This window comes from Neisseria macacae ATCC 33926 (assembly GCF_022749495.1).
Taxonomy (GTDB): Bacteria; Pseudomonadota; Gammaproteobacteria; order Burkholderiales; family Neisseriaceae; genus Neisseria; species Neisseria macacae.
Map to the genome: position 1 here is coordinate 976,459 of NZ_CP094241.1, position 57,671 is coordinate 1,034,129.

At 50.8% G+C, this 57,671-nt stretch carries 51 protein-coding genes, 2 tRNA genes and 3 pseudogenes (2 of these 56 only partly in view); 38 read left to right on the plus strand and 18 right to left on the minus strand.

Annotated elements, in window-relative coordinates; translation table 11 throughout:
• The 5 genes from argS to tgt all read right to left on the minus strand — a co-directional run.
• Positions 1–218, minus strand: the 5' end (the start) of a protein-coding gene (argS, locus tag MON40_RS04695; RefSeq protein ID WP_003779214.1) for an arginine--tRNA ligase. It extends 1,501 nt beyond the left edge of the window; only the first 218 of its 1,719 coding nucleotides appear in the window; the start codon lies at positions 216–218; its stop codon lies off the left edge, out of view.
• A gap of 165 nt (positions 219–383) precedes the next feature.
• Positions 384–914: a cold-shock protein gene (locus tag MON40_RS04700; protein ID WP_003779218.1), complete on the minus strand. Its 531-nt coding sequence runs from the start codon at positions 912–914 to the stop codon at positions 384–386.
• Between the two features lie 205 nt (positions 915–1,119).
• A complete protein-coding gene (locus tag MON40_RS04705; protein WP_003757777.1) occupies positions 1,120–1,857 on the minus strand; it encodes a toxin-antitoxin system YwqK family antitoxin in 738 nt (245 codons plus the stop codon).
• A 450-nt stretch (positions 1,858–2,307) separates the two neighbouring features.
• Positions 2,308–3,207: a 50S ribosomal protein L3 N(5)-glutamine methyltransferase gene (gene prmB, locus MON40_RS04715; protein ID WP_003779221.1), complete on the minus strand. Its 900-nt coding sequence runs from the start codon at positions 3,205–3,207 to the stop codon at positions 2,308–2,310.
• 115 nt (positions 3,208–3,322) lie between these two features.
• Positions 3,323–4,438 carry a tRNA guanosine(34) transglycosylase Tgt gene (gene tgt, locus MON40_RS04720; RefSeq protein ID WP_003779222.1) on the minus strand — a complete coding sequence of 372 codons (1,116 nt, stop codon included), beginning with the start codon at positions 4,436–4,438 and terminating at the stop codon, positions 3,323–3,325.
• Between the two features lie 255 nt (positions 4,439–4,693).
• Between tgt and MON40_RS04725 the strand changes: the two genes are divergently transcribed.
• The 11 genes and pseudogenes from MON40_RS04725 to MON40_RS04775 all read left to right on the plus strand — a co-directional run bounded on the left by MON40_RS04725 (position 4,694) and on the right by MON40_RS04775 (position 13,110).
• Positions 4,694–4,770 (plus strand) — tRNA-Val (locus MON40_RS04725).
• Positions 4,771–4,824: 54 nt separating this feature from the next.
• Positions 4,825–6,738 carry a threonine--tRNA ligase gene (gene thrS / locus MON40_RS04730; RefSeq protein ID WP_003779225.1) on the plus strand — a complete coding sequence of 638 codons (1,914 nt, stop codon included), beginning with the start codon at positions 4,825–4,827 and terminating at the stop codon, positions 6,736–6,738.
• Between the two features lie 17 nt (positions 6,739–6,755).
• The gene (infC, locus tag MON40_RS04735; protein ID WP_094112936.1) at positions 6,756–7,277 is read left to right on the plus strand and encodes a translation initiation factor IF-3; all 522 of its coding nucleotides are present in this window, start codon (positions 6,756–6,758) and stop codon (positions 7,275–7,277) included.
• Between the two features lie 146 nt (positions 7,278–7,423).
• Positions 7,424–7,621 (plus strand): 50S ribosomal protein L35, encoded by a 198-nt coding sequence (gene rpmI / locus MON40_RS04740; protein ID WP_002232040.1) that lies wholly within the window; start codon positions 7,424–7,426, stop codon positions 7,619–7,621.
• Positions 7,622–7,633: 12 nt separating this feature from the next.
• Complete coding sequence (rplT, locus tag MON40_RS04745) at positions 7,634–7,993, plus strand: 50S ribosomal protein L20 (RefSeq protein WP_002214103.1); 360 nt, start codon at positions 7,634–7,636, stop codon at positions 7,991–7,993.
• 246 nt (positions 7,994–8,239) lie between these two features.
• Positions 8,240–9,229, plus strand: a pseudogene (gene pheS / locus MON40_RS04750) (phenylalanine--tRNA ligase subunit alpha); the annotation flags it as partial.
• Between the two features lie 66 nt (positions 9,230–9,295).
• Positions 9,296–9,451 (plus strand): annotated as a pseudogene (locus tag MON40_RS04755) (hypothetical protein); the annotation flags it as partial.
• Positions 9,452–9,632: 181 nt separating this feature from the next.
• Entirely contained in the window at positions 9,633–9,938 is a 306-nt protein-coding gene (locus MON40_RS04760; RefSeq protein WP_003779235.1) for a hypothetical protein, read from the plus strand.
• Between the two features lie 134 nt (positions 9,939–10,072).
• The gene (gene pheT, locus MON40_RS04765) at positions 10,073–12,436 is read left to right on the plus strand and encodes a phenylalanine--tRNA ligase subunit beta (protein ID WP_003779236.1); all 2,364 of its coding nucleotides are present in this window, start codon (positions 10,073–10,075) and stop codon (positions 12,434–12,436) included.
• A gap of 73 nt (positions 12,437–12,509) precedes the next feature.
• A complete protein-coding gene (locus MON40_RS04770) occupies positions 12,510–12,812 on the plus strand; it encodes an integration host factor subunit alpha (RefSeq protein WP_003675494.1) in 303 nt (100 codons plus the stop codon).
• Complete coding sequence (locus MON40_RS04775) at positions 12,796–13,110, plus strand: hypothetical protein (protein ID WP_003757803.1); 315 nt, start codon at positions 12,796–12,798, stop codon at positions 13,108–13,110. Before MON40_RS04770 ends, MON40_RS04775 begins: the two co-directional genes overlap by 17 nt.
• Before the next feature lie 384 nt (positions 13,111–13,494).
• Here the strand turns inward: MON40_RS04775 and MON40_RS04780 are convergent, their stop codons facing one another.
• Together MON40_RS04780 and MON40_RS04785 are read right to left on the minus strand one after the other, a co-directional pair.
• On the minus strand, positions 13,495–14,502 hold the full coding sequence (locus tag MON40_RS04780) for an IS5 family transposase (protein WP_242926001.1): 1,008 nt from the start codon (positions 14,500–14,502) through the stop codon (positions 13,495–13,497).
• Positions 14,503–15,651: 1,149 nt separating this feature from the next.
• Positions 15,652–17,088: an NAD-dependent succinate-semialdehyde dehydrogenase gene (locus MON40_RS04785; protein ID WP_039863136.1), complete on the minus strand. Its 1,437-nt coding sequence runs from the start codon at positions 17,086–17,088 to the stop codon at positions 15,652–15,654.
• Between the two features lie 503 nt (positions 17,089–17,591).
• On the opposite strand from MON40_RS04785, the gene MON40_RS04790 reads away from it, so the two are divergent.
• The 8 genes from MON40_RS04790 to MON40_RS04825 all read left to right on the plus strand — a co-directional run bounded on the left by MON40_RS04790 (position 17,592) and on the right by MON40_RS04825 (position 30,388).
• Complete coding sequence (locus MON40_RS04790; protein WP_003779245.1) at positions 17,592–20,759, plus strand: TonB-dependent receptor domain-containing protein; 3,168 nt, start codon at positions 17,592–17,594, stop codon at positions 20,757–20,759.
• A 511-nt stretch (positions 20,760–21,270) separates the two neighbouring features.
• On the plus strand, positions 21,271–22,164 hold the full coding sequence (locus MON40_RS04795; RefSeq protein ID WP_003779246.1) for a Slam-dependent surface lipoprotein: 894 nt from the start codon (positions 21,271–21,273) through the stop codon (positions 22,162–22,164).
• 123 nt (positions 22,165–22,287) lie between these two features.
• Entirely contained in the window at positions 22,288–23,175 is an 888-nt protein-coding gene (locus tag MON40_RS04800) for a Slam-dependent surface lipoprotein (protein ID WP_003779247.1), read from the plus strand.
• 85 nt (positions 23,176–23,260) lie between these two features.
• Positions 23,261–24,727 carry a surface lipoprotein assembly modifier gene (locus tag MON40_RS04805; RefSeq protein WP_003779248.1) on the plus strand — a complete coding sequence of 489 codons (1,467 nt, stop codon included), beginning with the start codon at positions 23,261–23,263 and terminating at the stop codon, positions 24,725–24,727.
• Between the two features lie 225 nt (positions 24,728–24,952).
• The gene (gene dnaG / locus MON40_RS04810; RefSeq protein ID WP_003779249.1) at positions 24,953–26,725 is read left to right on the plus strand and encodes a DNA primase; all 1,773 of its coding nucleotides are present in this window, start codon (positions 24,953–24,955) and stop codon (positions 26,723–26,725) included.
• A 223-nt stretch (positions 26,726–26,948) separates the two neighbouring features.
• Complete coding sequence (rpoD, locus tag MON40_RS04815; protein ID WP_003757828.1) at positions 26,949–28,898, plus strand: RNA polymerase sigma factor RpoD; 1,950 nt, start codon at positions 26,949–26,951, stop codon at positions 28,896–28,898.
• 339 nt (positions 28,899–29,237) lie between these two features.
• Positions 29,238–29,588 (plus strand): helix-turn-helix domain-containing protein, encoded by a 351-nt coding sequence (locus MON40_RS04820; protein ID WP_003756443.1) that lies wholly within the window; start codon positions 29,238–29,240, stop codon positions 29,586–29,588.
• Positions 29,492–30,388, plus strand: a complete 897-nt coding sequence (locus tag MON40_RS04825; protein WP_242926011.1) for an IS3 family transposase — start codon at positions 29,492–29,494, stop codon at positions 30,386–30,388. Before MON40_RS04820 ends, MON40_RS04825 begins: the two co-directional genes overlap by 97 nt.
• Before the next feature lie 301 nt (positions 30,389–30,689).
• Here MON40_RS04825 and truB read toward each other — a convergent pair whose 3' ends face one another.
• Positions 30,690–31,604 (minus strand): tRNA pseudouridine(55) synthase TruB, encoded by a 915-nt coding sequence (truB, locus tag MON40_RS04830; protein WP_039863139.1) that lies wholly within the window; start codon positions 31,602–31,604, stop codon positions 30,690–30,692.
• Between the two features lie 109 nt (positions 31,605–31,713).
• Positions 31,714–32,085, minus strand: coding sequence for a 30S ribosome-binding factor RbfA (rbfA, locus tag MON40_RS04835; protein WP_003685554.1), 372 nt, complete (start codon positions 32,083–32,085; stop codon positions 31,714–31,716).
• 118 nt (positions 32,086–32,203) lie between these two features.
• On the opposite strand from rbfA, the gene MON40_RS04840 reads away from it, so the two are divergent.
• From MON40_RS04840 to MON40_RS04855, 4 genes are all read left to right on the plus strand, one after another.
• Entirely contained in the window at positions 32,204–33,256 is a 1,053-nt protein-coding gene (locus MON40_RS04840) for a Gfo/Idh/MocA family oxidoreductase (RefSeq protein WP_003779260.1), read from the plus strand.
• Positions 33,257–33,406: 150 nt separating this feature from the next.
• Positions 33,407–34,033 carry a uracil phosphoribosyltransferase gene (upp, locus tag MON40_RS04845; protein WP_003744890.1) on the plus strand — a complete coding sequence of 209 codons (627 nt, stop codon included), beginning with the start codon at positions 33,407–33,409 and terminating at the stop codon, positions 34,031–34,033.
• Positions 34,034–34,286: 253 nt separating this feature from the next.
• On the plus strand, positions 34,287–34,604 hold the full coding sequence (locus MON40_RS04850) for a DUF2322 family protein (protein WP_039863141.1): 318 nt from the start codon (positions 34,287–34,289) through the stop codon (positions 34,602–34,604).
• Positions 34,605–34,742: 138 nt separating this feature from the next.
• Positions 34,743–35,549: a DUF4198 domain-containing protein gene (locus MON40_RS04855; protein WP_003779271.1), complete on the plus strand. Its 807-nt coding sequence runs from the start codon at positions 34,743–34,745 to the stop codon at positions 35,547–35,549.
• A 108-nt stretch (positions 35,550–35,657) separates the two neighbouring features.
• Here the strand turns inward: MON40_RS04855 and MON40_RS04860 are convergent, their stop codons facing one another.
• The gene (locus MON40_RS04860) at positions 35,658–36,218 is read right to left on the minus strand and encodes a pseudouridine synthase (RefSeq protein WP_039863161.1); all 561 of its coding nucleotides are present in this window, start codon (positions 36,216–36,218) and stop codon (positions 35,658–35,660) included.
• Positions 36,219–36,383: 165 nt separating this feature from the next.
• Between MON40_RS04860 and MON40_RS04865 the strand changes: the two genes are divergently transcribed.
• Positions 36,384–36,476, plus strand: a tRNA-Ser gene (locus tag MON40_RS04865).
• Positions 36,477–36,708: 232 nt separating this feature from the next.
• Here MON40_RS04865 and MON40_RS04870 read toward each other — a convergent pair.
• Positions 36,709–37,167: a c-type cytochrome gene (locus MON40_RS04870; RefSeq protein ID WP_039863144.1), complete on the minus strand. Its 459-nt coding sequence runs from the start codon at positions 37,165–37,167 to the stop codon at positions 36,709–36,711.
• Between the two features lie 126 nt (positions 37,168–37,293).
• On the opposite strand from MON40_RS04870, the gene MON40_RS04875 reads away from it, so the two are divergent.
• From MON40_RS04875 to MON40_RS04910, 8 genes and pseudogenes are all read left to right on the plus strand, one after another.
• Positions 37,294–38,121, plus strand: coding sequence for an SDR family oxidoreductase (locus MON40_RS04875; protein WP_009312070.1), 828 nt, complete (start codon positions 37,294–37,296; stop codon positions 38,119–38,121).
• A gap of 133 nt (positions 38,122–38,254) precedes the next feature.
• A complete protein-coding gene (locus tag MON40_RS04880; protein WP_003744587.1) occupies positions 38,255–38,731 on the plus strand; it encodes a Fur family transcriptional regulator in 477 nt (158 codons plus the stop codon).
• Positions 38,719–39,648, plus strand: coding sequence for a CobW family GTP-binding protein (locus MON40_RS04885; RefSeq protein ID WP_003779276.1), 930 nt, complete (start codon positions 38,719–38,721; stop codon positions 39,646–39,648). The genes MON40_RS04880 and MON40_RS04885 overlap by 13 nt, the downstream gene beginning before the upstream one ends.
• 152 nt (positions 39,649–39,800) lie before the next feature.
• On the plus strand, positions 39,801–39,995 hold the full coding sequence (locus MON40_RS04890; protein WP_003757858.1) for a phospholipase D-like domain-containing protein: 195 nt from the start codon (positions 39,801–39,803) through the stop codon (positions 39,993–39,995).
• A pseudogene (locus tag MON40_RS04895) lies at positions 39,965–40,141 on the plus strand (deaminase domain-containing protein); the annotation flags it as partial. The gene MON40_RS04890 and the pseudogene MON40_RS04895, both read left to right, overlap by 31 nt.
• Positions 40,142–40,145: 4 nt before the next feature.
• Positions 40,146–40,529, plus strand: a complete 384-nt coding sequence (locus tag MON40_RS04900) for a hypothetical protein (RefSeq protein ID WP_002219725.1) — start codon at positions 40,146–40,148, stop codon at positions 40,527–40,529.
• A gap of 146 nt (positions 40,530–40,675) precedes the next feature.
• Positions 40,676–41,326 (plus strand): phospholipase D-like domain-containing protein, encoded by a 651-nt coding sequence (locus MON40_RS04905; RefSeq protein WP_003779279.1) that lies wholly within the window; start codon positions 40,676–40,678, stop codon positions 41,324–41,326.
• 91 nt (positions 41,327–41,417) lie between these two features.
• Positions 41,418–42,470 carry an ABC transporter permease subunit gene (locus tag MON40_RS04910; RefSeq protein ID WP_003779280.1) on the plus strand — a complete coding sequence of 351 codons (1,053 nt, stop codon included), beginning with the start codon at positions 41,418–41,420 and terminating at the stop codon, positions 42,468–42,470.
• 48 nt (positions 42,471–42,518) lie between these two features.
• Here the strand turns inward: MON40_RS04910 and MON40_RS04915 are convergent, their stop codons facing one another.
• Together MON40_RS04915 and MON40_RS04920 are read right to left on the minus strand one after the other, a co-directional pair.
• Complete coding sequence (locus MON40_RS04915) at positions 42,519–42,965, minus strand: hypothetical protein (RefSeq protein WP_003779281.1); 447 nt, start codon at positions 42,963–42,965, stop codon at positions 42,519–42,521.
• Positions 42,965–43,435: a hypothetical protein gene (locus tag MON40_RS04920; protein WP_003779282.1), complete on the minus strand. Its 471-nt coding sequence runs from the start codon at positions 43,433–43,435 to the stop codon at positions 42,965–42,967. The genes MON40_RS04915 and MON40_RS04920 overlap by 1 nt, the downstream gene beginning before the upstream one ends.
• Positions 43,436–43,570: 135 nt before the next feature.
• On the opposite strand from MON40_RS04920, the gene MON40_RS04925 reads away from it, so the two are divergent.
• From MON40_RS04925 to trxA, 5 genes are all read left to right on the plus strand, one after another.
• Complete coding sequence (locus MON40_RS04925; protein WP_003779284.1) at positions 43,571–43,951, plus strand: helix-turn-helix domain-containing protein; 381 nt, start codon at positions 43,571–43,573, stop codon at positions 43,949–43,951.
• A gap of 64 nt (positions 43,952–44,015) precedes the next feature.
• Positions 44,016–45,032: an ABC transporter permease gene (locus tag MON40_RS04930; RefSeq protein ID WP_003779285.1), complete on the plus strand. Its 1,017-nt coding sequence runs from the start codon at positions 44,016–44,018 to the stop codon at positions 45,030–45,032.
• Positions 45,033–45,185: 153 nt separating this feature from the next.
• Entirely contained in the window at positions 45,186–46,727 is a 1,542-nt protein-coding gene (locus tag MON40_RS04935) for a fatty acid--CoA ligase (protein ID WP_003779288.1), read from the plus strand.
• 192 nt (positions 46,728–46,919) lie between these two features.
• Positions 46,920–48,488, plus strand: a complete 1,569-nt coding sequence (locus tag MON40_RS04940; RefSeq protein ID WP_003779292.1) for an ABC transporter ATP-binding protein — start codon at positions 46,920–46,922, stop codon at positions 48,486–48,488.
• A gap of 150 nt (positions 48,489–48,638) precedes the next feature.
• Complete coding sequence (gene trxA / locus MON40_RS04945) at positions 48,639–48,971, plus strand: thioredoxin TrxA (protein WP_003757873.1); 333 nt, start codon at positions 48,639–48,641, stop codon at positions 48,969–48,971.
• A gap of 230 nt (positions 48,972–49,201) precedes the next feature.
• Here trxA and MON40_RS04950 read toward each other — a convergent pair whose 3' ends face one another.
• From MON40_RS04950 to MON40_RS04970, 5 genes are all read right to left on the minus strand, one after another.
• Positions 49,202–50,461, minus strand: coding sequence for an RsmB/NOP family class I SAM-dependent RNA methyltransferase (locus MON40_RS04950; protein ID WP_003779296.1), 1,260 nt, complete (start codon positions 50,459–50,461; stop codon positions 49,202–49,204).
• 70 nt (positions 50,462–50,531) lie between these two features.
• Positions 50,532–51,383 carry a DUF1853 family protein gene (locus MON40_RS04955; RefSeq protein WP_003779298.1) on the minus strand — a complete coding sequence of 284 codons (852 nt, stop codon included), beginning with the start codon at positions 51,381–51,383 and terminating at the stop codon, positions 50,532–50,534.
• A gap of 436 nt (positions 51,384–51,819) precedes the next feature.
• Positions 51,820–52,200 carry a putative zinc-binding protein gene (locus MON40_RS04960; RefSeq protein ID WP_003757884.1) on the minus strand — a complete coding sequence of 127 codons (381 nt, stop codon included), beginning with the start codon at positions 52,198–52,200 and terminating at the stop codon, positions 51,820–51,822.
• A gap of 209 nt (positions 52,201–52,409) precedes the next feature.
• Complete coding sequence (locus tag MON40_RS04965; RefSeq protein ID WP_174263548.1) at positions 52,410–55,736, minus strand: DUF2339 domain-containing protein; 3,327 nt, start codon at positions 55,734–55,736, stop codon at positions 52,410–52,412.
• A 50-nt stretch (positions 55,737–55,786) separates the two neighbouring features.
• Positions 55,787–55,996, minus strand: coding sequence for a hypothetical protein (locus MON40_RS04970; protein WP_242926012.1), 210 nt, complete (start codon positions 55,994–55,996; stop codon positions 55,787–55,789).
• Positions 55,997–56,417: 421 nt separating this feature from the next.
• Here MON40_RS04970 and MON40_RS04975 point away from each other — a divergent pair, with 421 nt between their 5' ends.
• Positions 56,418–57,671 carry the 5' portion of an efflux transporter outer membrane subunit gene (locus MON40_RS04975; RefSeq protein ID WP_003779302.1) on the plus strand. 201 nt of this gene lie beyond the right edge of the window, so the window shows 1,254 of its 1,455 coding nt (coding positions 1–1,254); the start codon lies at positions 56,418–56,420; its stop codon lies beyond the right edge, outside the window.

Sequence of the window (57,671 nt, forward strand, 5' to 3'; positions counted from 1 at the left end):
CTTTCAATCACGGCGTTGCCCGCCAATGCTTCGGCCACCTTTTGCGCCAATTCGCGCGGATTTTGTTTGGCTTTTTTCGCCGCACCCATCACGCCGTTGATTTGGAAATCGCCGTGTTCGGCGTTTTTGGTCAGCTGCAAGACAACAGGGCTGTCGGCGATGCCTGCGGCGGCAAAGGCAGCAGCGGCTTCGCGTTCGACGGTTTGATGTAGGTTCATGAAGTTCGGTCTCTCGGTTAAATTCAAATCAGGCGGTATTTTAAAAGAATTTGGGGTGTTGAAACAGGGCTAAGGTGAAAGGTCGTCTGAAAACCTTGGATTTGGGTTTTCAGACGACCTTTTGCATGAAGTTGGTTCTGCTCGGTTTTGATTGTTACGCAGCCATTATTTTTCTTCTTTGGAGGAGCTGTTGCGGGCGGCTTTGCCGTTGTCGGGTTTTGTTTGTTTTTGAGTTTTGCGGTTGTTTACCGCATCCAACCATTCTTCGCGTTCGGCTTTTATTTTGGCTGCAACTTCTTCCACCATCGTCTTCGGCGGCGCGGCTGCTGCCGCTTGCGCCTGTTGCTGGTATTTCTGCCAGTAATCCCAGCCAAACCATCCGCCGGCGGCAAGCAGGGCGATGATGGGGATAATCAGCAAGAGCTTGGAAAAGGTTTTTTTATACGGCTCAGGTTCGGTGTCGAAAAAGTCGAATTCATCGACACAGTCAAGGGAGAAGCAGATATTTTCGGCTTCGTCGCGTCCGCGTCTGCCTTTGACGATGTCGAATGAGACGCGTTGGCCTTCGGCAGGCGGACGTGTCAGTGTGGTAAAGGCGGAAAGCGGGGCGAATACTTCTGTACCCATGCTTTCTTCGCGGATGGCTCCAAATTGGCGGTTGTCATTCCAGCGTGTAATCGTACCGTAATAGCGCATAGTTTTATGTAATTTGAATAGTTGTTGTTTGGGTTGTATTTTAAACGAAATCTGTAAAGGAACAAGGGGAGCGGTTGATATTTAAATGTAAATTCTATGACATTAGGGACGGCAGGTTTCAGATGACCTCTGTCAGGCCGGCATGATTTGGTAGGGGTAGTGATGTTTTAAACAAAAAAAGGAAACATATCGTTTCCCTTTTCTGTTATTCAATAACGTAACCTTCTTTGTCCCAATTTGTCTTTTTCACTATTTGGTCGTTGGCGTAAACTGTTTCGGACTTTTTGGCTCCGTCGTCATACCATTCCAGAACAACGCCGTTGCGTTTGCCGTTGGTAATGGTAATTTCAGAAAGGGCGCGGCCGTTTTCGTCCCAACTCATGATTTCGGTCGGTTTGTCGTTGACCATGGTCATTTCGGTTTTCGGGCTGCCGTTGGGATACCATTGCTTCCAGTAGCCGTTTGCCTTGTCGTGTTTGAACTGGATTTCGCTTTCTTTCGTGCCGTTGCGGTAATAGCGTGAGCCGACGCCTTCGCTCAAGCCGTTCAGATAGGGCATGACTGCCGATTTTTTACCGTTGGGGTACCAGTTGGTCCATTCGCCGTTCGGCTTGCCGTTGCGGTAGCTGCCGATCATTTTCTTTTGCCCGTTGAAATGCCAGAGTGTCAAAGTACCGTTGTTGAGGACGGGAACGAAGGTTTTGATCTGCGCCGCCGGTATTTCATACGGGTCGGAATATTTTTTCATGGACGGATAGTAAAAGTCCTGCACTTGCGCTACGCCGGATTCGACGGTGTATTGGCGGACGTAAGCTACCGATGACATTGTCGCGGTAATTTTGCCGTTTTGATTGAAATAAACGGAGTGGGTTTGTGCCGAAGCTTGAAGTGACGCGCCAAGCAGGATGCAGGCGGTCAGGCTGTTTGTCCAAAAGTGGTTCATTGTCTGATTGTTCCGATGTGGCGGAGATGTAAATAATAGGTATTTAGTTGAGTTGTCAAGTCGATAATATTTGAATAAAGCATATTCCGGCTGTTATTCGTCATTATAATCCATCAGGTCATGCGGGTTAAATATAATATTTTTATGAATGCTTGTTGAAATACAGACAATAAATATAAGAAATGGTTCCGATTGGAATATTGATTTTGTGTGTAGGGAGGTCGTCTGAAAACAGATTAAACGGATATGTTCAACGTTAATAATATAGTGGATTAACTTTAAACCAGGACGGCGTTGCCTTGCCGTACTATCTGTACTGTCCGCGGCTTCGTCGCCTTGTCCTGATTTAAATTTAATCCACTATAATGGTTTGGGGCGAGCGCAATCATGAAAATACGGCCGAAAACCTATATGCAGAAGATTTTCGACCGTATCAAAATCAGCAAGGGATTATTCCAATCCCAGCAATTGTTCGCGGGTCAGCAAGAATACGAATCCGTCGCCGCCGCTGGTTTCCAGCCAAGTGAACGGCAATTCGGGATAGGCGGCTTCCAATACGTCGCGGTTGTGTCCGATTTCGACCAGCAGTACGCCTTTGGGATTGAGGTATTTGGCTGCGTGCAGCAGGATTTGGCGGGTGGCGTCCAAACCGTCCTCGCCGCTGCCCAGGGCGAGTTCGGGTTCGTGCAGGTATTCGTCGGGCAACATGTCGACCGATTCGGCATCGACATAAGGCGGGTTGGAAACAATCAGGTCGTATGTGTCTTCCAATCCTTCGAACAAATCGGTGTGAATCAGGTTGATGCGCTCTTCCAATCCATAATCTTCGATGTTGATGGCGGCTACTTCCAGTGCATCCAAGCTCAAATCGACGGCGTCAATTTCAGCGGCGGGGTAGTGGTGTGCCATTTGAATGGCGAGGCAGCCGCTGCCGGTACACAAGTCCAATGCGCGGTGAACCAATTCGGGGTGTTCTATCCATGGGGTGAGGTTGTCGCCGAGCAGCTCGTAAATAAACGAGCGCGGTACGATGACGCGTTCGTCAACATAAAAATCGAAATCGCCTTGCCATGCCTGATGGGTGAGGTAGGCTGCGGGGATGTGTTCGACTGCACGACGTTCCAGTACTGCCAACACTTCTTCTTTCTCGCTTTGCAGCAGCTTGGCATCGAGGTAGGGCTCCAGCGTGTCCAGCGGTAGGTTGAGGGTGTGTAGGATCAGGTAGGCGGCTTCATCGTGCGCGTTGTCCGAGCCGTGCCCGAAAAACAAACCGGCATCGTTGAAACGGCTGACGGCGAAACGCAGGATATCGCGGACGGTGGTCAATTCTTGGGCTGCTTGGGTAAACATATCGCACTCTCAAATAATGTAAATTAATGTTTGCATTATAACAGCAAGGTCGTCTGAAAACGGTGTTTGCTTGAATATAACGTTTTCAGACGACCTCGATAAGCATGGTTCAATCTCAATCTATCCCGCGGGCGCGGTTTTCATGGAATTGAGCCTGCCAATCGGCAAATTTTCCTTGCTCGATGGCTTCGCGCATTTCTGCCATGATGACTTGGTAGAAATGCAGGTTGTGGATGGTGTTGAGTTGCGCGCCCAAGATTTCGCCGGCGCGGTGCAGGTGGTGCAGGTAGGCGCGGCTGAAGTTTTGGCAGGCGTAGCAGGTGCAGCTTTCGTCTATCGGGCGCTTGTCTAGCTTGTGTTTGGCGTTTTTGATTTTCAAATCGCCGAAACGGGTGAACAGCCAGCCGTTGCGGGCGTTGCGGGTGGGCATGACGCAGTCGAACATGTCCACGCCGTGCGCCACGCCGTACACCAAGTCTTCCGGTGTGCCGACGCCCATCAGGTAATGCGGTTTGTGTTCGGGCAGCATCGGTCCGACGGCGCGCAGCATGCGGTACATTTCGGGTTTGGGTTCGCCGACGGACAGGCCGCCGATGGCAAGGCCGGGGAAGTCGAATTGTTCCAAGCCGTGCAGCGATTCTTCGCGCAAATCTTCATACATCGCGCCTTGCACGATGCCGAATAGGGCATTTGGGTTCTTCAAATCTTCAAAGGCTTTTTTGCTGCGTTCAGCCCAGCGTAGGCTCATTTGCAGGGATTTTTGCGCTTGTTCGTGCGTCGCTTCGCCCGGTGTGCATTCGTCCAACTGCATCACGATGTCAGAGTTGAGTACGGTCTGGATTTTCATGGAGATTTCGGGCGAGAGGAAGAGTCTGTCTCCGTTAATCGGGCTTTGGAAGGTGCAACCTTCTTCGGTAAGTTTGCGCATATCGGAGAGCGAGAAAACCTGAAAACCGCCCGAGTCGGTCAAGATGGGTTTGTTCCAGCCGATAAATTCGTGCAGACCGCCGAATTGTTCGATGACTTCTAAACCGGGGCGCAGCCATAAATGGTAAGTGTTGCCCAAAATAATTTGTGCCTTGATATCGTGCAGGTTTTGCGGATTCATCGCCTTAACCGAGCCGTAAGTGCCGACCGGCATAAATACGGGCGTTTCGATTTTGCCGTGGTTCAGTTCCAGCGTGCCGCGTCGGGCATGACCGTCTTTTTTATGTAAGGTAAATTTGAGCATAGGTTGTATCTATAAATGTAGAAAACGGCGTGTGAAGCCGCCGTGCAGTCAAACGATTGAGGTAAAACGCGATTATAAAGGATTTTCATCGCAATAGCGGTGTTTGAATATTTCAGACGACCTTATTCGTATCGAGATGTTCACTGTTGAAAATGTTTCAAAAAAATCACAATGTTCCGATAATGTCGTCTGAAACCTCGTTTTCATGCTTGCCATTGCGTCAAAATATCGTCTATAATCCGAACCCTGTTAAACAGGCACGTAGCTCAGTTGGTTAGAGCACCACCTTGACATGGTGGGGGTCGTTGGTTCGAATCCAATCGTGCCTACCAAATTTCCCAAACGGCATTTATGCCGTTATTTTTTAATGTTTTGGAGCTTTTTTGATGTTGAACATTACCTTGCCGGACGGCTCAGTCCGCCAGTACGAATCGCCCGTTACCGTGGCACAGATTGCCGCGTCTATCGGAGCAGGTTTGGCGAAGGCGACGGTGGCGGGTAAGGTAAACGGCAAATTGGTCGATGCGTGCGATCCGATTACCGAAGATTCAACCGTCCAAATCATTACCCCGAAAGACCAAGAAGGCGTTGAAATCATCCGCCACTCTTGCGCCCACCTTGTCGGTCATGCAGTCAAACAGCTCTATCCTAATGCAAAAATGGTTATCGGCCCCGTCATTGAAGAGGGCTTTTATTACGATATCGCAACGGAAAAACCGTTTACGCCTGAAGATGTCGCTGCCATCGAAGCGCGCATGAAAGAATTGATTGCACAAGATTATGATGTAATCAAAATCATGACTCCGCGTGCTGAAACCATCAAAATTTTCCAAGATCGCGGCGAAGAATATAAACTGCGCCTGATTGAAGATATGCCCGAAGTTGAAGCAATGGGTATGTATCATCATCAGGAATATGTCGATATGTGCCGCGGTCCGCACGTTCCGAACACCCGCTTCCTGAAGAACTTCAAGCTGACCAAGCTGGCAGGCGCATATTGGCGCGGCGACAGCAATAATGAAATGCTGCAACGTATTTATGGCACTGCTTGGGCGACGAAAGACGAATTAAAAGACTATATCCAACGCATTGAAGAAGCAGAAAAACGTGACCACCGCAAATTGGGCAAGCAACTGGATTTGTTCCACTTGCAGGACGAAGCGCCGGGTATGGTGTTTTGGCATCCCAAAGGTTGGGCTTTGTGGCAGACTATCGAGCAGCATATGCGTAAAGAGCTGAATGCCGCTGGTTACAAGGAAGTTAAAACCCCCCAAATCATGGATAAAACCTTTTGGGAAAAATCCGGTCACTGGGATAACTACAAAGACAATATGTTCGTAACCAGTTCGGAAAAGCGCGAATACGCGGTTAAACCGATGAACTGTCCGGGACATGTTCAGATTTTCAATAACGGTCTGCGCTCGTACCGCGATTTGCCAATGCGTTTAGCAGAATTTGGTTCTTGCCATCGCAACGAGCCGAGCGGTGCATTACATGGACTGATGCGTGTCCGCGGTTTTGTACAAGACGATGCGCATATTTTCTGTACCGAAGATCAAATCGTCAGCGAAGCGCGGGCATTCAATGAATTGCTGGTTCGTATTTACAAGCAATTCGGTTTCCATGATGTGTCCGTCAAACTTTCACTGCGTCCTGAGAAGCGCGCCGGTTCAGACGACGTGTGGGATAAGGCAGAACAAGGTCTGCGCGAAGCATTGACTGCTTGCGGCGTGGAATGGGATGAGTTGCCGGGTGAAGGCGCGTTCTACGGACCTAAAATCGAATATCACGTCAAAGACGCATTGGGACGTTCTTGGCAGTGTGGTACGCTGCAACTGGACTTTGTATTGCCGGAACGTTTGGATGCAGAATATGTAACCGAAAACAATGACCGCGCCCGTCCGGTAATGTTGCACCGCGCCATTTTGGGTTCTTTGGAACGATTTATCGGTATTTTGATTGAAAACCATGCAGGTTCTTTCCCGCTATGGTTGGCGCCGGTTCAAATGGTGATTATGAATATCACCGAAAATCAAGCGGATTACTGCCGTGAAGTGGCTGCCAAATTGCAGGCTGCAGGCTTTCGTGTGGAGCTGGATTTGCGTAACGAAAAAATCGGTTACAAAATTCGGGATAACAGCCAATACCGCTTCCCTTATCAAATCGTTGTCGGTGATAAAGAGAAGCAAGAAAACAAAGTGGCCGTGCGCCGCAAAGCAGAAGACTTGGGTTCTTTGGATTTGGATGATTTCATTGCACAACTGCAGCAAGAAATCTCAGACGCCCTCGTCAACCATTAATTTTTATAGGAGTATTCATCATCGCTCAAGAACGCGAAGCACGAATCAATGGCGAAATTACCGCCAAAGAAGTGCGTTTAATCAGTGAGTCAGGCGAACAGCTTGGTGTTGTGTCGGTTCGTGAAGCTTTGGCTATGGCCGAAGAGCAGGATGTGGATTTGGTAGAGATTTCCCCTACTGCCAAACCACCCGTATGCAAACTGATGGATTACGGTAAATATAAATACCAACAAGCCAAGAAACGCGACGAAGCCAAGAAAAACCAGAAGCAGGTACAAATTAAGGAAATCAAATTCCGTCCGGGTACCGATGAAGGCGATTATCAAATTAAAATGCGCAACATCAACCGCTTCTTGGCTGACGGCGATAAAGTCAAAGTAACGCTTCGTTTCCGTGGTCGTGAAATGGCTCACCAGCAACTCGGTGCGCAACTTTTAGAGCGCGTAAAAGAGGATTTGGCGGAAGTGGCCCAAATCGAATCCTTCCCTAAAATGGAAGGCCGTCAAATGGTGATGATGATTGCACCGAGGAAAAAATAAAGTTATAATTTTCAGCTTACTCTGATTGCCGCTTCGGAGTAAGCTTTTGATTGGCGGCAAAAACCGTGGCATTTTGGGTTCAAGTGTTTGAAGCCAATGTTTTAAAACCCCCTGATGCCTTATCTAATAACGAATGGAGTTTTCCCATGCCTAAAATGAAAACCAAGTCTAGCGCGAAAAAACGCTTCAAAGTACTGGGTAACGGCGGTGTAAAACGCGCTCATGCGTTCAAACGCCACATCTTGACTAAAAAGACCACTAAAAACAAACGCCAACTTCGCGGTACCTCTATGGTAAACGATCGCGATTTGGCTTCTGTTGCTAAAATGTTACCCTACGCTTAAGGAGTTTAGAATATGCCACGCGTAAAACGCGGTGTAACCGCTCGTGCCCGTCACCAAAAAATCTTCGCGTTAGCCAAAGGCTACCGCGGTCGTCGTAAAAACGTATACCGCGTTGCCAAGCAAGCGGTAATGAAAGCCGGTCAATACGCATACCGTGACCGTCGTCAACGCAAACGCCAATTCCGTCAATTGTGGATTGTTCGTATCAATGCAGGTGCCCGTGAAAATGGTCTGTCTTACAGCAAATTCATGAACGGTCTGAAACGCGCCTCTATCGAAATCGACCGCAAAGTATTGGCTGATTTGGCTGTATTTGATAAAGCCGCTTTTGCACAATTGGTTGAGAAAGCTAAAGCTGCTTTGGCTGCTTAATCCAAAAAATTTAAAAAGGAAGCTACGGCTTCCTTTTTTCTTTGTTTGAATAAAGTCTATGTGATTGATTTTCTTTCTTTAAAGTCTATTTTTTTGAATTGATTTGCGCTAAAATACGCCGATTCTATCAAACGGATTGGCCGTAAACGATAAAAGGTCGTCTGAAAAGTTTGGCAATACCAAACCATACAGGCGACCTCATTGTTTCAGACGACCCATCATCAACCGACAGACGATAAAACCACTATGGAAAATGTAAACCGTATCGTTGCAGAAGGTATTGCCGCAGTAGAAGCTGCGCAAGACTTCAACGCTCTAGAACAAATCAAAGCCCGTTATCTTGGTAAAACCGGCGGATTGACCGGACTTCTGAAAACCTTAGGTCAAATGTCGCCTGAAGAGCGCAAAACCATAGGTGCGCATATCAATGAGTGCAAAAACCAGTTTCAGACGGCCTTTAACAATAAACGCGATGCCCTCAACGAAGCCAAACTTCAAGCCCAGCTTGCCGCCGAAGCACTCGATATTACCCTGCCTGGACGCGCGCAGGAAAATGGCGGTCTTCATCCCGTAACTCTGACCTTGCAGCGCGTGGTCGAACTCTTTCACGGCATGGGTTTTGAAGTGGCAGACGGCCCGGAAATCGAAGACGATTTCCACAACTTCCAAGCTCTGAACATTCCCGCAAACCACCCGGCACGCGCCATGCAGGATACGTTCTACGTTGAAAACGGCGATGTTTTGCGCACGCACACTTCCCCGATTCAAATCCGCTATATGCTCGATAAAAAAGAGCCGCCTATCCGCATTATTGCCCCTGGCCGCGTTTACCGCGTGGACAGCGATGCTACGCACTCGCCCATGTTCCATCAAGCTGAAGGTCTGTGGGTAGAAGAAGGCGTAACCTTCGCCGATTTGAAAGTCGTGTTTACCGACTTTATCCGCCGCTTTTTCGAACGCGATGATTTGCAAGTGCGTTTCCGTCCGTCTTTCTTCCCGTTCACCGAACCGTCCGCCGAAATTGACATCATGGGCGAAAACGGCAAATGGCTGGAAGTCGGCGGCTGCGGCATGGTGCATCCCAACGTTTTGAAAAACGTGAATATCGATCCTGAAAAATACACCGGTTTCGCCTTCGGTATCGGCCTCGACCGTTTCGCTATGTTGCGTTACAACGTGAACGATTTGCGGCTGTTTTTCGATAACGATTTAAGTGTATTAAGCCAATTTTCTCGAAATAAACGAAAAACTTGGAAAGAAGCAATTTCCGATCTTATAAAACAATTACCTACAGAGTTTACTCTTGATAGTCTCTATAAATATAAACAAGACTTATCAGAACTGTTTCTAAGAAATGAACATATTGAAGAAAAAATTAGGCAAACAGTTCAGATTCTTGAAAAAAATGGTGATATAGAACGTCTTGATAGAGGGTATTACAGAAAGATCAGAGTATAAGGGGGATTGCTTGTGCACATGTGTTTTATAATTTTAGATAGTTAATGATACATATGCTAAACAACGTGAATGATTTGCGGCTGTTTTTTGATAACGATTTGAATTTTTTGAAGCAGTTTGCGAAATGATTGTGCAGGCTGCCTAAAAATAAAAAAGCGCCTGCACCGCAGAAAGCTAAATCATGAAACGCTATGTCGCCCCATCCATTTGCTATGCGTTTGCTGTTACGCTGTGGCTGCTGTCCATCTATTGCGAAAATCGCTCTTTGGCGTTGGCTGATTTGAAAACTCTGACCGGCGACGATGTGGAAGGTGCAATAAGATGGTCGAATTACGGATTTGGCGCATTTGCCGTATCCTGTTTTGCCACCGCGATCGGCAGTTGGTTGATGCCGTGGTTTAAAAGCTGGGAGCGTGTGGCGTTTGCAGTGAGTGTCACCTTAGGCTATACCTTGTTGGCGTGGTTCGTAACAATATTATTGATTTGATTGCATAAGGTGTGAAAAGGCTACCTGAAAGCAACAGCTTCAATAAAGTGAAAAAGCAGACTACACGCCAACATAAACAGGTCGTCTGAAAATAAAATCTGATAAAAAGTTAATTAGTTGATTGAGAACATAACATGCAATTCTCCTACTCATGGCTGAAAACCCAAGCCGATACCGAACTTTCCGCCGATAAGCTGGAACATTTGTTAACCATGTCCGGCTTGGAAGTGGAAGAGGCCGAGACTGCCGCCCCTGCGTTTACAGGCGTGGTAATTGCTGAAGTGAAATCCGTTGAAAAACATCCTGATGCCGACCGTTTGAACGTTACCCAAGTCGATGCGGGGACGGGCGAGTTGGTACAGATTGTGTGCGGTGCGCCGAATGTGAAAGCGGGCATCAAAGTGCCGTGTTCGCTGCCGGGCGCGGTGTTGCCGGGCAATTTCAAAATCAAGCCGACCAAGATGCGCGGCGTGGTGTCGAACGGGATGTTGTGTTCCACCGATGAACTCGGTCTGCCTGACGACGGTGTGAACGGCCTGCACATTCTGCCGCAAGACGCTCCCGTCGGTGCAAACATCCGTGAATATTTGGATTTGGATGATACGGTGTTCACGCTGAAAATCACGCCGAACCGTGCCGACTGCCTGAGCATCAAAGGCATTGCGCGTGAAGTGTCCGCATTGACGGGTTGCGCGTTCAAGCAGCCTGCAATCCATCCCGTGTCAATCACGGGTAGCCGCAAACAGCCCGTGCAGATTGATGCGCCTGCCGATTGCGGCCGCTTTATCAGCCGCGTGATTGAAAACGTGAACGCGCGCGCCGCCACGCCGGATTGGATGAAGCAGCGTTTGGAGCGCAGCGGCATCCGCAGTATTTCCGCGCTGGTGGACATTGGCAATTATGTGATGTTGGAAATCGGTCAGCCGATGCATGTTTTTGATGCCGACAAACTTTCAGGCAGCCTGCACATCCGCCGTGCGTGTGAAGGTGAAACGCTGGAATGCCTGAACGAGAAAACCGTGTCTCTGTCTGAAAACACGCTGGTAGTGGCCGATGAAAAAGGCGCGTTGAGCTTGGCGGGTCTGATGGGCGGCACGGCAAGCGCGGTTTCAGACGACACACAAAATATCGTGCTGGAAGCGGCTTGGTTTGCGCCTGAAATCATCGCCGGCAAATCGCGCCAGTACGGTTTTGGCTCGGATTCGTCGTTCCGCTTTGAGCGCGGCGTGGATTACCGTTTGCAGGCTGACGCCATCGAACGCGCTACCGAATTGGTTTTGCAAATCTGCGGTGGTGCGGCGGGCGAAATGGTGGAAGCGTTGGGCGAATTGCCTGAAACCAAGCAGGTCGAATTGCGTTTGGGTCGTCTGAAAACCGTGTTGGGCGTGGACATTTCCGCCGAACAGGTGGAAACCATTTTGCAGCACTTGGGCTTGCAGCCTGAAAAAACGGCGGAAGGCTTCCGCGTTACCGCGCCAAGCTTCCGTTTCGACATCGAAATCGAAGCTGATTTGATTGAAGAAATCGGCCGCGTGTACGGCTATGAAAACATCCCCGATGATTACACGTCAGGCCGTCTGAAAATGCTGGCGCTGCCCGAAACACGTCGTCCGCGTTTTGCCGTTTATAACGAAATGGCGGCACGCGGCTACCGCGAAGTGGTCAGCTACGCCTTTGTCGATGAACAGTGGGAACACGATTTTGCCGCCAACGCCGACCCCATCCGCCTGCAAAACCCGCTGGCGGCGCAATATGCCGTGATGCGTTCCACGCTCATCGGCGGTTTGGTGGAAATTCTGCAAAACAACCTGAACCGCAAGCAAAACCGCGTGCGCGTGTTTGAAATCGCCCGCGTGTTCAGCAAAGGTTCAGACGGCCAGTTTGTACAAAACGAACGCATCGGCGGCCTGTGGTACGGCGCGGCGATGCCCGAGCAATGGGGCGAGAAAACGCGCAACGCGGATTTTTACGACATCAAGGCGGATGTGGAAAATCTGTTGAAAAACAAAGCGGTTGAGTTCGTTAAAACCGAACATCCCGCCCTGCATCCCGGCCGCGCCGCCAATATCGTTTCAGACGGCCAAGTCATCGGCTTTGTCGGCGAATTGCATCCGAAGTGGCTGCAAAAATACGACTTGCCGCAAGCACCGCTAGTATTTGAAATCGACATGGCAGCGGTGTTGGAGCGCGAAAAAACGCGTTATCAGACAGTATCGAAATTTCAGCCGGTGCGCAGGGATTTGGCGTTTGTGATGCCTGAAACCATGACCCATGATGATTTGTTGGCCGCTTTGAAAGGCGCGGCAAACAAGTTGGTACAGGAAATCAGCGTGTTTGACGTGTATCGCGGCACGGGCCTGCCTGAAGGGATGAAGAGCATGGCGGTCAAAGTGATTTTGCAGGATATGGAAAACACGCTGACGGATGAAACAGTCGAGCCGGTTATCGGAAAACTGATTGACGCGGCAACTGCTGCGGGAGCGCAACTTCGCAGCTAAAAAATAAATATTCGCTTGAATTTTAAATAGAAATTGGTAATAATCTGCACCTGTTACAACAGAAGGTAATAATATGACATTAACTAAAGCCGAATTGGCCGATATTTTGGTAGATAAAGTCAGCAATGTAACCAAAAACGATGCCAAAGAAATCGTCGAACTCTTTTTTGAAGAAATCCGTAGCACTTTGGCACGCGGCGAAGAAATCAAAATTTCCGGTTTCGGTAATTTTCAGTTGCGCGACAAACCGCAGCGTCCCGGCCGTAATCCGAAAACCGGCGAAGAAGTACCGATTACCGCCCGCCGCGTAGTAACTTTCCATGCCAGCCAAAAACTCAAAGGCATGGTGGAGCATTACTATGACAAACAACGCTAATCCCGTTATTCCTGCAAAACGTTATTTCTCGCTGGACGAAATGTGCGAATTGGTGCAAATCAGCCCGTCACAATTTGCCCAGTGGCAACATGAGAACGGTATCGTTGTCGGTTACGGCGGCGATCGTTACACCCGTTCCGATGTGGTGAAGCTTTTGAAGCTGAAAGATACCTTTGCGCCTTATGTCGACCGCTTCAGTCGTGATTCTTTGGATGCAAACGGTCATCCTGCTGCAAAGGCAGAAGAGGTTAGGGATAGCCTGAATCAAATCTTGGCAGATTTGGAAGCGCATTCATAATCGCCATTTCGTATTTCTGCGAAAAATAAAAAAAACCGACCTTTGAGAGGTTGGTTTTTTTATTGATGATGAAAAGATTAACAATACACTTTTATGCCAATTTGTCAGCCGAAGAAAACGCAAGTGATACGAAGCCGGTCGCGGCTTCAGGAAATTGTTTTTCCAGAGTTTATACTCGATATATAGTGGATTAACTTTAAATCAGGACAAGGCGACGAAGCCGCAGACAGTACAGATAGAGACCTTTGCAAAATTCCTTTTCCCCCAACAGCCAAAACCCAAACACAGGTTTTCGGCTGTTTCCGCCCCAATCACTCCCGATTCTACCCAAATGCCCCCTTAATCCTCCCCGGACGCCTCATAATCAGGCATCCAGGCCACCTTTTAGGCAGCAACAGGCACACTTAGCCTGTTGGCCGCTTTCAACAGGTTCAAACACATCGCTTTCAGATGACTTTGCGCACTCACTTTAATCAGTCCGAAATAGGCTGCCCGGGCGTAGCGGAATTTACGGTGCAGCGTCCCAAAGCTCTGTTCGACCACATAACGGGTCTTCGACAAATATCGGTTACGTTTAGTTTGCACTTCCGTCAGCGGACGGTTGCGGTGGGCTTTGCGCATAATGCCGTCCAGCAACTGATGCTCTTTCAGATGTTGCCGGTTTTCCTTACTGTCATAGCCTTTATCGGCATAGACGGTCGTACCTTTGGCTATACCTTCCAGCAAAGGCGACAGGTGGTTGCACTCATGGGTATTGGCGGGGGTAATGTGCAGTTTCTCGATATAGCCTTCCTCATCGGTACGGGTATGTTGTTTGTAACCGAGTTTGTAGAGGCCGTTTTTCTTTGTCCAGCGGGCATCTTTATCCTTACTCGGTGTGGTTTGGCCGCTGACTTGTCCTTCTTCATCGACTTCTATGGCCTGACGCTGTTTGCTGCCGGCGGTCTGAATAATGGTGGCATCAATGACGGCGGCGGATGCTTTCTCTACTTTTAGGTTTTTTTCGGTCAATTGTCGGTTAATCAATTCCAGCAGTTCGGACAGGGTGTCGTCTTGCGCCAGCCAGTTGCGGTAGCGGCATAAGATGCTGTAATCGGAGATGCTCAGTTCGTCAAAACGGCAAAACAGGTTGAAATCGATGCGGGTGATGAGGCTGTGTTCGAGTTCGGGATCGGAGAGGCTGTGCCATTGTCCGAGCAGGACGGCTTTGAACATGGACAACAGGGGATAGGCGGGACGGCCGCGGTGGTCTCGGAGGTAACGGGTTCTTTGACGGTTCAGATACTGTTCGATCGGTTGCCAATCAATCACCTGATCCAACTTCAATAATGGGAAGCGGTCGATGTGTTTGGCAATCATGGCTTGTGCGGTTTGCTGGAAGAAGGTGCTCATGGAAAATCCCCTAAATGTCTTGATGGGAATTTAGGGGATTTTGGGGAATTTTGCAAAGGTCTCAGATAGTACGGAACCGATTCACTTGGTGCTTCAGCACCTTAGAGAATTGTTCTCTTTGAGCTAAGGCGAGGCAACGTCGTACTGGTTTAAAGTTAATCCACTATATTATCTTCCGTTTTTTCTGTTGCATGAACAATCGAACGGGACGACTGCCATTAGTAAAAAGGTCGTCTGAAAACTTTCAGACGACCTTTGAGAAAGTTAGGTGTCCAATTCAAACTACGCATGTTATGTAAATAACACAGTGCTTTCTTGAAATATGAACAATCCTTTCTTAGGGGAAAGCTGTCTAAACTAAACCTTCAGGTAACCTTAACTCATTCTTTGACTTTTATCTGATAAAATTCTTTCTGGTTCATACTTTCAAACCAGCCTACTGCTCCTCTTACATAATAAGATATTTCAATCTTAATATCCTGCTTAGTTATTGGAGTTCCAGAAATATTCAATTTGTTATACCACATATTGGTAGGTGTTACAGTCAACCCCGAATTCGGAGGATCCATTTCCACATTGAAATGATTGGGATAAGCGCAGCATATTTGGTTCTTAATTCTATGAAATATGGCTTATTTAATTCTGCATCCGGTAATGCCTGAACTTTATGTTTGCCGGCAAAACAACCGGATAATGCTATTACAGTCGAAAAGATAAATACTTTCCTTATCATACTTAAAATAAGCTCCATAATTTACTGATATTTCACAAAGTTCTAAAATTAATTGCTCCAAAGCTGGCTTTTAGAAATTTTTCAGACGACCTTTTTGAAAGTTAGATTTTCAATTCACGTTTATTTTCTCTAAGTAAACAGATTTTAAATTTACTATTTCTTTTAACTTGTTGTATTGGTTAATTATCCTGCCCATTCGCGGCCTACCAACGGACTTTCCCATGCTATCCAGTGAGCCTTAAAGTTTGGTGTCGTTGCCCCAGCAAAATATTTGGCGAACTTATCAGTTGCACGACACGCTAGCCTTGTATCGCGTATTTGTTGATTTCAGCCAATTTTTTCAGAGTGTTGCTACAAAGATAGGGGGAGATTATCTTGTTGAAGTTACGTTTTCAGACGACCTCCTGAGACTAAACTCAATCCGCTACATCGATACACAAATATTTCAATTCCAAATATTCGTCCGCACCGTATTTGCTGCCTTCGCGTCCCAGCCCGCTGCGTTTCACGCCGCCGAACGGTGCCGCTTCATTGCTGATTAAGCCGGTATTGATGCCGACCATGCCGTATTCCAAGGCTTCGCCGACGCGCCATTGGCGGGCGGTATTGGAAGTGAAGAGGTAGGCCGCCAAACCGTATTCCGTATCGTTGGCGGCCGCGATGACTTCGGCTTCGGTTTCAAAGCAGAACACGGGACACAACGGCCCGAAGGTTTCTTCGCGCGCCACCGCCATTTGTGCCGTTACGCCGCTTAAGACGGTCGGTTCGAAAAACGTTCCGCCCAACGCGCTGCGTTTGCCGCCGGTCAGGCAGACCGCGCCTTTTGAGAGCGCGTCGGCGATGTGCTGCTCGACTTTCTCCACCGCTTTTTCCTCAATCAGCGGCCCTTGGTTGACGCCTTCATCCAAGCCGTTGCCCAATTTGAGCGCGGCTACTTTTTCACTTAATTTGCGGCAAAATTCGTCGTAAATGCCGGATTGAGCGTAAACACGGTTGGTGCAGACGCAGGTCTGGCCGCTGTTGCGGAACTTGCTGGCGAGCGCGCCTTCGACGGCTTTGTCCAACTCGGCATCGTCAAACACGATAAACGGCGCGTTGCCGCCCAGTTCCAAACTGAGTTTTTTAATGTCTGCCGCGCTGTCGGCAAAAATTTTCGCGCCGACTTCGGTCGAGCCGGTGAAGCTGATTTTGCGTACGGTTGGGTTCGTGGCAAATTCATGGCTGATTTCCGAAGCACGGCCGCTGACGACGGGGAGCAAATCCTGCGGCACGCCTGCTTCGTAAGCCAATAGCGCCAGCGCATACGCGCTCAGGGGCGTGAGCGACGCAGGTTTGACTATCATCGCGCAGCCAACCGCCAAAGCAGGCGCAGCCTTGCGCGCAATCATCGCGGACGGAAAGTTCCACGGCGTAATCGCGGCGGTAACGCCGACGGGCTGTTTCAACACGACCAGTTTTTGCGACGCTTTCACGCTCGTCAGCACATCGCCGTCAATCCGCCGCGCCTCTTCGGCAAACCAGCGCACAAACGAAGCCGCATAATCAATCTCGCCGCGCGCCTCGGTCAGGCTTTTGCCCTGTTCCATCGTCATGATGCGCGCCAGTTCTTCTTTGTTTTCCTTGATCAAAAAATACCAACGCCACAACACATCGGCGCGTTCCAACGCGGTTTTTGCCGCCCATAATTTTTGTGCAGCCTCCGCCTTTTGAATCAGTAGTTTGAGGTCGTCTGAACGAGTCGTGCGGACAAACGCCAAAGTCTCGCCCGTTGCCGGATTATCGACTTTGATACTGTCTGGAATCGGAAGAAAAGAAATATCGGGATGGTTTAACAATGATGCAAAAGAATTCATGCCTGCCCTCGTGTGTATAGATGATGGATGGAAGTCATTATTCTCTTCATAGGATAAAAGCGCAAACTGCTTGAGCAATTTGAGCCACATGAGAAGAGGAACCCAAAGTAGGTAGCTAAAAAGGTCGTCTGAAAATGTCTTATGGGCTTGGTTAGGACTTTTCGTTTGAATGGTAAGAAAGTGTTTTGACCGGCTGATAAGACATATTCAGGCAATTTTTATTTTTGAATTTCTTGTTTGCCTATATGGGTTATATAAAAATGGAATATTTTTATGTTAAACAACGGAATAGGTTTTTAAATCATTTTAACTATTGAATGCGGATATATCTGGCAAATGTTTGCATGCGCTTAAAAACTTGTTAAAATCTCAAAAAATTATACAAATAATAATCAAAATCATTATATTTATATTCCAATCTGACTTGCGGCAAAACCTTTCCGAAGTTGTCTGAACATTTTCAGACGACGCTGTCTGACATTCCGCCACACAAGGAATCCGTTATGAAGCCAGTCAAAGTCAACACCCTTGCCGCCTGCATCACCGCCATCGGTTTCTCTCCCATCATTTATGCTGCCGATAATACGCCGACCGTCATTCTCGATCCCGTTACCGTCAAAGGCACACGCAATAAAGATGAAATCGGTAAAAGCCGAGTTTATACCCGCGAAATCGTCAACCTCTACAAAGGCAAGGAGGATGTCGAAACCTTCAAAGGCAACACCGTGTCCGACCTCTTCAGCGGCCTGCCCGGTGTCTACAGCGGCGAGGCGCGCAACAGCGGCGCGCTCGACCCCAATATCCGCGGCGTGCAGGGGCAGGGGCGCATCCCCGTTACCATCGACGGCACCGAGCAGGCGATTACCGTCTGGCGCGGCATGTTTGGCGCAAACAACCGCAACTATGTCGATCCCAATATCATCAGCAGCGTGTATGTGGAAAAAGGCCCGTCGTTCAACCGCGAAGTCAAAAGCGGTATCGGCGGTTCGGTGGCGCTGAAAACCCTCGAAGCCGACGACATCGTGTCCAAAGGTCAGAAATACGGCGTGGAAATCAAGGCAGAGGCTAGCAACAATTCCATCAAGCCGCGCAAAGCCACCTATGCCGAAAACGTGGACTACCGTACCTTGGAAAATCCTTTAAATGTAATGGGCGGATACTGGCGGTTTTATGCCGACGATTCCGACAGATTAACCCCGCGCTTCGGCGGCAAGCATAAATTTTCGGAAGACAAGGCCTACCGCATCGCCGCCGCGACCAAACAAGATAATTTCGATGCCTTGGTTGCCTATGCCTACCGCAACAAGGGCAATTACTTTTCAGGCAAAAAAGGCGCGCACCGTTACGGTTATTATTCTGCCGACAATGCCGAGAACCTCCGCAGACTGAACGAACGGGGAATAAAGGAACTCAGCCCCGAAGCCCCCATTATCGGCCTCTTCTATACGCCGGGGGGCGAAGTAGCCAATACTTCGCTGGAAACCGAATCCTGGCTGGGCAAAACCACCTTCCGCCTGCCGAACAACCAAAGCATCAAACTCGGCCTGCGCCACACGCACTCCACCTTCGGCGAGGTCATGCCCTCGCGTATCCTCAGCGGTGGCGGTTTACAAGGTGAAAACGTCAATTCTCGAAATAAAATCGCCGAATGGCCGCAGGCGTGGGTCAAGCAGCGTGCCTACAATATCGACTATTCGTGGAAGCCCGAAGGCAGCCGCTGGATTGATTTGAACGCCTCGCTGTGGACTACCCGCACCCGCTCCAAAACCAATTCCTCCGGCGGCGTTCCCGGCGATATTGCTTGGACCGACGTGGGATGGAATGCGGCCGCCGACGACTGGATTCAAGGCCTTCGCAAAAGGCCCGGTTTGGACGAAGGCCTGCCGAATACCGACGGCCGCTTCAATACCCGCCAGGCGCAGGCGCTCTACGCCACCAACAACCGCAACGGCTTCAATTTCTCCAACCGTATGAAGCTGCGCGACAATCTTGAGCTGACCGTATTGGGCGACTTTCAGAACGAAAAACTGGCAACGCATAACGAATTTGCCGATTTATATGGCAACCGCTACAAAAAGGAATTTGATCAAAACTTGATCTATCCCAGTTCATTTCTTGATACTATCACCTACCCGCGCAACGGCAGGCGGCGCGAATACAACCTCGGCTTCAATTTCCGCTTCGAACCGCGCCCGTGGCTGACGCTGACCGCAGGCGCGCGCTATACCAACTTCTCCCTGCAAGACGACAGTGTCAAAAAATTCTTAGACAACGGCGGTGAATTGGAAGCCCACAGGGGGCTTCGATATAGAGCCGAAGTTGTAGCAACGAAAAAGGATTACGAAGCCTACCAAAAAGCCAATGCCTGCATCATGTCGCCTACGTGCGAACCGACACAAGACATGTTGGATGCATCTGCTAAAATTAATCCCGTAGGAGCTGACGGTATACTACCAGTGTATATTAATCAAGCGCGTTTCGATTGGGCTAAAGACCAATACGGCAAACTGAATATGGCCGACCATCCGGTATTGAATAATCCCAAAGTGCTGACCCGTGTCGAGAACCCCGCCTATAATCCGGCTGATCCCAGTAGCCCGCGTTTTGTAAATAAATTCCAGAGCTTTAGGGCCGAGGGTTCAGGCGAACTTGCAGGCGACGTTACTTACAGAACCCCGCTGACCTCGGCGCAGAAGCAGCAGGCGCTGAAGCAGAAAGGCAGCGGCTGGGCACCCGCCGCCTCGGTAACCTTCAATCTGACCGACTATGCCCGCGCCTACCTGCGCTATACCCAAACCCTGCGTTTTCCCAGCATTTTCGAGGGCACCGTAGGTGTTCCCATCAGCCCGCAGCTCAACACCACCTCGGTAAACCGCTATGGCTACCAATGGAAACCCGAACGCGGCAAAAATTTCGAGGTCGGCTATATCCACGACCTGACCGGAATGTTCCCGAAAATGCGCAAGGCCGATTTCCGCATCAACTATTTCCGCAACACCACCAAAAACATCATCGACCGCAACGACCAGCTTGAATTCGAACAATTCGACAAGCAGATACGTTCTGGCGCGGAATTGTCCGCCCGCTTCGATACCGGCAAGGTGTACGGCAGCCTCGGCGTCATCCGCACCATCCGCAACGACGTCTGCGACGAAGGTGCCGCATTCACTGATCAATTACAGTCAGCCGTACTGAGATTGCATGTTCAAAGCAGCGGTAGCAAACCGCTGCTGCGCGCGCCGACCTGTTTCCCAGGCGGAGTGAAAATCGATGGTTACCTGTCATCTATGATGCAGCCGCGCTGGTCGGTCGATGCCGAGTTGGGCGCACGTTTCCTGAAAAACAAACTGGATGTCGGCACCCGCTTCCACTGGCACAGCGACGTCTATAAAACCCGTGTAGACTCATGGCGCGGCTTCGAGCGGGCGGTTAACGACCACTACGCCACCGCTGTGGACGAAGTCAAAGGTTATACTGACGGCATAGAAGATATGCGTTGGACCCCCACGGCCGTCGTCGATGCCTATCTGCGCTACCGCATCAACAAAAACATCACCGCTGAGTTGGTGGGCACCAACCTGACCAACCGCTACTATATGGACCCGTTCAGCCGCTCCTTCATGCCCGCACCGGGCAGGACGATCAGGATAGGGATTACGGGCAAATTTTGACCTATCGTCAGGCCGTCTGAAAAATACCGCCGCGCCAAAGCAGCCGGAAGATTTTCAGACGGTCTCTTCCTTTTCAGACGGCCTTCTCCGCCTTTTCAAACCCATCCATTACTCCCTTTGACAAAACCGCCCTTCCCACTACCCCGCCATTTCCGCACAACGGCAATCCGAACCTGTCATCACCTCGACAACAAATCCGCGCCATCTCCACGCAGACGGGAATGGGGGAAACAAAGCAGATTTATCCGTGCTGGCATTAGATATTTATGTAACCGCTACAACAATTATTTCTTTAGTTATATTTGATTAACGCAAAAGTTAATAGATAAAATATATTTAACAAAGAAGATAATTAAAATTATTTTTATTTGCATTAGTTGTAATCAGGCGTATAGTTCATATTACCTTCTGAATGCATTAAAGACCGCTTATCCGAATCCGGTCCGATTGAAACGGCCTTTTGTAAATCTTCGGAAGGTATTTGTAAACACCACATTTAGGAGATTTAATCATGACACACGCTAAACTTCTGATGGCCTTGGCCGCCGTGTTTGCCGCATCTTCTGCCCAAGCTCAAATCCGCACTTTTACTTCTGGTACGCAGATAGGGGCAACGGTTACAAACAACGGACTTCCCCGTCATATCGAATTGGGAATAGAAGGAGAAGGCAATTACAGAGGCAAGGCTGCTATCAATGTTGTTGACCCCAGTCTAGCAGCCCTATCCAAACAGAAAAAGGTAGCTAATAACAATCCCACTCCGTTCGCCAAAGTAGATTCTATCGGAACAAGACCATTTATCCGCCACTTGGCCAACGGCATTGTTAATAAGGACAGAAACGGCGTTATCGTTGCCCGCATGTACCGTATGAGTGGTTCTACTTGGGACGCGCTTTACAACAACAAAATATGGAAAATGCCCAACCACTCCCATTTGGGCCGTATGACTTACAGTAAAGTCGGCAATCTGGATGTGTATTTCGGCGAATGGGCGGATGTGAAAGCGGGAGCAGGTGCGGGTACTGTCGGTACCAATACTTCCGTGTTCTACAACGGCACGGGTAAAACTACCAGAATGCCGACCAGCGGCAAGGCTACCTATGCCGTCAAAGGTATCAACAATTACGTCAACCAGAACTCGCCCATCATGACCGGCACGCTGACCGCCGATTTCGGTGCCAAGAAATTGAACGGTACGATTACCAAAACAGGTTTGAGTGTTGCAATCGACAATGCCGTTATCAATACCGCCCAGGCTTCGTTTAGCGGCGCCGCCAAAGCCAACAGTAGCATCAACGGCAGAACCCAAGGCCATTTCTACGGCAACAATGCCGCCGCGCTGGCAGGGGTAGCCGATTTTAATAATCCTAAACTCAATACTGCCTTCGGCGGCACCAGACGCTAAAGCAGGCTGATTGGAAAACGATAATTATCCGTCGAGCGGAAGCCCCGCTTTCGCCCGATTCGGTTTCAGACGACCTTTAAACGAATTTTCAAAAAATATTCAGCTACATTAAAGAGGTTGATTATGAAACACACCGAACTTCTGATAATAGCGGTGGCTGTGTTTGCCGCTACCGCCGCGCAGGCACAGCCCCATTTTTTTGTATCCGGCACTCAAGCGGGCGCAACGGTTACGGACGGCAGGCAGCCGCGCTATATCAGGCTCGGAACCGAATCGTCAGGCTGGTACGGAAACAGGGCCTCCGTTCATATTACTTATTCCAATCTACTGACTTATAAAGGGAAAAGGCTGTACCACACCCATAAAAATTCGACTTCGTTCGCCCGCTTCGACGAAATCGGCAGATTACCGCTTACCCGCCGGTTATTCGACGGTATCGTCAACCGTGATGATAACGGCGTAACCGTTACCCGCCTTTACCGTATGTACAGCCCGATTTACAGATATGTCCCCGGCGGGGTACCCAACGATTATTCCAACCTGGGCCGCATGTCTTTTGCCAGGGTCGGCAACGCGGATGTGTATTTCGGCGATTGGGCGGACGTGCAGCCGGGTGCGGCGGCGGGAACTGCCGGAACCAATTATTCCGTGTTCTACAACGGTACGGGCAAAACCACGAAAATGCCGACCGGCGGCACCGCCGTTTACTCGGTCAAAGGTATTAATCATCATGTTGATGCCAATACCCCCCTGCTGACCGGCGATTTAAAGGCGGACTTCGCTAAAAAAAGGCTGAACGGCACGATTAAACGCCCCGGCCTGAGCGTTACCGTCGATAATGCCGTTATCAACACCGCGAACGCTTCGTTCGGCGGCAGGGCTACGGCCAACGATGTAAGCGGTACGACCCGTGGCAATTTCTACGGCAACGATGCCGCCGCACTGGCCGGTGTCGCCGAGTTCGCCCGAAATCCGAATCTCAATACTGCTTTCGGCGGTACGAAAAAATAATAATTGAAAACCCGAATGTCTGCCGGCCCGCTTCAGAGGCCGTCTGAAAACCCAATCCTACCACGCCAAAAGGAAAGTAATCTAAATGAAACGCCTGCTCATCCTGCCCGTTTTTCTGAGCCTGCTGCCCCACGCGTTTGCCGACGACAGGGAAGACCGCTTCATGCAGCTCAAACAGGGAACGGAACTCCGCCGCGCGCAGCAGGAAAGGAACGAAGCGGACAATACGGCGATTGAGTTCGGCGCGGGAGAAGTGCAGGACGGCGAAGATTTGGCGTTGTCGCTGATGAAGGCGGTCAACGCGCAAAACGAAGAGGAAACGGCGCGGCTGTTGGACATTTACCGCCGTCAGGATGATTCCGACCCCGATATAGTGCTGTTTGCCGAGGCCAATCAGGCGGTGTTCCGCGACGATTTGAAGGCCGCGCTGGCGAAATACCGCGAGCTTTACCGTAAAAATCCCGAATTTCTGCGCGGCCGCCTGGATTTGGCGCGGCTGCTGTTTATAGACAAACAAAACAAAGAATCGGCGGCATTGTTCGACGGCATCGATATTCCTGAAGTGCCCGCCGTCAATGAGAAAATCAAAGTGTTTGCCGACGCTTTGAAGAAACGCGATGCGTGGAGCGGTTCGGTTTCGTTCGGCGCGGGTTACGACACCAACTTAAACCAATCGTCGGGCGCGACGGTTGTCCGCAATCAGACAAGCTGCGGTTTCGATTCGAACGGGCAACCGATTCTGGACGGCGACGGAATGCTGTCCTGCCGCAACGAACGGCTTGACGCCTACGCGCCCGATGCGTTGAAAAACCGGATGTGGGTATATGAAGCCAACTTAAGCAGACGCATTTCGCTCAACGGCCACCACGGCCTGCAACTGGGCGGCTACGCATGGGGCCGGCTCTATCCCGGCAACAAGGAATACGGCGAACACAATATCAACGTCAGCCCCGCTTACAGTTTTCAGAGCAAAGACCATTCCTTCAGTATCGGCCCGCAGGTGCAATACGAATGGTCGGGCGGCAAACTGCGCGACAGCAGCGCCGGCATCAGCACGGCATACAGCCGCACCTTTTCCGACCAAGCCTCGCTGGGCGTGCAGCTTGATCACAAATACGACCGCTACCGCGGCGAATTAAAACATTTCAACGGCCCGCAGACGCTTCTGTTCACCACCGCCATCTACGCCCTGCCGAAAGACTGGCTGGTATTCGGCGGCTACGACTACCTGCGCAAAAACAGCCGCGAAAAAGTGGATTCCTACCGCCGGCACGGCCTGCGCGCGGGTGTCAACAAACGTTTCGAATCCGGCATCGACGCCACCTTTCAGGCAATCTGGCGTAAAACAGCATATCAGGACTACCATGCCTGGCTGGAAACCCGCCGCCATGATTCCGAACGCACCTATCAGTTGGACATCAAATTTGACCGTCCGTCCTTCCGCGGCATCACGCCCGTTTTCAGCATCAAACACACCGACAACAAAAGCTCGTCCTGGCTGAACCGCTACAAACGCAACGAATTTACCGTCAAAGCAGAATACAAGTTTTAAGCACTCGAGGTCGTCTGAAAACGAATTTTCAGACGACCTCGAGGGTTTCTGTTGCATAAGCTGTCAGCTAAGGAGTCGGTTTTGTAAGAGTGCTATTTTTATCCTGAATACACGTTATAATACGAACCTTGTTTTCAAACCGATTCGAGATTCCGTTTTCAGACGACCTTTAAGATAAAAGGTCGTCTGAAAACGTTTGTCCCGCCCATACGCATCCGCCGAACTATGATTCCATCCGATTTCATTGACGAGCTTCTGGCCAAAGTCGATATTGTCGATATTATCGACGAGCAGGTCCCGCTGAAGAAGGGCGGGGCGAACTATATGGCTTGTTGTCCGTTCCACAAGGAAAAGACGCCGTCGTTTTCGGTCAGTCCGACCAAGCAGTTTTATCATTGTTTCAGTTGTGGGGCGCATGGTTCGGCGATTGGTTTTGTGATGGAACATCAGGGGCTGTCGTTTCCGGAGGCGGTGCAGTTTCTGGCTGACCGCGTGGGCATGGCTGTGCCTAAAGTGCGCGGGCAGAACGACAATCCTGAAGTCCGTGCCGAACGTAAGAAAAAACAGCAGACGCTGGAGGAAACGACGGCTGCGGCGGCTGATTTTTATGCGCAACAGTTGAAATTTAATCCGGCGGCGAAGGCTTATTTGGATAAACGCGGTTTGAGTGCGGAAGTCATCGCGCATTATGGTTTGGGCTACGCGCCCGACGGCTGGCAGCCTTTGGCGCAAGTGTTCCAACCGTACCCGAATACTGCGTTGGTGGATACGGGGATGGTGATTGACAATGAGGGGCGGCATTACGACCGCTTCCGTCATCGGATTATGTTCCCCATCCGCAATCCGCGCGGGCAGGTCATCGGTTTCGGCGGCAGGGTGTTGGACGACTCGAAGCCGAAATATTTGAATTCGCCTGATACACCTTTGTTTGATAAGGGGAAAAACCTTTACGGATTATATGAAGGTCGTGCTGCGGTCAAGGAAGCAGGGCGGATTTTGGTGGTCGAAGGCTATATGGACGTGGTCGCGCTGGCGCAGTTCGGCGTGGGCTACGGCGTGGCGGCTTTGGGTACGGCGACGACGGCGGAACACGTCAAAATCCTGATGCGTCAGGCGGACAGTATTTATTTCTGTTTCGACGGCGACAGCGCGGGACGGAAAGCGGCTTGGCGCGCGTTGGAAAATGCGTTGCCGCAGTTGAAAGACGACAAATCGCTGCATTTTTTGTTCTTACCCGAAGAACATGACCCCGACAGCTACATCCGCGCCTACGGCAAAGCGCAATTTGAAGATGCGCTGTTGAATCAAAGCAAGCCTTTGTCGGAATATTTTTGGGAGCATCTTTCAGACGACCTCAATCTCAATACGCAGGAAGGTAAGGCAGAATTGGTGAAAACCAGTTCGCCGCTTTTGGCGCAGATTACCGCGCCGGCATTGGCGTATCTATTGAAACAACGGCTTAGCGAGCTGGTCGGCATCGATCCCGACAATCTCGCCCAACTGCTGGGGCAGGAAGCGCCCAAACGGCACGTCAAACAAAAAAGCTACAAACTGCCTCCGATTTCCGTCAAACAGCCGGTCATGCTGACGCTGGTGCAACGGCAAATCCGCAGCCTCTTGATAAATCCGGATTGGGCTGCATATATAGACCTGCCCGATTATTTGGCATTGGACGGCGATTTCGCCTGCCTTGCCAATCTTGCCGAAACCATTAAAAGCCATGCCGCCGTACCTGCTACCGCGCAGGTTTTAGAGTATATGCGCGGTTCTCCTTACGAAGAAACCGTGAACCAAATCTTCCAATCGACACTCTATTCTGAAGAAATGGAAGGCGGAGGCGAAGAAGACCGCGAGAACTTCCAAATCGGCATGAAGAAACTCCTTAACGAGTTAAAATACCAACAAATCGAAACCCTCAAGCAGAAAAGCCTGCAATCGGGTTTGAATGAAAATGAAAAAAAACTCTTGCTGTCGCTTTTGACCGCAAAGCAAAATTGAACGAACGGCAATCCCAGCCGAATCCAGCAACCTTCAGGCCGTCAGAAAAGCATTGTCCCAAGCTGCGAACATGATGATCCCGCAGAACACCCGTTCCAAAGAGCTTTCAGACGACCTCAGCGTTACAACCCGGCAGATTGAATTTAAATCGGTTGTAACTCTGTTCCGCCTTCAGGTGCATCATGCAAACCGTCGGCACACCATCAGATCAAGAAAGTAATCCATGTCTAAAGACCAAAATCACGAAGACTATCAAGAACAGGACGACAACCGTCCGCTGACCCTCGAAGAGCAGCGCGCCCGCCTGCGCCAGCTCATCATCATGGGTAAGGAACGCGGCTACATCACTTATTCCGAAATCAACGACGCCTTGCCCGACGATATGTCAGATGCGGATCAAATCGACAACATCGTCAGCATGATTTCCGGCTTGGGTATCCAAGTGACCGAGCAGGCGCCTGACGCGGAAGACATTTTGTTGAGCGACAACGCCGCCGCCGTCACCGACGACGATGCCGTTGCCGAAGCCGAAGCCGCCTTGTCCAGCGCGGACTCCGAATTCGGCAGAACCACCGACCCCGTACGTATGTATATGCGCGAAATGGGGCAGGTTGACCTGCTGACCCGCGAAGACGAAATCATCATTGCCAAAAAAATCGAAAACGCCCTGAAAAACATGGTGCAGGCAATTTCCGCCTGTCCGGGCTCCATTGCCGAAATCCTTGAGCTGATCGAGCAAATCCGCAAGGATGAAATCCGCGTGGACGAAGTGGTCGAAGCCATCATCGACCCGAACGAAGTGTTGCTCAACGAATTGGGCTTGGGACACTTGGAAAGCGCGTCAAACGACGACGATTCCGGCAGCAGTGAAGAAGATGAAGCGGATGAAGACGACGATGACGACGATTCCGGCAGCGACTCCGAAGCCATGTCCGCTGCCCATCTTGCCGAATTGAAGCAAAAAGTGCTGGAACACTTCGCCTTCATCGAAAGCGAATACGGCAAGATGATCAAAAAGCTGGAAAAACACGACAGCCGCCACCCCGATTATCTGGCACACCGCGACGCCATCGCCAACAAGCTCTTGGAAGTCCGCTTTGCCACCCGCCAAATCGAAAGCCTCAGCGGCAACCTGCGCAGCCGTGTCGAAAACATCCGCAAGCTCGAACGCGAAATCCGCGACATCTGCCTTGACCGCGTCCATATGGAACGCGACTACTTCATCCAAAACTTCCTGCCCGAAATCACCAACCTGAAATGGGTGGAAGAAGAAGTCGCCAAAGGCAGGGTCTGGAGCGACGCGCTCGACCGCTTCCGCCACGCCATCCTCGAAAAACAAACCGAGTTGGCGAACATGGAAAAAGAAACCCGCATTTCCATCGAAGAGCTGAAAGACATCAACAAAAACATGGTGTCGAGCGAAAAAGAAACCGCAGCCGCCAAGCAGGAAATGATTCAGGCAAACTTGCGCCTGGTGATTTCCATCGCCAAAAAATACACCAACCGAGGTTTGCAGTTCCTTGATTTGATTCAAGAAGGCAACATCGGCTTGATGAAGGCGGTCGACAAGTTCGAATACCGCCGCGGCTACAAATTCTCCACCTACGCAACATGGTGGATCCGCCAAGCGATTACCCGCTCGATTGCCGACCAGGCGCGCACCATCCGTATTCCGGTGCACATGATTGAAACCATCAACAAGATGAACCGTATCTCCCGCCAGTATCTGCAAGAAACCGGCGAAGAGCCCGATTCCGCCAAACTTGCCGAGTTGATGGAAATGCCGGAAGACAAAATCCGCAAAATCATGAAAATCGCCAAAGAGCCGATTTCGATGGAAACCCCGATCGGCGACGACGACGATTCGCACTTGGGCGACTTCATCGAGGATGCCAACAACGTTGCCCCTGCAGACGCCGCGATGTACACCAGCCTGCACGAAGTCACCAAAGAAATCCTCGAAAGCCTGACCCCGCGCGAAGCCAAAGTCCTGCGTATGCGCTTCGGTATCGACATGAATACCGATCACACGCTCGAAGAAGTCGGCAAACAGTTTGACGTAACCCGCGAACGTATCCGTCAAATCGAAGCCAAAGCCCTGCGCAAACTGCGCCATCCGACCCGCAGCGACCGCCTCAGAAGCTTCCTCGACAGCGAAGACAGCAAACTGTAAAACAGCAAACCGCAGGTTTATCCCTGCGGTTTTTTATGGGTAAGGGGTCGTCTGAAACAGAAGTTGTACGTTTTCAGACGACCTGTTTTGCATTCATTGCACGGTTGGTTAAAACCCGTAGCGTGGGCTTTGCCCGCGGATAATAGAGAAAATTTCAGCAGCTTTTTTATTTATCATCTTCGTGGGCAAAGCCCACGCTACGACTTTATAACAGCAAACCGCAGGTTTTATACCTGCGGTTTTTTATGGGTAAAAGGTCGTCTGAAACAGGAATTGTACGTTTGAACTGCACCCCAAAAGTTGGACATCCCCTCCAACTCACAAGGTGCAGTTTTTTTTATGAGCAAATATACATTACACTTCAAATACCAAGCCGTACTCCACTACCTGCATATACGCAGCCAACAACGTACCGCAGACCACTACGGCATTTCCCGAACCCACCTGAGACGATGGATACGCGCCTATCAAGAAGGCGGTATCGGCGCACTCGAACATCCCCAATCCAAAACCATGCCCCAACACCGCAAAAACCCCTTCATCGCCGACAAACCCGACCAAGAAAAAACGCAGGCAGAGCTTATCGAAGAGTTGTGCTATATGCGCGCAGAGGTCGCCTACCTAAAGGAGTTAAAAGCCCTCAGCCAAAAACAGACCGAAAAGGACAAAGCCAAACCGTCCAAACACTGAGGGCGCAACACCCGCTCAAATACCTGCTGCACATCGCAAACCTGCCCAAAAGCAGCTTTTACTACCATCACCAAGACCGACCCGATCCCGAAGCAGCCGACAAAGCCCTCCTTGTCGAAACCTACCGGCGGCATAAAGGACGCTACGGACAAAGGCGCATTGCCGCAGCATTGGGTTGGAACCGCAAAAAAGTGGCGCGGTTGATGAAGCAGTTGGAACTGAAAGCCCTCATACGGGCGAAAAAAGCCTACCGCCATCCCGCCATGGGCGAGATATCGGAGCACCTCCTCAAACGCCTATTCAAAGCTGAAAAGCCCAACGAAAAATGGCTGACCGACGTTACCGAACTCAAAGGAAAGGACGGCAAACTGTACCTCTCGCCAATCTTGGACTTGTTCAACCGCGAGATCGTCGCCTACGCCATGAGCCGCAGAGCCGACAGCGAAATGGTGAAGGAAATGCTCGAAAAAGCCGCCCCCCGTCTGACTGCTAAAGGAACGATGCTGCATTCGGACCAAGGCGTGCTGTACCGTACGTCGGGATATAGGGAATTGCTTGCGGAGTATTCCATGGTTCAAAGCATGTCGCGAAAGGCGAACTGTTGGGACAATGCGCCGATGGAAAGCTTCTTTGCGGTGTTAAAGACGGAGTGTTTCTATAACGCAGGTGAATTGACGGTAGATGAATTGATGAAGCAGATAGATGACTATATGGATTACTACAACCGGGAGCGTTGCAGTTTGAAATTGAAAAAGCTGAGTCCTGTCGCATACAGAACCCAGCTTGCACAGAGCGCCTGAATAGGCTTTTATGAGTGTCCAAGATTTGGGGGCCAGTTCAGTTTTCAGACGACCTGTTTTGCATTCATTGCACTATGGTCGGTTAAAACCCATAGCGTGGGCTTTGTCCGCGGATAATAGAGAAAGTTTCAGCAGCTTTTTTTATTCATCATCTTCGTGGGCAAAGCCCACGCTACATCGCGTTATTTTTTCTAGACCGGCTGGCAACCAAAACATAGTTTGCAAAAAAAAGGTTGTCTGAAAACCGGTTTCCGTGTTTTCAGACGACCTTTCCTATATTTTCAATTCAAAATCAAACCATTCAGTCTTTCGCCGTGTTCATCAGCCGCAGGGCTTTGAGGCGGCCGATTTCTTTTTGGTATTCTGCCAAACCGACGAATGCGCCGCGATGATCGTAAACGCGGATGGGCTGGTTGGCGGAGATGTCCTCGATAAACTGCGGGTGCTGGCCGCATTTGAGCATGGTTACGGCACGGTCGTTCAGTTCGATTTTGGGGAAGTGCCGCACTAAAACGTCGCAGGGCAGGAGCAGGGCGTCGCGTTCGGTTTCGTTTAATTCTGCCAAGGCTTCGAGCGTGTGGCTTTCGCGGATGGTGAAACCGGCGGTTTCCGTACGGCGCAGGGCGGTCAGGTGGGCGAACGTGCCGATGTGTTTGGCGATGTCTTCGCTGAGGGTGCGGATGTAGGTGCCTTTGCTGCAACGTACGTCGATGACGGCTTTGGGCGCGTTAAACTCGGTGATGTCGATGGCGTAAATGGTGATGTCGCGCGGTTTGCGTTCGATGACGATGCCTTTACGGGCGTATTCGTACAGCGGTTTGCCTTCGTGTTTGAGGGCGGAAAACATCGGCGGCACTTGGCGGATGTTGCCTGTCAGGGCTTGGCAGGCCGTCTGAAATTCGGCTAAGGAAATATCGGCGCGGGCAGTGGCGATGATTTCGCCTTCGGCGTCGCCCGTGCTGCTGGCTTCGCCGAGTTTCAGGGTGGCGGTGTAGGCTTTGTCGGCATCCAGTAGGTATTGGGCGAACTTGGTCGCTTCGCCGAAGCAGACGGGCAAAAGTCCGGTTGCCAAAGGGTCGAGCACGCCGGTATGCCCCGCTTTCTCGGCGTTGTAGAGACGGCGGGCTTTTTGCAGGGCGGTGTTGCTGGAAAGTCCTTCGGGCTTGTCGAGCAGAAGGACGCCGTTGACGGGGCGTTTGGCGGGTTTGGCGGTCATGATGGTGGGGAAGGGTAAGTGGCGGGTGTTTGGGCGGGAAATGATTGCAAAAGGTCGTCTGAAAACAGGTTCGCGCTTTGACTGCGGCGTTTTCAGACGACCTTTACCTTTAATCTTCCACCGGCTTTTCCGCCGCCACTTGGTCAATGAGGCTGGAAATGCTCATGCCGCGTTCGAGCGATTCGTCGTATTTGAAGTGCAGTTCGGGCGTTTTGAAGAGTTTGATGCGTTTGGCCAATTCGCTGCGCAAGTGGCCTTTGGCGTGTTCCAAGGCTTCTTCGGTGATGTCGCGGGTGCTGTCGTCGAGGACGGTGTAGAACACGGTGGCGTGGCTGTAATCGCGGGTGACTTCGACTTCGTTGATGGTGATGAAGCCTGCGCGCGGGTCTTTCAGGCCGGTGCGGACCAGCTCGGCCAGTTCGCGCATGATTTGTTCTTTGACACGGTCTTGGCGGGCATAGCCGCGTTGCGGTTTTCTCATGGTTTTCCTTAAACGGCGGCGGCCGTTTCAACTTTGTTTTCAGACGGCCTGTGTGAAATAAATGCGGTATTATAACGGATATACGGCAATTTGAGGTCGTCTGAAAAGGAGTTTGGCTATGCAGAAAATCAAAATCGGATTGGCAGGGTTCGGCATGTCGGCGCAGGTGTTCCATCTGCCGTTTTGGCGTGCGGATTCGCGGTTTGAAGTCGTGCGCGTGTTTGAACGCAGCGGCAATAGGGCGCAGGAAGTCCTGCCGCAGGCGCAGACCGTGCGTTCGTTTGAGGAGTTGCTTACCGACGATGTGGATTTGGTGGTCGTGACCACGCCGAACCAGACGCATTTCGATTTTGCCGCTCAGGCTTTGCGTGCGGGTAAAAATGTGGTGGTGGAAAAACCGTTGTGCGCCACGGCGGCGCAAGCCTTGCAACTGGCGGAACTCGCCGAGCGGCAGGACGTATTGCTGACCGTTTACCAAAACCGCCGTTGGGACAGCGCACCGCTGACCGCCAAAAAACTGCTTTCAGACGACCTCTTGGGCGAAATTGTGGATGCGGAGTTTCGTTTCGAGCGTTATGCGGCTGCCTTGAACAAAAAACGCTGGAAGGAAACCGGCGAGGCGGGCGTGGGACTGGTGTACGACTTGGGTTCGCACCTCATGGATATGGCGGTCGATATTTTCGGGATGCCCGATGAGCTTTATGCCGATGTGCGCTATCAACATGAAGGAGCGGTCAGCGACGACAATTTCTATATCGCGCTTTATTACGCTGACGGCAAAAAAGTTGCCCTGACCGCAAGCAAATATGCCCGCGAACCTTTGCCATTCATGACTTTGCATGGCAAACGCGGTTCATACGTCAAACAAAACGTCGACAACCAAGAAGCCCTGCTGCTCGGCGGCGCGCAACCCGTCGGAGCTTGGAACCGTGAGCCGGAGGACGAATGGGGCATCCTGCATACCGAAATTGATGGGGCGGTTGTCCGCAAAACAATCGAAAGCGTCAGCGGAAATTATGCAGCGTTTTATGAAAACCTTTATGACGCCTTGCAAGGCAAGACTCCCGCAGCGGTGCAGCCGCGCCAAGTGGCGGAGGTGCTGGGGTTGCTGGACAAGGTTTATGAAAGCGCGAAATCGGAGTGTCGGGTGAAGGTGTCGGGAGTGGTTTAAACCGCCGGATAGAAGGGCAGGGCAAAACCATTGGGGAAACGTAAGCCTGAAGATCGCAGAAAATAAGCCTCCGTTGCGTATCCTTTATTTTGTTTCGTTATAAAAAAAAGTATAATCACACCCATTCAAAAACAATCCGAGGCCTGCCAAATGAACGTAACCGTTATCAATCACCCCCTTGTCCGCCACAAACTCACGCTCATGCGCGAGGCCGATTGCAGCACTTACAAATTCCGCACCCTCACTACCGAGCTGGCGCGCCTGATGGCTTACGAAGCCAGCCGTGATTTTGAAATTGAAAAATACATTATCGACGGCTGGTGCGGTCAAATCGAAGGCGACCGCATCAAGGGCAAAACCTTGACCGTCGTGCCGATTTTGCGTGCCGGTTTGGGTATGCTCGACGGCGTGCTCGACCTGATTCCGACTGCCAAAATCAGCGTGGTCGGATTGCAGCGCGACGAAGAAACGCTCAAACCTGTTTCCTATTTTGAAAAATTTGTGGACAGCATGGACGAACGCCCCGCGCTGATTATCGACCCCATGCTCGCGACCGGCGGTTCTATGGTGGCTACCATCGACCTGTTGAAGGCGAAAGGCTGCAAAAATATTAAGGCGTTGGTACTCGTTGCCGCACCCGAAGGCGTCAAAGCCGTCAATGAAGCGCATCCCGACGTCACCATCTACACCGCCGCCCTCGATAGCCATCTGAACGAAAACGGCTACATTATCCCCGGCTTGGGCGATGCGGGCGATAAGATTTTCGGTACGCGCTGATTCGTGATTTGAGGTCGTCTGAAACTGAATGTATGGGTTTCAGACGACCTTTTTATAGTGGATTAACTTTAAGTCAGGACAAGGCGACGAAGCCGCAGACAGTACAGATAGTACGGAACCGATTCACTTGGTGCTTCAGCACCTTAGAGAATCGTTCTCTTTGAGCTAAGGCGAGGCAACACCGTACTGGTTTAAAGTTAATCCACTATACAAGGTATTTTTCGTTGAAAATCCCATGTTAGAAAGGACAACCATGAGCTTCCAAGACAACCTCGCCGCCATGCCCGACATCGGTCATTTGAGCGGACTCGACATCCTCGACGCACAAGGCAAAGCCGTCCATCACATCCCCAACGCGTCCGGCAAACAAGGCTCGCTCAAGCTGTACAACGCTTTAGCATTGAATTTCGGCGGCAAGCTCGATGCCGCTGCTGCTGCGCAGGGCTTGGATTGGTTTGCCGAACACGTCGCCGATGCGCAAGCCAATCCGGGCAAGCATCCCAATATCGATTTGCTGTTGCAAGTGAAAAACGAAAACCTCAGATTACTTCTAAAGCCGGTTAACGCTTAAACATCAGTTAAGCGAAAGGTCGTCTGAAAACAGAAATCCCGTTTTCAGACGACCTTTTTTCATGAAACCGTTTCGTTATAAATAAAATTGTTATATTATAACCAATCAAATTTTCTACCCGATACATCTGGAGAACCCATGAAAAAAACCGCATTGTTCATCGCATCCGCACTCCTGTTCAGCACAACCGCCCACGCACACCGCGTTTGGGTCGAAACCGCCCATACGCACGGCGGCGAATATCTGCAAGCTGAGTTGGGCTACGGCGAGTTTCCCGAACTCGAACCCATCGCCAAAGACCGCCTGCACATTTTCAGCAAACCCATGCAGCTCGTTACCGAAAAAGGCAAAGAAAATCTGATTCAAAAAGGGACGTTCAACTACCAATACCGCAGCAAACAGCCCGTTAAAGACGGCAGCTATCTCGTTATCGCCGAATACCAACCGACCTTCTGGTCCAAAAACAGCGCAGGCTGGAAACAGGCGAGCATCAAAGAAATGCCTGACGCCAGCTATTGCGAACAAACCCGAATGTTCGGTAAAAACATCGTCAACGTCGGACACGAAAGCGCAGACACCGCTGTCATCACCAAGCAAGTTGGACAACATTTAGAAATCGTTCCGCTGGACAACCCCGCCAACGTCCACGTCGGCGAACGCTTTAAAGTCCGCGTCCTTTTCAACGGCGAGCCGCTGCCCAACGCCACTGTTACCGCCACATTTGACGGTTTTGACACTAGCGACCGCAGCAAAACCCACAAAACCGAAGCCCAAGCCTTCTCCGATACTACGGACGATAAAGGCGAAGTCAGCATCATCCCCCTGCGTCAAGGCTTCTGGAAAGCCAGCGTAGAACACAAAGCCGATTTCCCCGATCAAAGCGTGTGCCAAAAACAGGCGAACTACACCACCCTGACCTTCCAAATCGGTCATACGCATCATTAATATCCAATAACAAAGGTCGTCTGAAAACCGTATTGCAGGGTTTTCAGACGACCTTTTTCGTTATCAGCCAATCAATTTCAGCCAATTAATTTAATAAACAGCCATCCATCAAGGCTTATGCGGCGCAAACGTCCATTGCCCAAGCGCCAAGCCCAAATCGAATAGATTCAGACGACCTATCGCCACCCTGACCAAACGCAGGCACGGAAAGCCCGCCTTAGCCGTCATCCGTCTGACCTGCCGGTTTTTCCCTTCCGAAATCCGAATTTCCACCCAAAAATCAGGCACGGATTTGCGCACGCGGATAGGCGGCACACGCGGCCACAAAACATCCGCTTCGCCCGCTTCCAACACGCGGACCTTTGCCGGACGCGTGACAAAATCCCCCAAATCCACACCGCGCCGCAGCATATCCAGCTTCGCTTCGTCAGGCGAACCTTCCACCTGCGCCCAATAAGTTTTCTCCAGCTTAAACTTAGGATCCGCAATCCGCGCCTGCAAACGCCCGTCGTTCGTCAACAGCAGCAAACCCTCGCTGTCCGTATCCAAACGCCCCGCCGGATAAAAGTCCGGCAGCGCCACATAATCTTTCAAACACCCATACTTTTCATGCGCCGAAAACTGGCAAATCACGCCATGGGGCTTGTTCAATACGATTAAATCATTCATTTTCATCACATCCTGAAACCAAGCATGAATTGTACCAGCCGCCGCATACGGGCTACAATTTCACGCTTCTTTATATTTTATACAAATGATTTCATACGGTTAAAAAATACCCTGAAGCCTGGCTTGACACGTCCGAGCCAAACCAGTATATTACGCACTTCCTTAGGAGTAATGGCTGAGAGGCTGAAGGCACTTCCCTGCTAAGGAAGCATGTGGGGTCAACCTGCATCGAGGGTTCGAATCCCTCTTACTCCGCCACCATACGAAAACCCGTCGATTATCCGACGGGTTTTCTTTTTAGCGTTTTTGTGAAAGCAAGGATAACTGACAGGCAAACCGTCAAACTTGATGTTTACGGAACATGAAAGCGTTTGCGCGCAGGCTGGATTGCCGTTGAAACCGATTATTAAGCACGGCAATCATTAAAAATCAAAAAAAGGTCGTCTGAAACCGGATTTCAGACGACCTTTTTGTATGTCAGTGCAGCGGCTTATTCTTCCGGAGCGCGGAAGGTGTCGTGGCAGGATTTGCAGCTTGCGCCGGTTTCGCCGTAAGCGGCTTTGATTTCTTCCAGCTTGCCGGTTTGTGCGGCGGCGTTCAGTTTTTCAACGGCTGCGGCGAATTTGTCTTCTTCGGCTTTGAATTTGGCCGCATCAGACCAAACCGCAGGCAGGGCGCGGCCGTTGCCTTTGTCGTCAGATTGGAAGAAGGTGAAAGGTTTTTTGCTGGTTTCGGCAAAAGTTGCCGCAGCCTGCTTGAATTTTTCCACGTCGTAAGGCTCTTCGCCTTTTACCATTTTGCCCATGCTGGAGAATTCGGGCATCATGGATTTGAACGCGGTGGTACGGTCTTCGGAGATCGGACCTTTGGGTTGCGCGGGTGCGCCGCCACCGCAGGCGGTAAGGGTCAGGGCAGCGAGCAGCGCCGCTGAGAAGAGTTTGGTATTCATGGCTTTGGTGTCCTGTGATAGTATTTTGTTATTCATATTTTTCAGACGACGTCTGAAGAGGTCGTCTGAAAAGTCGTAATCATACCTGAAATGGGTTTACAAAACGAGAAAAGAAAGGAAATAGTTATGGCGATTTTGGTTACCGGCGCGTCAGCCGGTTTCGGCGAGGCGATGTGCCGCACGTTTGTACAGGCCGGTTATTCCGTTATCGGCGCAGCACGGCGCGGCGAGAAACTGCAGGCATTGGCATCCGAATTGGGCGAGCGGTTTTATCCTTTGGAAATGGACGTTTCGCGTACCGAGTCGATACGCAACGCGCTCGACAGTCTGCCTGAAAATTTTGCCGAAATCGATTGCCTGATCAACAACGCCGGATTGGCATTGGGTTTGGAAACGGCGGACAAAGCAGATTTCGGCGATTGGGAAACCATGATTCAAACGAATATCGTCGGTCTGACTTTCCTGACGCGCCAAATCCTGCCGCAAATGGCGGAGCGCAAACAAGGCTATATCATGAATCTGGGTTCGATTGCCGGCAGCTATGCCTACGAGGGCAGCAACGTGTACGGTGCGACCAAGGCGTTTGTGCGCCAGTTCAGCATGAACCTGCGTGCGGAATTGGCGGATAAAAACATCCGCGTCACCAACATCGAGCCGGGTTTGTGCGGCGGTACCGAGTTTTCCAACGTCCGCTTTAAGGGCGATGACGAGCGGGCGGAAAAGGTTTATGAGAACGTCGAATCCATCCGGCCGCAAGACATTGCAGATACGGCTTTGTGGCTCTATCAGCGTCCGGCGCACATGAACGTCAACTCCATCGAAATCATGCCCGTCGCCCAAACATTTGCCGGTATGAAAGTGATCCGCAATACGCTGCCCGTGCCCGCGCAGGCGGAGAGTTTCGAGAAACAGAGTATGTCTTTGTTTGCACGGATTAAGTCGTGGTTCAAATAGACAGATTGGATGGGATGGGTCGTCTGAACGGTGGCGCTCGGTTTCAGACGACCTCCGAATATCTGCATCTTACATAAACACGTTATAATGTAATCCTCTCCGTTCAGAATTTTAAGGTCGTCTGAAAGCCTTTATGAAACACGCAATCAAACAAAAAATCCTCGAACAGGCACGCCGTGACGGCGTACAGGTAACCGCTTTGCGCGAGCAGGTGCTCGATATCGTTTTGCAGCAAAGCGGCGTGATTAAAGCCTACAACGTCTTGTCGCAGATGCAGCAGCAAAGCGAGGGCGTGGTTGCGCCGCCGACGGCCTACCGCGCCCTTGATTTTTGGGCGGAGCAGGGCGTTTTGCACAAAGTGGCGGCGGTCAACGGCTATATTTTGTGCAGCCACGCGCAGCATGAGTGCGACGACCATTGCCACGACCACGAAGAAGCCGAAGCGCACCATAGCGCGTTTATTTTGGTCTGCACCGAATGCGGCACGGCGGACGAACAAACCCTGAGCCACGAATGGGCGGCACTGCGCGCAGGCGTTGCCGAAAGCGGCTTTGCGCTGAAAGAAGAACACGTTGTTTTAACTGGAATCTGTAAAAAATGTCAGAAGTGAAAAAAACCAAAGTCCACCTGATTTCAGGTTTTCTGGGAACAGGCAAAACCACCGCACTCAAAAGCCTGATGGAACAAAAAGACCCGAACGAAAAATGGGTCATCATCGTCAACGAGTTTGGCGAAATCGGCATTGACGGAGCGGTATTGAGCGACAACGGCATCCCCGTGGCAGAAATCGCCGGCGGCTGTTTGTGTTGCACCGCCGGCCCGCAAATGGGCGTAACCGTACAGAAAATGCTGCGCGATGCCAAACCCGACCGCCTGATGATTGAGGCAAGCGGACTGGCGCACGCCGCCAGCGTCATCGACGAATTGAAAGCCAAACCGCTGGACAGCCTTTTGGAAATCGGCGCTGTCTTTACCGTCGTCGATCCGCGCCAGTTCATCAACCCCGATTACGCGCAGCAGGCATTGTATAAAGACCAAATCGGCATCTGCGACGTATTGGTCGCCAGCAAAACCGATTTATGTACCCCCGAACAGCTTGCCGAATTTCACGACAAAGCGGCAAAACTGTTCCCGCCCAAAGCCAAAGTGGTTGAAGTCCAAAACGCACAACTCGACATCCAATGGCTCGACATTCCCGTCATCGAAAAATCACGCTACCGTCTCAAAGCCCTGCCGGACAACACCATGGGCTTCCAGTCGCAAGGTTTTACTTTCCCCGCCGGACGCGATTTCGACGGCGAAAAATTGACCAATTTCTTCAACGACCTGCACAAGTTCACAGACGGCCTCGTCCGCGCCAAAGGCGTGTTCCAAGTGCTCGGCACATGGGTGTGGCTCAACTGGGTGGACGGGCAATGGGGCGCCAACCAAGTCTCATGGCGGCGCGACTCGCGCTTCGAGCTGATTGCCAAATCGTTTGATGCGGATTTGATTGAGAAGAAACTGCAAGAGGCTTTGGAGAAATAAGGAAGGTCGTCTGAAAGTTTGTCGCAGCAATTTTCAGACGACCTACACGATAGTGAAGTCTATTGTTTCAACTGTCAGAATAATATAAAGCAACTGCGTAGCGTGGGCTCTGCCCGCGAATAAATCAAATAAACATTGCAGGAAAGAAGAAAATGGCAAAATTTTTAAATACCAGCGGTACAACGTATTACTTGGAGGAGTTAATTAAAAATGCACAGGAACGGCTTTATTTGATTAGCCCTTATCTAAAATTAAACGATAGGGTAAAAGAGCTTTTAGAGGACAAAGACCGCATGAAAATCGATGTGCGGATTGTAATGGAGAATATAAATTACTTGAAACTATAGCACAGCAACTCGGAAATAATCGTAATGTATCAGGTAGAATTGATCTATTTACAGAATTAAAGGCCTGTCAATCTTGCAGCAATGTTATTTTAGAGTTTAGAAATTGCTATCCAAATATTCAATTAAATATTTTTACAGGAAAATAGAATCATGGAAAAAATAAAAAATTATATAGAATTCAAGAAATTATTTAAAAATATAACGGAAAAATTTGTCAGAGATTTAGATATAACATTAATTGAAGCAGCTGAATATTCTATAATTGAATTCGAAATTTATTTATCTGAATATCCGGAAGATAGTACATTTATTTTTACAGCATGGGCAATCTATCTGTTAGAAAATAACTGTCTCAATGAAAGAGGAAAAGATAATTTTTTCATCGCGGAAATGAAAAAATGTTATCAACAAACTAATTTGGATAGAATAAAATCTATCTATTCTTCGAGTGACTATCATATTTTTGCTAAGGATGTAAACAAGATTCAACAAACATTTAAATTAAATCTTGCCAATATCATGCAGCAAGAGTAGCAACTGTATTTTTAACCCCGTCGGGCAAAAATACCAAAAACGGTAAATCACTAAAAATACTTTTATACCGCCGCAGCAGCAAGCTGTAGCCTGCATGAAACCTAAAATCCATGCGTAAGGTGTGTGCTCCAGCACGCACGCGTTCCATGATTTACGGCTCAATGCCGTCTGAAAAGCTCACAATTTTTCAGTATGGTAAAAGTGAATTGCAGCCTTCAGAGGCAGCCTGGTTGAAAAATTTAAATTATGTTCGTACAAGCTATTGTCCGAATCTTCATGCAAAATGTTACGTCAGCGAAGATGCTTGCATTATTACAAGCCTGAATTTATATGAATTCAGCCAAGTAAATAATAATGAAATGGGTATCTTGCTGAAGCGTAGTGAAGATGGAGAAGTCTATCAAGATGCTTATAGCGAAGCGCAGCGTATTATCCGTATTAGCGATGAAGTTAAAATTTCAGTTGACGTAGTAGAAAAAGAGCAAGTTTCGCAGAAAAATCAGAATATAGAAATTGCTAAAAAATACGATACATTGACTGTCGCTAAGCTGGCAGAAAAATGGGGAGTAACAACGGAAGAATGCAATGCGAAACTGTGTCATGCAGGTTTGCAGGAAATAGACGGTAAGTTCCACCGTTTGACAGATACAGGTAAGAAAGCCGGTGCACTTATCAAAAAAGGGCGTTACGGATATTTTATTGTGTGGCCGGATAGTTTGACATTGGAAATGGTCGAAGCGGCTGGCAATAATCAGAAAGATTTGCTGGATAGGTTTATTAGCTGGCTTATCAGTTAAATTTTTTACAAGTATTAAAAGTATAGGTCGTCTGAAAGCAATCCGTACTTTTCAGACGACCTTAAAACCAAAATAGAGGAATACCCCAAGCATGTATCGTTACATCCTCCACCGCCTATTACTCTTAATCCCCACGCTGTTGGGGATTTTGGCGATTACTTTTGCCGTTATCCAATTCGTGCCGGGCGGGCCGGTGGAGCAGATGGTGCAGCAGTTGACGCATGGCGCGGTCAGCGGCGAGACTGCGAATGCGACGGCGGGCAACATTATGAAAAACGGCAACCGCATCAGTCCGGAAGATTTGGCGGCGTTGAATGCGCTGTACGGTTTCGACAAGCCGCCGTTGACGCGGTTTGCGGATATGGTGTGGCGGTTTGCCCGTTTTGATTTAGGTAACAGTTTTTTCCATCATGAAACCGTGTTCGAGCTGGTCAAACAGAAAATGCCGGTATCGATGAGTTTGGGCTTGTGGACGTTTTTCCTGACTTATTTGATTTGTATCCCGTTGGGCATTGCCAAGGCGGTGCACGACGGCAGCCGTTTTGACGCGGTAACGGGGATGGTGGTGCTGGTCGGTTATACCATACCGCCGTTTGTGTTGGGTTTGGTGCTGCTGGTGTTGTTCGGCGGCGGCAGCTTTTTTGCGTGGTTCCCGCAGGGCGGTTTGGTCGGCGATGATTTCGATACGTTGTCGTGGGCGGGCAAAATTAAGGATTATCTGTGGCACATGGCGCTGCCGATTACGGCTTCGGTGGCGGGCAGTCTGGCGGTAACGACGGTTTTGACGAAAAACGTGTTTCTTGAAGAAATCCGCCGCCAATATGTTTATACCGCCCGCGCCAAGGGATTGCCGGAAAAGCAGATTTTGTGGAAACACGTTTTCCGCAACGCGATGATTCCGCTGATTACCGGCTTTCCCGCTGCCTTTATCGGCGCGTTTTTCACTGGCAGCCTGCTGATTGAAACCTTGTTCTCGCTCGACGGGCTGGGGCTGCTTTCCTACGAGGCAGTGATGAAACGCGATTATCCGGTGGTGATGGGGACGCTGTATGTGTTCACGCTGATGGGTTTGCTGGCAAAATTGGTGTCGGATATTTCTTATTCGTGGGTCGATCCGCGCATTCATTTCGGCGGACAGAAATAGGTCGTCTGAAAAAATTCATTCAGACGACCTATTAATTAACTTACAAATTCAAATAATATCAAAACCACATCTGTTTATATATTCATTGACTGGAGATATTTCTTGCGATAACGTTGGAGGGCATATTGTTACAATTTTTGCGAAATTTACATCATCAGAAGTAACAAATAGACTACCTCCTAAATCATTGGATTTTTTTGGTATCGGTATAAGTACATATACTCCATCAATTAGTATCAGAAATTTATGAGCTATTTCCGTTTGATTATATTTAACAATATATTTGACTTTATAAACCGGTTTTTTACCCGATATATTATCAAACGGGGTAGAAGGAAGCCAATCCTCATAAAAATCTTCGAAATTCGAATCGCGCTCAATCCTTAAATTGACATCAAAATGATAAACAAACAGCCCTGAATCCTCACTTCTTTGCCACTCGTCCGGGTTGGAGTTTTTCAAAACCTCATCAATGGCGTCTAGTGTATTAATCATTACCAAATACCTTCTTCTTTAAATTTAGTAGTTAAATGTTCCAAGAGTAGAGGCCAACCACGGTTAAAGAAACGACATTCTTCAATAAACTGAGCAGGATTAAAACCTTTATCATAGCTATAGCCAATGTTAGCTAAAAAAACGTACTTATCTAAATCTTCTAGACCATCAATGTGGCATCGGAACAAAAAACCTTCGTTCATTTTATTTATAAGATTCAAAATAAAGAGTTCATTAGTCTTAAATTCATTATAGTCGCCTAAAATAGTGCCGGCCCATATACTCAATCGTTGGTTTTTGGTATTAAGTGTAACCCTCAAAGTATCAGCATCTGGGCTTAAAACTATGCGCCATTCAAATAGATTCGAATCGGGAGTATTTTCTGTTGCCTTAATATCAATATAGGCATTTCTGAAAATACTTGTTATTTTCTGACTGGTAACGAATTCTGGATCAATTAATTCATACATATTGTTTCCTTTTTATAACCCACCCGCATACAAGGCATATTAACGATACGAGTTACATGATAGAATATCGAAAAAAATCGAACCACCAACAAGTTTTTCCAATAACCCACCCAAAAAGTATTTGGAGCGGAAACTATGCAAATCAATGAAAAAGTCAAAAAAGTTCGTGAACTGAGCAATCTTACCCAAGAAGAAATGGCTTCCCAATTGAACATGTCGACCAACGGCTATGCGAAAATTGAACAGGGAAAAACAAGACTGAATATTCCAATGTTGGAACGAATTACTGCCATATTGGGTATTAATTTGATGGAGTTACTGAATATTGATGATAAAAACTTGGTTTGCCTAATTAGTGAAAACAGTCAGCATAGCAGTAATTACTATGCCAACGAAACAGCCATAGAGTTAGAAAAATTACAGCTCATATTGAATCATAAAGATGAACTGTTACTGCAAAAAGATCGTGAAATTGAGGCATTGAAATTAGCATTATCCGCTTTTAGAAACACATAATTTTCTTTCAAACTAATTGTATAAGCCGTCTGAAAATTTTCAGACGGCTTCATAATAATAAGCTATGAATAAACAAACTTCTTACTGGCAGGCCTTCAAGCAACACAAACGCGGCTGGTTCGCGTTGCGGGTTTTGGCCGTTTTGTTCGCCGTCGCGCTGCTTGCGCCTTTATGGAGCAACGACAAGCCCTTGTGGATACGTTATCAGGGCGAATATTATTTTCCGCTGGTAAACGAATACAACGAAACCGTGTTCGGCGGCGATTTCGACACGCCTGCCGATTACCTCGACCCGCTGATACGCGGCAACATCACGTCAAACGGCAATTACGCCGTTTATCTGCCCAATCCCTACGATGCCGATACGCTCAATGATTTCGACACGCAGCCCGACCCTGCAAGTCCGTCCGAAAGGCACTTGCTCGGCACGGACGACCGCGGTCGCGATGTCTTGGCGCGTTTGGTTTACGGATTCCGCGATTCTCTGCTGTTCGCCCTTGCGCTGACTTTGGTAACGACCGTAATCGGCGTGATTACCGGCGCGGTGCAGGGTTATTTCGGCGGCAAGACCGACCTTTTGATGCAGCGTTTTATCGAAATCTGGGGCGGGATGCCGGAGCTTTATCTGCTGATTATCCTGTCTTCGTTTTTTAATCCCAGTTTGCTGATTTTGCTGGTGTTGCTGTCGCTGTTCGGCTGGATGGGGCTGTCGGACTACGTCCGCGCCGAGTTTTTGAAAAACCGTCAGGCAGATTACGTTTTGGCGGCGCGTTCGATGGGCGTGGGCAACCGCGCGATTATGTGGCGGCACATCCTGCCCAACAGCCTGACGCCCGTATTGGCGTTTCTGCCTTTCCGCATCTCCGGCGCGGTACTTGCGCTGACCAGCTTGGATTTCCTCGGTTTGGGCGTTCCCGCGTCGCAGGCAAGCTTGGGCGAACTCTTGGCGCAGGGCAAGGACAACTTGGACGCTTGGTGGATAGGCTTGTCTACCGTCGGTACGCTGACGGTTATGCTGCTTTTGCTGGTGATGATAGGCGAGGGCTTGCGTCAGGCGTTTGACGTGCGCGCGAGGGGATGATTTTCCGTATTGCGGATGAATAAAAAATAGCCGATAGTTCATTTTCCTGCTATATAGATGGCTTTTCAGGCCGAGCTTGTTTTCAGGGCGAAAAACCTGTTTATGGGTGCGACCGCAAAAATATTTTACTCACTTAATTTTTGAAGAATTCAAATGAATCAAACACACAACACAAATTTCTACGAAATGCTGGCCGCTGCCTGCCGTAAAAACGGCAAAGGTACTGCGGTGTTCAACGACAAAGAAAAAACCACCTACCACGCACTCAAGCAGGAAGTCGATGCCGTAGCCGCATATCTGCAAAATATGGGCGTCAAATTCGGCGATAAAGTGGCTTTGGCGGTATCCAATTCGCCGGAGTTTATCAGTGCCTATTTTGCCGTCTCCGCCATCGGCGCGGTTGCCGTACCGATGAATACGTTTTTGAAAAACAACGAATACTCGTATATTTTGAACGACTGCAAAGCGCGGTTTATGTTTGCTTCGGCAGGTTTGCAGAAAGAATTGAAGGAGCTGAAAAAACAGACCCGCGTCGAGAAAATCATTTGGATAGGCGAGGCGAAAGCGGCGGACGAAGCCGATGTGCGTTTTGAAGAAGCGCGCCGTTTTTCGGGTACGCCCGATTTGAGCCGCCAACCGAAAATCGATGATTTGGCGCATATTATTTACACTTCCGGCACGACAGGCCACCCAAAAGGCGCATTGATCAGCTATGGCAACCTGTTCTCCAACCTTGAAGGCATCGAGCGCATCTTTAAGATTACCAAACGCGACCGCTTCGTCGTGTTCCTGCCGATGTTCCACAGCTTTACGCTGACAGCCATGGTCTTGCTGCCGATTTATATGGCGTGTTCGATTATTTTGGTGAAATCCGTTTTCCCGTTCTCCAACGTTTTGAAACAGGTTTTATTCAAACGCGCGACCGTGTTTTTGGGCGTGCCCGCGATTTACACCGCCATGAGCAAGGCGAAAATCCCTTGGTATTTCAGATGGTTCAACCGCGTCCGTCTGTTTATCAGCGGCGGCGCGCCTTTGGCGGAACAAACCATCCTCGACTTTAAAGCGAAGTTCCCGCGTGCCAAGCTTTTGGAAGGCTACGGCTTGAGCGAATGCTCGCCCGTCGTCGCCGTCAACACGCCCGAAAGGCAAAAAGCCCGCAGCGTCGGCATCGCCTTGCCCGGATTGGAAGTCAAAGCCGTCAACGACGAATTGGTCGAAGTACCGACGGGCGAAGTGGGCGAACTCATCGTCAAAGGCGGTTCGGTCATGCAGGGCTACCTGAATATGCGCGATGCCACGGACGAAGCCATCGTCAACGGCTGGCTGAAAACAGGCGATTTTGTCACGATAGACGAAGACGGCTTTATCTTTATCGTCGACCGCAAAAAAGACCTGATTATTTCCAAAGGGCAAAACGTTTATCCGCGCGAAATCGAAGAGGCGATTTACAAACTCGACGCCGTCGAAGCCGCAGCCGTCATCGGCGTGAAAGACCAATACGCCGACGAAGAAATCATCGCCTTTATCCAGCTCAAAGACGGCGAAACGTTGGATGAAGCCGACGTGCGCGCCCATTTGCGCGGACATTTGGCGAATTTTAAAATCCCCAAACAGATTTACTTTAAAGACGAACTGCCGAAAAACGCAACTGGCAAAGTGTTGAAACGGGTGTTGAAAGAGCAGTTTCAGAAATAATAAGCGTTCAGACGACCTCGGTTTGCGGGTTTGAATCAGAGGTCGTCTGAAAAGCAGAAAGCCGATGTTTGTTGGGCGTGTTTCTTGTTCATCTCAGATATTGGCTTATTGCTTCGTAAAGATTTCTGCCCGTGCGTCGGGTAATGCCGATTTGATTCCAACCGTTTTCCGTTTTCAGACGACCTCGATACCATGACGAAACCCATCCTTGAAATTGAAAACCTAAACGCCTTTTTCCCCGGCAAGCAAGTCCTGCACGATGTCAGCCTGACCGTACAGACTGGCAGGAAACTGGCATTGGTCGGCGAGAGCGGCAGCGGTAAAACCGTGTTGGCGCAGGGCATTATGCGGCTGAATCCGCTGGTGTCGTTTGAAGGCAGTCCCACAGGGAGGCGTTGCACTCTGAAATTTGACGGCAACGATTTGCTGACCCAATCCGAACGCGCCCTGCAAAAGCTGCGCGGGCGGGAAATCGGCATGGTGTTTCAAGAACCGATGACCGCGCTCAACCCCGTGATGCGCGTCGGCGCGCAGATTGCCGAAGTGCTGACCCTGCATCTGGGTTTGGACAAAAAACAGGCATGGGCGAGGGCGGTCGAACTCTTGGCGGAAACCGGCATCCGAGAGCCGGAGCAGAAGGCCTTTGCCTACCCCTTCCAGCTTTCCGGCGGACAGCGGCAGCGGGCAATGATTGCGATGGCGGTTGCCGCCGAACCCAAGCTCCTGATTGCCGACGAACCGACCACCGCCTTGGATGTCGCCGTGCAGGCGCAGATTCTTGATTTGTTGGCGCGTTTGCAGCAGGCGCACAACATGACCATGCTCTACATCACCCACGACCTGAACCTTGTCCGCCGCTTTGCAGACGACGTCGCCGTGATGCGCGGCGGACGCATTGTCGAAACGGGTGCAGCGGCGGAAGTGTTCGCCCGTCCGCAACACGAATACACGAAAATGCTGTTGAACGCCGGTGCCGCGCGCAAGGTCGTACCTTTGGCGGACAACCCCGCCACCGTCTTGCAGGCGGAGCAGCTTTCCGTCGCCGTCAAAGAAACGGCGGGCTGGTTCAAAAAACGCAGCAAAACCCTGCTGGAGCCGGTTTCCTTCGATTTGAAAGCGGGCGAAACGCTGGGCATCATCGGCGAAAGCGGCTGCGGTAAAACCACGCTGGCAAAAGCCGTGATGCACCTTATCGACGCGGAAGGTCGTCTGAAAATCAACGGCGAAGCCTGGACGCGCGAATCAAGGCGCGACATCCAAATGGTGTTTCAAGACCCGTTCGGCGCATTCAACCCGCGCATGAACGTCTTTGATATCGTTTCCGAAGCCCTGCGCGTCCACGAACCCGATTTGTCCCGCGCAGAAATGCGGCAGCGCGTGCAAGACGTATTGCGGCAGGTCGGTCTGCCCGAAGATGCACTCGAACGCTATCCGCACGCCTTTTCCGGCGGACAACGCCAGCGGCTCGCCATCGCCCGCGCCATCATCGTCCGCCCGAAAATTCTTGTTTTGGACGAACCGACCAGCGCGCTCGACGTACAATGGCAGCAACAGATTCTGGAGCTGCTCGCCGATTTGCAGAAAAAACACGGTCTCAGCCTCATCATCATCAGCCACGACCTCGCCGTCATCCGCGCCCTGTCGCATCGTGTGATGGTGTTGAAAGACGGCAAAATCGTTGAAGAGGGCGACTGCGAAACCGTATTCGCCAACCCTTCCAGCGATTACACGCGCCATCTGATGAGCTTCAGGGCAGGCTGAACTGTCGGATAGGTCGTCTGAAAAACATTAGCCAATCCCGATGGCAACCTTACAAAAAAACTATTACACTTTGGCGACACTTGAAATTTTCAGCCCCAAGCCCTATCCTGCACAACATCTGATTCAATTTGACACAAAAAGGAAAAACTCATGAGCAGCGAACTGATTATCCACACCTCCGATGCAAATTTCGAACAAGACGTTTTGAAATCCGACGTACCCGTATTGCTCGACTTCTGGGCACCTTGGTGCGGCCCTTGCAAAATGATCGCTCCGATCTTGGACGACATCGCCGCCGAATTTGAAGGTCGTCTGAAAGTCGTCAAAATCAACATCGACGAAAACGAAGCCACCCCTGCTAAATTCGGCGTACGCGGTATCCCGACGCTGATGGTGTTCAAAAACGGCGAAAACGTCGCCACCAAAGTCGGCGCTTTGGCAAAAGGTCAATTGACCGCATTTGTAAACGCTTCTTTGGCTTAAGTTTCAACAACGCAAAAGGTCGTCTGAAAATGTTCAGACGACCTTTTTGTATGTTTGGATTTTAGGGAAACTGGGGGGCTTCCTGCTCTCGTCTTTATCCGTTCAAAGATTTTCGGCAGACGGGCATTGCCTGATTAAATTCGCTTTAATCTGCGCTAAAAAGGTCGTCTGAAAACCTAAAATCCGGTTTTTCAGACGACCTTTCGTGGGTTTACGCTTTGTTTGAACATTTATTCCTTGCGTTGCAAAACGGCGGCAAAGAATCCGTCGGTTTGGTGTTTTGCCGAATCGAGGCGCAGGTATTTGCCGGTGTTCAAATCGATTTTCAAAGCGGCGAGCAGCTCGGCGCAGTCGAGGAGTTCGTATTCCGGGTGTTCTTCCAAAAAGCGTTTGACCTGCATTTCGTTTTCTTCGGGCAACACGCTGCAAGTGGCGTAAACCAGCCTGCCTTGCGGTTTGACCAGTTTGGCGGCGGCATCGAGGATGCTGTGTTGCTGTTCCAAAAGTTTGGCGACGGTTTCAGACGACTGGCGGTATTTGAGGTCGGGGTTGCGGCGCAGCGTGCCTAAGCCGGAGCAGGGGGCATCGACCAAAACGCGGTCGGCTTTGCCGGTGAGTCGGGCGATGCGGCTGTCGTGTTCGCTGCTGATGCGTTCGGGGTGGATGTTGGTCAGTCCGGCGCGGGTCATGCGGGGCTTGAGGTTGGCAAGGCGTTTTTCGGCGATGTCGAAGGCGTATATTCTGCCTTTGTTTGCCATTTGTGCACCGACGGCGAGGGTTTTGCCGCCTGCGCCGGCGCAGAAATCGACGATGATTTCGCCGCGTTTGGCACCGACGAGCAGGGCGAGGAGCTGGCTGCCTTCGTCTTGGACTTCCAGCGTGCCGTCTAAAAACAATTCGTGTTTGTTGAGGGCGATTTTGTTTTTCAGGCGGATGCCCCAAGGGGAATAGGGCGTGGCTTCTGCATCGGGGCTTTCGGTTTGAAGCAGCGGCAGCACTTTGTCGCGTCTGCCTTTGAGCGTGTTGACGCGGATGTCGAGCGGCGCGGCTTGGTTGATGCTGCGGCCGAAGGCGAGGATTTCTCCGTCGCTAAAATGTTTTTGCAGTTGCTCCACCAGCCATTGCGGCAATTCGGCGGCGGTGTGGAGGTCGTCTGAAAATTCGGTTTTGCGTGCTTTGAGGCTGCTGAGGAACTCGGTTTCTTCTTCGTCGAGCAGGTCTTTGATTTGGCTGATGTTGGTGCTTCTACCGAGGACGAGCGCGGCAAGTGCGGCTTTGCGCGGCTGGGCATGCGGACGGAGCAGGACGGTACTGATTTTTTGATAATGGCGCAGGGCGGCGAAGGCGGTTTCGGCGATTTCGTGGCGGTCTTGTCTGCCGAGTTTTTTGTGTTCGCGGAAGTAGGCGGACAGAACGGCATCGGCAGGCTGTTTGAAAGTCAGCATGTCAGCCAGCACTTTGGCGGTATAGTCGAGTTGGATCGGGGTCATGGTGGGTTCGCAATCGGGGGAAAGGCTTGGATTATACTGGAAAGGTCGTCTGAAAACGTTGAATCGGGTTTCAGACGACCTTCATGATGCGTTCGATTTCATGCCAAAAGCCGTCGGGGCGCAATTCGAGTTTGGCGATTAAGCCGCTTTCGATTTGGCGGACGTCTCGGTCGGACAGGGTTTGCGCCTCGGCGACGCGGGCAGGGGCAAGGTATGCCATGCGGTCGATGAGGTGGTAGCGTGCGTCCTCGGTGGTCGGATATGCCGACCAGTCTCGGATAAAGACGCCGCGCCAGCAGTATGGGTTCAGCGGGGCTTCGGCGGAATCTGCGCCGACGGGGAAAAAGCCGATGCCGCGTATGATTGAGGCGGGTTGCGGCGCGTCGGGGAGGCGGTTTTGCCGTAGGGTTTCGCTGCCTTCGGGGGATTGAAGCAGGGCGAGTTGGCGGGGCAGTTTGGCGGCTTTGGCGGCGAGGGTGTCTTTGGAATTGAGTCCGCACAGGTCTGCGGATTTGCCGCTGCCGCTGCCGTAATATTTGCAGGTCAGTTCGATATGATAGGGTTTGCCGTTGATGGAGGCGATGAAATCGGCGGCGCCTTGCGTGAGGTCGTCTGAAAACACGGGCAGGTTATAGGCGTGCAATTCGGTATGCGGCGCATGGGCGAACCAAAATGCGAGCAGGCGTTCGGCGTAGATGCCGAGTCGGTTGCCGAAGGGGGCGTGTTCGGCGAGATAGTCATCTAAGGCGGTGGGATTGCCGTCCAAATCCAAAAGATAGCGGAAGCCGTGTTCGCCCAATAGTGTGCGGACGCTCAATTCGCAGCCGCTTTGCCAAAGCGGCGGGGCAGTCAGCAGGGTGGCGAGGGCGCGGACGGACGGGTTGGTGAGTTTCCACCATAGGGCATCTAGGGCGTAGTTCATGGGGCGGTGCGGATGTCGGGAAGGTGATGGATTTTATAATATTGAGCATGAAGTTGAAACCTGTAAGCCGCTGTACCGTCTAGGCAGCAATTGTTTTTTCCCTTCAAGATATAGTGGATTAACTTTAAACCGGTACGGCGTTGCCTCGCCTTAGCTCAAAGAGAACGATTCTCTAAGGTGCTGAAGCACCAAGTGAATCGGTTCCGTACTATCTGTACTGTCTGCGGCTTCGTCGCCTTGTCTTGATTTAGTTAATCCACTATATTGAATAAGTTGGCAATCGGGCGGTAACGTTCTCCCTATTAAAAAAGGTCGTCTGAAAACGCTTTAGCGAGACTTGCTATCGGTTTTCAGACGACCTTTGTTTTGAAACGGTTGTTATCCGTTCGGGTTTGTGTTGAAGGTTTTGCAGACGGATTGCTTGGGGAAAAGGTGGCTAGTTGCTTAACACATCGTGTTTTTTAGTTAAGACATATTGATAGACTTCTTCTACCGCCGCTTCGTCATAGCTTTTGCCAAAACGCTTTTTGTAGCCCAAGTCATAGAGTTTGACGTGGTGTTCTTCTGAAATTTCGACGCCTACGTTTTCCAAACACGACTTGGCGCAATGCAGATGGCAGCCGTCGATGACCAGCATCGGCCTGCCGGACTGCGCTTTGCGTACTAAAGGTGCAACTTTGCCTCCTACGCCGGAAATGCACGACATTTCAAATTCGCCGGCGTGATCGAGTGCTACGGCGGTATTGTTGGCAAGTTGCGCTACGTCAGAACATCCGGAACAGGAATAAATCAACGGAAGTTCGCTGCGGTTGGGCATTTCTAATCTCCTCTTTAGACTGTTTCATTTTGTATGTGTATTTTAATCCATCAATAATCGGTAAAGCACGCTCAGATTGAAGCAGGCCTGACAAAAGTGGTCGGATTTTCTGCCATGCCGGGTTGGATTCGGGATGCCTGAAGGTCGTCTGAAAATATTCTAGCAAAACTTGCTGTCGGTTTTCAGACGACCTTTTCTTTGGGGCTGGGCTATGCTTTGTCCTCTTCGTTTTCCACCGCTTTGGGCGGAACGGGTGCGAACCAGCCGACCAGAAGCAGCAGCACGCCGACGATGATGAAGGAGGCGATGCGGGCGATGCCGCCGCTGTTGGAAAGCTCGATGAGGAAGAGCTTGACGACGACAATCGCCATCAGCGCCGCGCCGGTTATCCAGAAGGGGCGCAGTTTGCGACGGTTGCCGTACACCATCAGGATGATGGCGGTCACTGCCCACACGACGGAGAGGCTGGCTTGCAGGCCGAAGGATTGGAGCATGATGTCGAGGCGCCAAGTGATGCCGTCGTAGAAATGCCACAGGCGCATCACGCCCGCGCTGATGACCATGAATGCGAGGGCGGCGACGCCGGGCGCGTTCACGCGGCGGTATTCTGCAGGCAGAGCTTCGGGCAGGGACTTCAGGGCGAACCACAGCATTCCGGCGCAGGCGAGCTCCAGCGGGTTAAGCAGCGGGATATATGGCAACGGCGCGGGTTGGAACGGGGTAGAGAAGTTCGTCCATATCATCCAATTTGCCGATGCAAGGGCGGCTATCGGCAGGGCGGAATGCTGATAGGCGGCTTGATGTCGTCTGAAAAAGCCGCGCTGCCGCTGCGTATGAAGGACGACCCACATGATCAGCGGTACGGCAAGCCACGAGAGCTGCGACCAAACGCCGTCGACGAGTTCGCCGACATACATTCCCGACCAAAGCGACCAAAGGATGCCGAGCATGATGATGTTGATTTTGTGCAAGCCGATAGGCGCATTGGTTCGGCGGTTATTCAGGATGACGAAGTTCAACACGGTAGCGGCAGCAAGCGGCAGGGCTGCGGCGGCCGTCCATAGGTGTTCGAGGTGATAGCCGATGAAGTGCAGGGCAAACAGGGGCAGGAATGCCAAGGTCGTCTGAAAAAGCTCTTTCCAGTTCAAACGGTTGACAAGCAACAGCAAGGTGGTGAATATCGGCAATGCCCAAAGCTCGATAAACAGGGTTTCTTCGCCCGTCCATTGGGTATAGGTGGCGAAGCCGCCCAACATCAGGGCGATAACGAGGATAGCCCAGCCTGCAATCTGCGAGAACGGGAGGGTTTGGTCTTGTTTGCCTTGGTTTTCCGATGCTTCGGTTTGGACGCGCGAATATTGCAGCATGTAGGCCGCGGCAAACAGCAGCGGCGCGGCGGCAAAGAGGTGCCAGTGTGTCAGGAAGCCGTTGGATTCATTATTAATCGAGGCTTGGAAGAGCAGGATAAAGATTGCATTGCCCAAGGCGAATGTGCTGAACACGTCCGACTTGCCTTTGCCTCGGCAGAACGCCCAAGCTGCCACCAAAGCAGAGAAAATGATGATGATGCCGCGTTCCGCGAAAAACAGTAAAGGCAGGATGGATGTGTAGAGCAGGGCGGCGCAGAGGGTTGCGTTTTGAAGTGTGTGTTCCCAGTGTGCCGAGCCTTTACGGCGGTAGAGGTGCCACTGCAGGTAAATTGCTGCGCCGCCGAACAGGGTCAGCAGGGTGGTGAACCATTGGCCGTGCAGGATGGTGGATTCTCCCTCCTGATAACCGCTCATTTGGGTCAGCGCCGCCAGCAGATACACGACGAGCGCACCCAGACGCATATGCGGACGCTGTTGGCGCAGTCCGAAGAAATACACGAGCGCGGATTCTACCGTCCACAGGATGACGGTGTTGCCGCGTTCAAAGTGAAGCGGAACGGCGAGCGTGAGGAAAAGCAGCGACAGGGCGAAAAACGCCTGACGCAGGATATACAAACCCTGTTGCCGTTTCAGCAACAGCGCGGCAAGTCCGTAAACGGCGGCGAAGCCCAGCGCGGAGAATGCGTCCGCAGACGGCCAGTGTTCCACCATGCGGTATTGCAGCCCGAACGCCGCCGCCATTGTGCCGAACAATAAAGTATGGTCGAGGACGTGGACGCGCAGGCCGTGGGAGCAGATGCTGTTCCAAATTTCTTCCAGCGTCGCATTGTCGGCAACGGGCGCGAGCGTGTCTTCGCGGCTTTCCGTCAGCTTGCGGCGGGCGAACAGATAGGCGATGAAGGTGTAGAGCAGCCAGTGGTAAATCAGGAAAGGCTCGGTGGTGGCGAAATGCTGCGGCGTATAGCTTTGCATGCCCCACAACGCGGCGATGGCGAAAGTTCCGGCGAAACCCGTCAGGTTCAGCGGCCGCCATGCCTTAAACCAAGCAATCGCCGCTACGCCGGCATTGAGCAGGGAAAGGTAGGAGAACAGCACCAAATAATTGCCGCTGCCGTCCGATACCAGGATGGGCGCCGCCAGACCGCCGACCAAGGCAACCTGCGCCATAATCTGCGCGTTTTGCCTGATTGCCAGCAACGCCATTAATACGACCATCGCCACCATCAGCACGAACACGATCGGTGCGGGCAGCAGCGGATGCAGTTTCAACGCCGCCAAAGAGGTCAGATACATCACTGCCACGCCGAAGCCTTGCAACACCAAGCCGTATTCGCGTTTGCGGCTTTGCAGCTTCCAGCCGCCGATGACCGCCGCCAGACCCGCACCTGCCACGGTCAGATAACGCATTTCCACCGGTACATAAATCCGCTCGGAGGCATAGCGCAAGAGGAACGCCAAGCCGAGGAACAGCACCACGATACCGGTTTTCAACAGCGGATTACCGCGCAGGAACCAAGCAACAATGGGGTTTTCGGAGAATTTGAAATCGAAACCTTCCTCTTTATGGATAACGGTTTCACGAGATTCGGTGTCGATGTTTTCTGATGTATTTTCAGACGACATCGGCACTTCGTTTTCAGACGACGTTTGCAGGACAGGCGCGTCTTGTTTGCGTTCGTCTTCCTGAATAGCGGAAACTTGGGCAGGTGTTTCTACGCTGTCTGCGTACAGGGAAGGTTCGGGCTGCACGGAAGGTTCGGCGGAAACAGAGGGAACAGGTGTAGCAAAAGAGGGGGCGGCAACCGGTTCGATGTGCGGCTCGACAGGCGCATTGTCCGCAGTCGCCGCAGGCTCAACCTTCTCATGAAGCGGCGCAGGGGTCGTCTGAATATCGTCGGCATGTTCGGACAAAACAGCGCGCAGTTTCCTAGCCTGCCCGGCTTCTGCTTTATCATGAACGGTTTCTTGTTCCAAAGCCGTCAAACGCAGCTTCAGCAACTCGATTTCTTTTTCCAGGTTTTGCAGTTTTGCATCATGTTCTTCTTGACGCGGTTTGCCAAGTTCCCGCGCAAACAACCATAAAATAGAGCCGAAAATGACGCCGACGGTCATTTCGTCAAGAAAATAGCCAATGAGGATGGGGATGAGTAGGCAGAAATACTGCATAAAACACCTGTCCGATAACGGTAAAAAATATGCCAATTGTAGCATTCTTGTCATGAGAAGGATGTATAGAAGGCGTAACGGTAGGAAAAGCTGTTGTGCGGTAAGCAACATTGTATTTGCAGAATTAATTCACGGCACAAGGTCGTCTGAAAAGCGAAATTGGATTTCAGACGACCTTGTCGATGGGTTTCGTCCTGCTGTTTATCATGAATATAGGCTTTATATCGTGGAATCAGGCGCAAGTCCTGTGAACTTGCCATGCTTGATACGGACTATTTATTATAGGCGTTAGCTTCGATAGGGTACGGTTTGTCTAGCCAACAAGTCTCAAGGTTTTTTTGATACCCATATTTTTCGAAAGAAAATCTAATGCCTCATTAACCCAACCATGCTTTGGGTTTCCCGCCAATTTTGTCTCCTCTCTTCGTGGGGTAGGAGATTGAGGATGCTGAAACCCAACCATTTTTAGGGATTCGACCAATTTGTTCCCTCTCCCCGTGGGAGAGGGTTAGGGAGAGGGCAGTAAGCCGCAGGCTTACATTCAGGTTTCTAGGTTTCGCAAAAAATCTTCTGAAAGGTCGTCTGAAAGGTTGCCCCGTCAAGAGGCGGCGCACTCTGAAAACGAGCGAAGCAAATTTCGCCAACACGGAACGCTAAAACCTTTTCAAAAAGGAAAATACGATGAAATTCAATCAAATCCATTTATTGTGTATTGCCGCAGTCTTGGCGCTTGCAGGCTGTAAAAACACAGAAGTTCCGTTAAACAGTCAGGTTGAATTGCCTGAAACATTTACGCAGGATGCGGCGGCGAAGGGTGATGCGGACATCGGGGTGTGGTGGCAGCAGTGGAACGATCCGGTGTTAAGCGGATTAATCGCGCAGGGTTTGGCGCAGGGGCATGATGTGAAAATCGCCGTCAGCCGTCTGAACGAAGCCCGTGCCGTGGCGGGAATGGCGCGTGCCGATTTGGGGCCGACCGTCGGATTGAGCGGTAAGGTGGGGGTGAATTACAGCAAAATGGATAACCCGCTCGACAGCAATGCTAGGGCGTTGCTCTCGCGTTATCCGCAGGCCTCGTCTTTAAACGGCGATACCATCGAGTCCACAGGCACCAGCATGTACGGCGGACTGACCGCTTCGTGGGAGCCGGATATTTTCGGCAAGAAGCGCAGCGATGCCGATGCCGCCCGTTATGCCGCACTCGGGCAGCAAGAGCTGGCGTATGGCGCGCAAATGCTGGTGGCGGGCGATATTGCCGACAATTATTTCAAAGCGCGTGCGGCGCAAGGCCGTCTGAAAACCGCTGACCAAACCGTTGCCACTTTGCGGCGGATGGTGCGCTACATCGAAGGTCGGTTTAAGGCGGGACATGTCAGCGGCTATGAAGTGAACGAGGCGAAAGTGCAACTGACCGCAGCGGAAGCCAAACGCGCCACGATAGGGGCGGAATACGCCGCTTATGTGCGCAGTATCGCCGTTTTGACCGGAAACGTGCCGCAGACGTTTACGCTGCCCGAATCGTCTGTCGATGTGTTGGCGCGCCAACCCTCCGCGCCGGGCGGGCAGACGCCGCAAGGTTTGCTGGAACGCCGCCCTGACCTGCGCGCGCAGGCGGCGCAAGTCAATGCCTATGCCGCCAAATTCGCCAGTGCCAAAGCCGATTTGCTGCCGCGTTTTACCATCAGCTTTATGGGGCAGGGCGGGCGTATCGGTGTGGACGGCGACCGTTCGCTGACCGGCTGGGCAAGTTTATTGTCGGTGGGCATACAGACGCCGCTGTTTACCAACGGCCGCATCAAAGCCAATATCAAAGCCGCCGACGCGCGCCTTCAGACGGCATTGCTGGAATACGACAAACGGCTCCTGACCGCGCTGGGCGAAGTTGACAGCGCATATCAAGGCGTGGAATCGCTAAGCCGTCAAACCGAACTGCTG

What these genes read in the sequence shown, in the direction of transcription:
- MON40_RS04850 (WP_039863141.1), top strand. Translation starts at nt 34,287, where the DNA reads ATGAGCTTCCAAGACAACCTCGCCGCCATGCCCGACATCGGTCATTTG.
- rpmI (WP_002232040.1), top strand. Translation starts at nt 7,424, where the DNA reads ATGCCTAAAATGAAAACCAAGTCTAGCGCGAAAAAACGCTTCAAAGTA.
- MON40_RS04955 (WP_003779298.1), bottom strand. Translation starts at nt 51,383, where the DNA reads ATGAACTACGCCCTAGATGCCCTATGGTGGAAACTCACCAACCCGTCC.
- tgt (WP_003779222.1), bottom strand. Translation starts at nt 4,438, where the DNA reads ATGCTCAAATTTACCTTACATAAAAAAGACGGTCATGCCCGACGCGGC.
- prmB (WP_003779221.1), bottom strand. Translation starts at nt 3,207, where the DNA reads ATGTTTACCCAAGCAGCCCAAGAATTGACCACCGTCCGCGATATCCTG.
- MON40_RS04885 (WP_003779276.1), top strand. Translation starts at nt 38,719, where the DNA reads ATGTCAGAAGTGAAAAAAACCAAAGTCCACCTGATTTCAGGTTTTCTG.
- MON40_RS04905 (WP_003779279.1), top strand. Translation starts at nt 40,676, where the DNA reads ATGATTTACGGCTCAATGCCGTCTGAAAAGCTCACAATTTTTCAGTAT.
- rpoD (WP_003757828.1), top strand. Translation starts at nt 26,949, where the DNA reads ATGTCTAAAGACCAAAATCACGAAGACTATCAAGAACAGGACGACAAC.
- truB (WP_039863139.1), bottom strand. Translation starts at nt 31,604, where the DNA reads ATGACCGCCAAACCCGCCAAACGCCCCGTCAACGGCGTCCTTCTGCTC.
- thrS (WP_003779225.1), top strand. Translation starts at nt 4,825, where the DNA reads ATGTTGAACATTACCTTGCCGGACGGCTCAGTCCGCCAGTACGAATCG.
- MON40_RS04840 (WP_003779260.1), top strand. Translation starts at nt 32,204, where the DNA reads ATGCAGAAAATCAAAATCGGATTGGCAGGGTTCGGCATGTCGGCGCAG.
- MON40_RS04770 (WP_003675494.1), top strand. Translation starts at nt 12,510, where the DNA reads ATGACATTAACTAAAGCCGAATTGGCCGATATTTTGGTAGATAAAGTC.
- MON40_RS04920 (WP_003779282.1), bottom strand. Translation starts at nt 43,435, where the DNA reads ATGTATGAATTAATTGATCCAGAATTCGTTACCAGTCAGAAAATAACA.
- MON40_RS04915 (WP_003779281.1), bottom strand. Translation starts at nt 42,965, where the DNA reads ATGATTAATACACTAGACGCCATTGATGAGGTTTTGAAAAACTCCAAC.
- rplT (WP_002214103.1), top strand. Translation starts at nt 7,634, where the DNA reads ATGCCACGCGTAAAACGCGGTGTAACCGCTCGTGCCCGTCACCAAAAA.
- MON40_RS04800 (WP_003779247.1), top strand. Translation starts at nt 22,288, where the DNA reads ATGAAACACACCGAACTTCTGATAATAGCGGTGGCTGTGTTTGCCGCT.
- MON40_RS04935 (WP_003779288.1), top strand. Translation starts at nt 45,186, where the DNA reads ATGAATCAAACACACAACACAAATTTCTACGAAATGCTGGCCGCTGCC.
- MON40_RS04870 (WP_039863144.1), bottom strand. Translation starts at nt 37,167, where the DNA reads ATGAATACCAAACTCTTCTCAGCGGCGCTGCTCGCTGCCCTGACCCTT.
- MON40_RS04900 (WP_002219725.1), top strand. Translation starts at nt 40,146, where the DNA reads ATGGAAAAAATAAAAAATTATATAGAATTCAAGAAATTATTTAAAAAT.
- MON40_RS04940 (WP_003779292.1), top strand. Translation starts at nt 46,920, where the DNA reads ATGACGAAACCCATCCTTGAAATTGAAAACCTAAACGCCTTTTTCCCC.
- MON40_RS04775 (WP_003757803.1), top strand. Translation starts at nt 12,796, where the DNA reads ATGACAAACAACGCTAATCCCGTTATTCCTGCAAAACGTTATTTCTCG.
- MON40_RS04950 (WP_003779296.1), bottom strand. Translation starts at nt 50,461, where the DNA reads ATGACCCCGATCCAACTCGACTATACCGCCAAAGTGCTGGCTGACATG.
- MON40_RS04805 (WP_003779248.1), top strand. Translation starts at nt 23,261, where the DNA reads ATGAAACGCCTGCTCATCCTGCCCGTTTTTCTGAGCCTGCTGCCCCAC.
- MON40_RS04875 (WP_009312070.1), top strand. Translation starts at nt 37,294, where the DNA reads ATGGCGATTTTGGTTACCGGCGCGTCAGCCGGTTTCGGCGAGGCGATG.
- MON40_RS04795 (WP_003779246.1), top strand. Translation starts at nt 21,271, where the DNA reads ATGACACACGCTAAACTTCTGATGGCCTTGGCCGCCGTGTTTGCCGCA.
- upp (WP_003744890.1), top strand. Translation starts at nt 33,407, where the DNA reads ATGAACGTAACCGTTATCAATCACCCCCTTGTCCGCCACAAACTCACG.
- MON40_RS04925 (WP_003779284.1), top strand. Translation starts at nt 43,571, where the DNA reads ATGCAAATCAATGAAAAAGTCAAAAAAGTTCGTGAACTGAGCAATCTT.
- MON40_RS04705 (WP_003757777.1), bottom strand. Translation starts at nt 1,857, where the DNA reads ATGAACCACTTTTGGACAAACAGCCTGACCGCCTGCATCCTGCTTGGC.
- MON40_RS04890 (WP_003757858.1), top strand. Translation starts at nt 39,801, where the DNA reads ATGGCAAAATTTTTAAATACCAGCGGTACAACGTATTACTTGGAGGAG.
- MON40_RS04855 (WP_003779271.1), top strand. Translation starts at nt 34,743, where the DNA reads ATGAAAAAAACCGCATTGTTCATCGCATCCGCACTCCTGTTCAGCACA.
- MON40_RS04790 (WP_003779245.1), top strand. Translation starts at nt 17,592, where the DNA reads ATGAAGCCAGTCAAAGTCAACACCCTTGCCGCCTGCATCACCGCCATC.
- MON40_RS04820 (WP_003756443.1), top strand. Translation starts at nt 29,238, where the DNA reads ATGAGCAAATATACATTACACTTCAAATACCAAGCCGTACTCCACTAC.
- trxA (WP_003757873.1), top strand. Translation starts at nt 48,639, where the DNA reads ATGAGCAGCGAACTGATTATCCACACCTCCGATGCAAATTTCGAACAA.
- MON40_RS04965 (WP_174263548.1), bottom strand. Translation starts at nt 55,736, where the DNA reads ATGCAGTATTTCTGCCTACTCATCCCCATCCTCATTGGCTATTTTCTT.
- MON40_RS04785 (WP_039863136.1), bottom strand. Translation starts at nt 17,088, where the DNA reads ATGAATTCTTTTGCATCATTGTTAAACCATCCCGATATTTCTTTTCTT.
- MON40_RS04970 (WP_242926012.1), bottom strand. Translation starts at nt 55,996, where the DNA reads ATGGCAAGTTCACAGGACTTGCGCCTGATTCCACGATATAAAGCCTAT.
- MON40_RS04960 (WP_003757884.1), bottom strand. Translation starts at nt 52,200, where the DNA reads ATGCCCAACCGCAGCGAACTTCCGTTGATTTATTCCTGTTCCGGATGT.
- MON40_RS04880 (WP_003744587.1), top strand. Translation starts at nt 38,255, where the DNA reads ATGAAACACGCAATCAAACAAAAAATCCTCGAACAGGCACGCCGTGAC.
- rbfA (WP_003685554.1), bottom strand. Translation starts at nt 32,085, where the DNA reads ATGAGAAAACCGCAACGCGGCTATGCCCGCCAAGACCGTGTCAAAGAA.
- MON40_RS04930 (WP_003779285.1), top strand. Translation starts at nt 44,016, where the DNA reads ATGAATAAACAAACTTCTTACTGGCAGGCCTTCAAGCAACACAAACGC.
- MON40_RS04910 (WP_003779280.1), top strand. Translation starts at nt 41,418, where the DNA reads ATGTATCGTTACATCCTCCACCGCCTATTACTCTTAATCCCCACGCTG.
- pheT (WP_003779236.1), top strand. Translation starts at nt 10,073, where the DNA reads ATGCAATTCTCCTACTCATGGCTGAAAACCCAAGCCGATACCGAACTT.
- MON40_RS04700 (WP_003779218.1), bottom strand. Translation starts at nt 914, where the DNA reads ATGCGCTATTACGGTACGATTACACGCTGGAATGACAACCGCCAATTT.
- MON40_RS04760 (WP_003779235.1), top strand. Translation starts at nt 9,633, where the DNA reads ATGAAACGCTATGTCGCCCCATCCATTTGCTATGCGTTTGCTGTTACG.
- dnaG (WP_003779249.1), top strand. Translation starts at nt 24,953, where the DNA reads ATGATTCCATCCGATTTCATTGACGAGCTTCTGGCCAAAGTCGATATT.
- MON40_RS04860 (WP_039863161.1), bottom strand. Translation starts at nt 36,218, where the DNA reads ATGAATGATTTAATCGTATTGAACAAGCCCCATGGCGTGATTTGCCAG.
- MON40_RS04780 (WP_242926001.1), bottom strand. Translation starts at nt 14,502, where the DNA reads ATGAGCACCTTCTTCCAGCAAACCGCACAAGCCATGATTGCCAAACAC.